Genomic DNA, 57,671 nt, shown 5'->3' with positions numbered 1-57,671 from the left:
TTATGAAAGAAAAACAAAAAGCACTTGACTTTTAGAATGATTCTAATATAATAGTGAGTGTAACGAGCAACAACATAGCTCACCATTTAATCAATGTAATATAAAAGGAGAGAATTGAAAGATGAAAAAGTTCGTATGTGCAGTTTGTGGTTATATTTATGAGGGTTCAGAGGCTCCGGAGCAATGTCCTCAGTGTAAAGTAGGTAAGGAGAAGTTCATTGAAAAAACCGAAGGAAATCTTCAATGGGCTGATGAGCATAGAATCGGAGTCGCAGAAGGTGTGGATCCGGAAGTTATCGAAGGTCTAAGAGCAAACTTCATGGGTGAATGCACTGAAGTGGGAATGTACCTGGCTATGAGCCGCCAAGCTGATCGTGAAGGGTATCCGGAAGTAGCGGAAGCTTACAAACGAATTGCCTTCGAAGAAGCTGAGCATGCTGCTAAATTTGCTGAACTCTTAGGCGAAGTGGTAGTAGCCGATACGAAGAAAAACCTCGAAATGAGAGTGGAAGCAGAATACGGTGCCACTCAAGGCAAAAAAGACCTGGCAACCTTGGCCAAGAAACTCAATCTGGATGCTATTCACGATACAGTTCATGAAATGTGTAAAGATGAAGCCCGTCATGGCAAAGCATTCTTGGGACTGCTCAACCGTTATTTCAAATAAGATTAGACAAGCGGACATAGGGAACATCCTTTTGGGGATAGTTCCCTATTTTTTATGTATATTAAACATGGGTGTTTTTTCTAAATGGATAGAATTACCTGGAGTTTTAGCCTGCTCGTTAAAATCTGTACACCCTTCACCAAAAAAATCTATGGTATAATCAACTATATTTTTTGGTTTCAATCTGTAAAACTTAACAGGGAGAAAACGTAAAACCTTAAGTGTGAGGGGAGATAAAAGTGAGTAAGATGATGAAATTTGAATCCGGGTTCAGTCAGGAAGAAGCTTTTGCCGAAGCCTCACGTTGTCTGCAATGCAAAAAACCCTTATGCCGTCAAGGTTGCCCGGTGAATAATGCCATACCGCAGTTTATCCGAGCCTTAAAAGAGGGAGAGTACGCTCAAGGTTTAGAAGCTATTTATCGTCACAGCTATTTACCGGCTGTTTGCGGTCGGGTTTGCCCGCAGGAAAAGCAGTGTGAGGCGAGCTGCATTTTGGCTCGAAAAGGCCAAGCGATTCGCATTGGTAAACTTGAGCAGTTTATTGCTGACAACGCTACCGATGTAGAGTTTCCTAAGGTAACCGCTACCATGGGAGCCATTGCGGTTATCGGCTCTGGACCGGCAGGATTAGCAGCAGCTGTCCAACTGGCTCAACTTGGGTATTCCGTCACTATCTTCGAAGGGGAAGCGGAACCTGGGGGGGTACTCGTTCACGGCATTCCAGAGTATCGCTTACCTAAGAATGTTGTACGTCGTGATATAGAGAAGATTAAAAATTTAGGTGTAGAATTTAAGCTCAATTCTTTAGTGGGTGTGGATCTCTTCCTGGACGACCTCTTGGCACAGGGGTATCAGGCGGTCTTTATCGGTACAGGGGCAGGGTTGCCCAAAACTCTGGAAATACCCGGAGAGCACTTGGAAGGAGTCATATCGGCACTGTATGTCCTGCAAACCACCAATCTCTATAAGTTAGGCCAGTTACCGGAGAATGAACTTCCTGTGGATAAAGGGGAAAAGGTGGTGGTGATTGGTGCCGGCAATGTTGCTATGGATGCTGCTCGCACTTCCAGTCGTCTGGGAGCGGAGGTAACCGTTCTTGCACGCAGAGGCTTAAATGATATGGCGGCCCGTGATATTGAGCGGGACGAGGCTATAGCTGATGGAGTCAAGATTCGCACTTATGCGGCTCCCTTGGAAATACTGGGAGATGAAAATGTAACAGGGATAAAATACGCCAACACCATAGTGTCTGAGGATGGCAAGGTCGTCATCAAAGAAGAAGAAAGTTTTATTCTACCGGCGGATAAAATTATTTTTGCCATTGGACAAAGGCCCTATGCTCGTATCGTGACCACCTCCCAGGGCTTTGAGATTAATAAGCAAGGGTTACTGATCTGCGATGAGCACGGCATGACCACCAGGGACGGAGTTTTTGCGGCAGGGGATGTGGTTCATGGCCCGGCTACTGTAGTCAAGGCTATGGGTGAGGGGAGACGTATTGCCATTGAGATGCATGCGTACCTTTTAAGGAAGAAATTACAAAGCGCCAAATGAATTTGTGGGATTTTGCTTGAGATTAGTTTTGTCTCAAGCTTTTTTGTAGGCAGCCAACGATCTTCTCTCTAAAATAGGTTTTAAAATAAAAGGAAATTCATATTGTTTCTTAGGAGTAAAATTTTGTGAATTTTTAAACCAGGAGTGATAATTAAGAAGGAATATGATTTTGATTGAAGAACTTTTTAGCTTTAAGAGCTTATAAAATTGGTAACGAGAAGACCATTACCATGATGGAGGAATGGGAATGCGACAAGATATTCAGGATGTCAAACTCATGGCTATACTTAACCTACTTAATCAACTTAGCAACAAAAACTCTCTCGAAGAGTACCTCAATGGAATTATCGATTTTCTCTCGGGATGGACCGGATGTGAGAATATTGGTATTCGGGTGCTTAGAGAGGCCGGCCTTGCCCCTTATGTAGTTTATCGGGGGTTCGATGAGGATTTTATTGCTTCTGAAAGTTGCATTTCTGTTCATGAGGATGAATGCGTCTGCTTGAGAGTTTTAAGGCAGCAGTTTAAAAATGAGGATCAGGATCATATTTCGGAATCAGGGACCTATTACGCTCAAAACTTCTTTCAATATGTAGAAGAGTTGAAGGAGGACCAACTTTTAAGTTTCCGCGGCATATGTGCCAATAAGAAATTCAAAAGCCTGGCCGTGATCCCCTTGCACCATCAAGGTAAGGTAGTAGGAGTTATACACATCGCCGATGTCAAGAGTGGAGTGTTTTCCCAGGAAGACATCCAATTCATTGAGACCATAAGACCCCTTGTTGCGGAAGCTATCTATCGGCACAATCTGGAGAAGGCCTTGGAAAGTACTGTCCGTCGATATGAGGCTGAAGAGATGGTGATACGCAAGCTGAAATTTGAAGAGAGATTAGCGAGTATTTCGGCCCGCTTTAACCAGCAAGAGGATTTTAAAGTAGCTGCAGAAGAGTCTCTAAAGGATATTTTAAAGCTATTTAAGGCGGAACAAGTCTGTCTGCATCTTGGTAGCAACTTAAAGGAATATGTCAGCGTCCATGAACATGGAAAATCGACTCATGGATGTTCAATCTCTCCAAAAACCTTTAAAGAGTTGAAAATCCACTGGGAAAAAGGCAATATCTTATGTCAGAAGCCTGCTCACCAGGCTGAGTTCAAAGAGATCGGATCTTTGGCCCATGAAGTGTTTAAGAAAGATTCCGTTTTAACCATTCCCCTTAATTTTAAAGGATCTTTGCTTGGAGTGCTTATCTTCGTCAACATATCCTCAGGTGGGCTGCCCTTTAAGGAGATTCTCAATCCTTTAAAACTTGTTACAGAAACCTTTGCCAATGCTGTAGAGCAGGGCAGGATTCAATACCAGTTAATGTGGTCGGAAAATCGTTACCGTACCATATTTAATCATTCCGGGAGTGCCTTCTTAATCGTTGATGAGAATTTAAAAATACTCCTCTCGAATCCCCAAGCGGAGAGACTTTTAGGTTTGCCCAGTGAAAAAATGGATAATATAGCCTATCTTACAGATTTTCTGCCCGATAACGAAGTGAGGCGTCTGAAAGAGTATAATCGAAAAAGACTCCAACAGGACTCCCATGTACCCCGTCAGTATGAAGTGAAATACAAAGACAATCAGGGTAACTTAAAAGATGTCATCGTTTCTGCAGAAGTCATCCCACAGACGATTCAGACCGTTCTCTCCATTATTGATATTACCGAATGGAAGAAAGCTGAAGCTGAGCTTCAATTCTTGAATTTGCATGATCGGTTGACAGGTCTCTATAACCGTGTCTACTTTGAACAGGAATTGCGCAAGTATGAAGCGGACCCCAGCAAAGAAGTCGGCTTAATCATGTGCGATGTAAACGGTCTGAAGCTAATCAACACCACCTTCGGAAGTGAAGCGGGAGATCAAGTCTTAGTGACGACGGCAAGGCTGCTGGACGAGTGCTTTAAGGACTATCTTGTAGCTCGCATCGGGGGAGATGAATTCGCCGTACTCATCGAAAAAAATGAGGATGTGGATCTCGAACAGGCCTGCCAGCTTTTTCGCAGGAATGTGGAAAAATATAATAAGGATCATGACGGTTACCCCTTGGACATCTCCCTGGGATACGCTTGCTCCGGATCCTGTGGGTTGAAGATGAGTGAGCTGTTAAGAAATGCCGATGACGCCATGGGTAGAGAGAAACTCCATAGCAACAATAGTACGCGGAATTCTCAAGTTCAAATACTCACAAAAGCTTTGGAGTTCCGGGATTTCATCACAGAAGGCCATGCTGAACGAGTACAAAATTTGATTATCAGCACGGGGCAGTTAGCAGGTTTATCCGAGCAGAGACTATCTGATTTGAAGCTCTTTGCTCAGTTCCATGATATCGGAAAAGTAGGGATTCCTGATCAGATACTGTTTAAGAAGGGACGTCTAACCGCGGACGAGTGGAAGATCATGAAAGAGCATTGTGAAATGGGTCATCGAATCGCTCAATCCACTCCGGATATTTATCCCATCGCCGATTGGATTCTCAAGCATCATGAGAATTGGGATGGTTCAGGGTATCCTTTAGGCTTAAAAGGAGAGGAGATTCCTATTGAATGCCGGATTCTTGCCGTTGCCGACACATTTGATGCCATGACCAATGATCGACCCTATCGAAAAGCCCAATCAACTCAAGCTGCCATTGAAGAAATTATGCGCTGTGCCGGGGCCCAATTTGACCCTCATATCGTTGAACTTTTTGTGAAAACAGTCTAGGGCCGGATTACTTACAGGTGAAAAGGCCTTGAAAACAAAATCCAATTCAGAAAATGATAAGAGCTCTGGGGGACTTCCTCAGGGAAAAGTTGCAATAAGAAAGGGAACAGTAATATAATTTATAACGATAGATGATAATAAAACGGTGTAGGCATCTTCGCGGTGGATAAGGTCGGCGGTGCCTTCAGGGTTTAGTATGAGAAGGGAGACTGGCACCATGGCGCGGATCAATGAGAATTACTTAAAACTAGCGGGGAGTTATTTGTTTTCTGAAATAGCGCGGAGAGTCAATGAATTTAAGGCTCAGAATCCTGAGGCTGATATTATCCGCTTGGGAATTGGTGATGTGACAAGACCCCTCGCCCCAGTCGTCGTTGAAGCCATGAAGAAGGCTGTGGATGAGATGGGTAACGTAGGAACCTTCCGGGGATACGGACCAGAACAAGGGTATGATTCCCTAATTGAGAGAATCATCGCCCATGAGTATGCCCCCCGGGGAGTTCAGCTGGGAATGGATGAAGTCTTTATCAGCGATGGAGCTAAAAGTGATACAGCCAATTTTCAAGAGCTCTTTGGAGTAGATAACATTATGGCCGTGACTGACCCGGTCTATCCCGTCTATGTGGACAGCAATGTTATGGCTGGACGGACCGGGATGTATGATAAGGAGAAAGGGATGTATGGTAAAATTGTCTATCTTCCTTGTACTGAGGAAGGGGGCATGAAGCCTAAATTGCCTGCCACACCTGTGGATATGATTTATCTTTGCTTCCCCAACAATCCCACGGGAGTGACCTTGACTAAGGAAGAGCTGAAGGAATGGGTTGATTACGCACAGAAAAACAAGGCCGTTATTCTTTTTGATGCAGCCTATGAAGCCTTTATTCGGGAAGAGGAAGTACCGCACAGTATTTATGAAGTAGAAGGAGCCCGGGAAGTGGCTGTAGAATTCCGCAGCTTTTCCAAAACCGCAGGCTTTACCGGAACACGTTGTGCCTATACCATCGTGCCCAAGGATATAATGATCTATGACTCCAAAGGTGAAGGACATTGCTTGAATAAGCTTTGGCTGAGAAGACAGACCACCAAGTTTAATGGAGTGTCCTATCCTGTACAAGCAGGAGCCGCTGCCATCTATACTGAAGAAGGAAAAAAGCAGATCCAAGCAACCATTGATTATTATATGGAAAATGCCCGTATTATCAGGGAAGGTCTGAAGGAAGCCGGTTTCAAAGTCTTTGGCGGTGTGAATGCCCCTTATATCTGGATGAAAACCCCTGGTAATTTAGGATCCTGGGAATTTTTCGATAAACTGATGAAGGAAGCTTATGTGGTAGGTACTCCCGGAGCGGGCTTCGGAGCTAACGGCGAAGGGTTCTTCCGCCTCACGGCCTTTGGGACGCGTGAGAATACCGAAAAAGCTATCGAGCGAATTAAGGCTCGGATGAAGTGAATTTGCTCGGGTCGCGTAGCTTTACGCACAACGAACCTTCGGGCGTGAGCTCCTGAAACCCACCTGCGCCGCTTAGTTCATCTTTGTGGCTAGGGCGGCTTGGGCGAAACCATTCACTGGATGGTTTCGTCACCGGAGGCTTTCTTCATCGGAGCTCACGTACTCTATAGCTCCAGGGCTGGTTCACTCGCTTTCTTAACAGCATCTGCAGCGGATAAGTACTCTCTGGGGTGTGCCGCTTTGAGCGAAACTGTCCACCGGACACTTTCGGAGCCAAACCTCCGGGTAATACCTGAGGTGAACCGGTGGCTCGTCTAAGTTAAGAAAGCCCCGTTGACCTGGCCGCCCTTCCGCTTAAAGAAAGCTTGGCTTATGGTGAGTGAAGCGAAGCAGAAGCCTTAGCTGCCTTATACACAGTGAAAGCCGTTCGCTCCTGTGCGTAAAGCTACGCTTGCGCGTCTTTGTTGGCCCTTCTTTTGGGTCTTTTCGAAAGAGTTGCACTGCTCAGACCCGAAAGACAGCCCAAGGATTTTGCTTTAAGGCAGAGAACGGATTCTAAGTGAGCAGGTAAGCAATCTTCGCGAAAGATTGCAGCGGAGTCGGGTTGGAAACAGGACGTTTCCAACCGGCTATGAGGCAGGAGCCGATTTAGCCACGAAACCCGGGCGAGGGTTTCGCCCAAGCCGCCACCCCACAGAGACTACTTAGCGGCGCAGGTGCACCCGACGCAGCGGAGGTCTTTCGCGATTAGATTGCTCCGCGCAGCTTATAGAGTGAACGCCGAAAGCAAAATCCTGGAGATTCAGCTTTCGGGCCTTTTTCAGCATAGCAAAAAGCCAGCCCTCTTAAATTAAGAGGGCTGGCTTGATTATTAGCGCAGAAAGTAGTTAAACTTCTCCCATAATTTTCCCCATATCAGTGATATCATACCCACCAATTCCCGCTACCTCATTGTGGAAAACCTCGGAATTCAAAATGCTCAATAAAGCCTGAAAATGGGGTTTTACCAAATCCTCCTTGCGAATAACGAGATCATAGCGTTCCTTGTGCAGAGGCACAAAATCTAAAGAGCTTACTTGCATAGCAGCCTTTTCAATCCCCAGCCCTACATCGGCTTCACCACGGGCTACTCGACTGGCAACAGCCATATGAGACATCTCCTCATCCTCATATCCTCGCACACTGTGATGAGGAATATGGGCAAGACGAAGCTGTTCGTCCAGAAGTACCCGTGCCCCGGATCCACGTTCGCGGTTAACAAAGCGAATATCGGATCGACCTAAGTCGCTCCAAGTAAAGATTTTTCTTGGATTTCCTTTGGCTACATAGAAGCCTTCCATGCGATAAACCAGATTGATGATGCAGGCCGGATGCCCGGGTAACAATCTCCTGACATAGGGAATGTTATATTCATTGGTATCGCTATCCCATAAATGAGTGGTAACCACGTTAGCTTGACCGCGGTAAAGAGCAATCAGGCCATCCAGGCTGCCGCTGTATTGGCGAAGAAAAAGGACTTGAGGAAATTGCTTATGCAAATGACGGGTTAAAATATCCAAGATGATATCTTGACCGCAGATTACCAAACTTTGATCCGGAAGCGTAGAACCTGGAAAGGCAGGATGCGTGTCAGTAGTTTTCTCCCGGCCGTCCGGACCGCTCGGTGGAGCATCACCTGACAGCGGAAGATTGATTGTATTTCCAGAGGACGAAGTCGAACAGTCACCCTTGGATCTGCGGATGTAATTTTCCAGATCCGCACTTTCGATGCGAAATTTACGGCCGATGCGGTAAGCGCTGAGGTCGCCGTGTTTAATCATTTCGTATACCGTAAATTTAGAGATTTTCAGAATGCTTGCGACTTCCTCAGGAGTATAAGTCACATTGGACAAGGAAATCTCTCCCCCCATAATTAACCTATTGAACAATAAGTAAAAGGCTAGCGAGTGTCTATTTACATCTTGATAACGATTATATCATAATATATAATAGACCTAAAGTTCGGTTATGTTTGTTTATGTTGATTGGTAAATGGTGTTTGTTGGCGTTGATCTAAACTTAAGTTCTAGTAAGAGTGCAATTACGTTTGGTTTATTCCCCTTTTCTTTGGTTCTATTCTTTTTGTTTGCGTTCTCTCAAGGTGTTTTAATACTAGAACGAATAGCTAAAACCAAAAAATATTGGGAACTTTGACGTTTTGACGCCAAAAGTCTATCAATTTACATAAATAATTGAATCGAAGAAAATAAAAGATAACTTTCAGGAGGTTTAAGGATGAAAAAGTGGATTAAGGCCCTATTGATTTCCGGTATGGTACTTTCTTTAGGTTTAACCGGGTGTGCCAGCAACACCGGTAACGCTAACAGCGGCAATAATGGGGGAGCACCCCAAGAGCCTGCCAAACAAACGGAGCTGATTGTTTCCGCAGCGGCCAGTTTGAAAAATGCCTTGGATGAGATTCAAAAGGATTATGCCGCGAAAGAGCCTAATGTTAAACTGACCTTTAACATGGGTGCTTCAGGAACCCTGCAGCAGCAAATTGAACAGGGAGCTCCGGCTGATCTGTTTATTTCAGCAGGAAAATCCCAGGTGGATGCTCTCTTGGAAAAGAACTTAATGGATAAAGACAGCGTTGTCAATCTGGTGGGAAATGATTTGGTTCTTGTTGTCGGTGCCAACGATACCAGTGTTAACTCCATACAGGATCTGTCCAAGGAAAGTGTGAAGCAGATCGGTATCGGCACTCCGGAATCCGTCCCCGCTGGCAAATATGCCAAAGAAGCCTTTACCTCCCTTAAGCTTTGGGATACCCTGGTGCCCAAATTTGTTCAGGCCAAAGATGTAACTCAGGTGTTGAATTATGTGGAGACCGGCAACGCCGAAGCGGGAGTTGTCTATAAATCCGACGCTCAAGGCTCAACAAAAGTCAAAGTTGTAGAAGCTTTCCCAGCTGACAGCCATAAAGCCATAACCTATCCGGCTGGAATTGTTTCGGCAACCAAGGAAAAGGAAGCAGCTAATGCCTTCTTAACCTATTTGAAAGGTTCAGAGGCTCAGGATATCTTCGCGAAATACGGTTTTAAAACCAACTTAAGCAAATAAAAAGCTGGAAATTATTTTAGATAAAGGACAAAATAAAGTACAAACACAGTGCATTTAAAGGTATAATCGGTCTTGGCTTTGTTTTTCTTGCTGAGGCTGATTATACCTATGGTTTTTACTGACTTCTGATAAATTTGAGGGAAAATTTGAGGGAATAGAGATGGACTTTAATTTTTCACCCATTATCTTATCTATAAAAGTTGCCGTGGCCGCAGTGGTAATTGTGGTTTGCTTTGCTATTCCCATTGCTACGTTGATGGCTAAGCGCCAGTTCACGGGAAAGGCCGTTGTGGAATCCCTTCTGACCTTACCACTCGTTCTGCCGCCTTCTGTGGTCGGATTTGTCTTGCTCTACACTTTTGGCAAGAACGGACCTGTCGGCAAGCTCCTGGGAGAGCTGTTTGGTGTGACGGTGGTCTTCACCATTTGGGGGGCGATTATCGCCGCAGCGGTGGTATCCTTCCCTATGATGTACCAGTCTGTAAAAGCAGCCATCGAGAGTGTGGACCCCCAATTGGAAAAAGCGGCGCGTACCCTTGGGGCCGGAGAGTTAAGGATCTTCTTCACCGTCACCATTCCTTTAGCATGGAATGGCTGTGTTGCGGGTTTTGTACTGGCTTTCGCCCGTTCCCTCGGCGAATTTGGAGCAACACTCATGCTGGCCGGCAATATTCCTGGTAAGACGTCCACGATGCCTTTGGCTATTTATTTTGCCAGTGAAGCCGGAGACGCCCGTCAGGCCTGGATTCTCGTATCGATCATGGTGTTGTTCAGCTTTCTGGTCATTTTCGGGCTTAATCATTGGGGAAAAGGTAAGGGAAACTCAACCAAGCCTGATGGGAGGATAGCTTAATGGTCAAGGTGCATTTCCAGAAAAAACTGCCCTCATTTACCTTGGCAGTGGATTTTGAGGTGGATAACCATATCCTGGCCATTGTCGGTCCGTCGGGAGCGGGGAAGACCACAGTCCTCCAGTGTTTGGCGGGGTTGCAAAACCCTACTCAGGGAGACATTTGGATTAATGGTAAAACCATCTTTTCTTCTGAGCAAAAAATCAATATCCCGGTTCGAAAACGCCGGATTGGTTATGTCTTTCAGGATTACGCACTGTTTCCTCATATGACCATCGAAAAGAACGTCCTCTATGGAAAGCCTAAGCCGGCGGAATCGACAGAAGCCTCTCATAAAGCGATAGGTGTGACGGGGCTTCTGGACATTCTTAAAATCGGTCACTTACGGAAGCGTTATCCTTCTCAAATATCAGGAGGAGAAAAACAGCGCGTGGCTTTGGCACGAGCTTTAATGACGGAACCGGAGCTCCTGCTCTTGGATGAATCCCTCTCGGCTCTGGACCCTGACACCCGGGCGCTTCTCCAACAAGAACTTTTAAAGGTTCAGAAGCAATGGCAGATTCCTTTTATTCTGGTCACCCATGATCCCCGTGAAGCCGAGATACTAGGCAGTCAAATCTTAAGGATTGATAAAGGTATGCAAGAAATTCTGAAACCCATAGAAGCTTAACCAGCTTTTACATTCCCTTTCTCTACCCAGAGGAGGGGATTTTTTCATATCTTAAACACTCACCCATCTCCCCGGGATTCAATACACTATTAGAGATAATGAAAATGCCGAGAGTAAAAAGAAGGGGGGAGGGGCATTGAGAAAGGTTGTGGAGCTGCATAACCTTGGCATGAAATATCAATCCCTCAATGGAGAAATCACAGCACTTGATGAGATAGAGTTTGATGTTTACGAAGGTGAGTTTGTCAGTATTGTTGGTCCCAGCGGCTGTGGTAAATCGACCCTTTTATCCATTATATGCGGACTGATTTCCCCCACAGCAGGTAGGGTTCTCGTGGATGGCGAGGTCGTCACAGGAACATCCCAAAAGATTGGTTACATGCTGCAGAAGGATCATCTTTTTGAGTGGCGGACAATTTTACAGAATGTCAAACTGGGGCTGGAGATTCAAAAAGCCATGACACCGGAAGCTAAGGCCTATACGGAGCACCTCCTGCAGACTTACGGACTTTACGAATTTCGTAATAAATACCCCAACCAGCTCTCCGGAGGAATGAGGCAAAGAGCAGCACTCATTCGGACCTTAGTAACCAATCCTCAAATCCTGCTCCTGGATGAAGCGTTCTCCGCTTTGGATTATCAAACCCGCCTGGCTGTTAATGAGGATATTCATACCATTATTAAAAAAGAGAATAAAACTGCCATTATGGTCACCCATGATATCGCTGAGAGCATCAGTATGGCGGATCGGGTGGTCGTGCTTAGTAAACGACCGGGGACAATTAAGAAGGTTTATGAGATTAGCATGAATTGTGAAAAGAGAACTCCTTTAAAGTCTCGGGATATGCCTGAATTCCAGATCTATTTTCAAGAGGTATGGAAGGAGTTGGATGTCCATGTCTAATAGCTCCCCGGAACATAGAGCCTACTTAAAGAAAGTCCGACAGGAAAAGATCAAGGTCAGAGTGACCCAGATTTTAATTCTCATCGTTGCCCTGGGCTTATGGGAGATCTGTGCCCGAGCCAAAATCGTGGACCCTTTCATTACCAGTCAACCCAGTCGGGTGCTCCAAACTATGATAACTCTCCATCAAGAGGGGGTATTACTTCATCATATTGCCATTACCTGTATAGAAACTGTGGTGGGCTTTATCTTAGGAACTGTCCTGGGAACCATGATAGCCATCATCCTTTGGTGGTCTGAATTTATTTCCAAAGTCTCAGAGCCGTATCTCGTTATTCTCAACAGTCTGCCTAAAATTGCCTTAGGACCTATATTCATCGTCTGGATCGGCGCAGGGCCGGCGGCCATCATCGTCATGACTCTGGCAATCTCCCTCATTGTTACTATTTTAGAAGTGCTCAATGGCTTTTTATCCATAGACCAAGAGAAAATTAAGCTGGTTCATACCTTTGGCGGAACAAAGATTCAGGTTCTCACCAAGGTTCTCCTACCGGCCTCTTTCCCCACCATCGTCAATGCTTTGAAAATAAATGTTGGGCTCTCCTGGGTTGGGGTCATTGTCGGTGAATTCCTCGTCTCCAAGGCAGGCCTGGGCTATCTTATCGTTTATGGAGGACAGGTGTTTAAGCTGGATTTGGTGATGACCAGTGTCTTCATCTTAGGCATAGCCGCAGCATTAATGTATCAGGGGGTGGTTCTGTTCGAAAAGCTCATTGTCAAGAATTCAGATTAGCTCATAGTTCTTCATATCCTTATATACCTAACCAGTGTCAAAAATAAAAGGGAGGGTTACTATGAAACGCCGATTAGGCTTACTTATGGTAGCAGTTTTTTTAGTGGTATCCTTGGTATTAACAGGATGTGGCAATACAGGTGGAAAACAAGAACGATTAACCAAAATCCGAGTATCGGAAGTCACCCATTCCATCTTCTATGCACCTCAATATGTGGCTTTATCTCAAGGGTTTTTTGAAGAGGAGGGTCTGGAGATCGAACTGACCAACGGTGGTGGAGCAGATAAAGTCATGACCGCCGTCTTGACGGGTCAAGTAGAGATTGGCTTTGCCGGTCCGGAAGCCACCATTTACGTATACAATGAAGGAAAAGAAGATAATGCCATTGTCTTTGCTCAACTGACCAATGGGGATGGCACCTTCCTTATTGGCAGAGAGCCGGAACCTGACTTTAAATGGAGCAACCTTAAAGGCAAAACGATTATCGGAGGGAGAAAAGGCGGTATGCCTGAAATCATCCTCCAATACGTTCTCCGCAATAACGGCTTGAACCCGGGAAAAGATGTTTTCATCGATACCACCATGCAATTTAACGCCATGCCAGGAGCTTTCTTAGGTGGTCAAGGGGACTATGTCATTCTTTTTGAACCTACAGGCTCGATGATGGAGAAGGAGGGAAAAGCTTATATTGTGGCTTCCCTGGGTAAGGAAAGCGGTGAAGTGCCCTACACTGCCTATTTCGCTAAGAAGAGCTATATTGAGGAAAATGCCGGTATCGTCCAGAAGTTCACCAACGCTGTCTATAAAGGCCAACGTTGGGTAGAATCCCACTCTCCGGAGGAAATTGCTCAAGCGATTAAGCCCCATTTCCCAGATACAGATCAGGAGATTTTAACCACGGTCGTAAAACGCTATAAAGATCAAGACAGTTGGAAAAAGGATCCCGTATTGAAAGAAAGGGATCTCGATATTCTGCAAAAGGCACTACAGGATGCCGGCGAATTAAGCAAAACTGCTCCCTATGAAAAAATCATCACGCCAGCCTTTGGAGAGACAGCAGTTAAAAATATCAAATAAAAGTTAAGAATTCTCGAGATGAGAGAACTATCTGAGTGAGTTCAAATAGTTCTCTTATCCGTGTCCTTTTCGGAGAAAATTAAGGTACAATCGAATGAAATATAGTATAATAACTATGTATACACAATAACCTCAACATCGTGTTTAGAGGGTGTTCTTATGTCTTTTGAGCTTATGATTCTTCTGATTTTCATACTAGGGTTGGGTATCTTATACAGTCAAAAATATCAACGGATCCTGGCTGATCGCGTGGAGCAAGTGCGGATTATGGAAAGTGCCTTTGAGCATACAGCTTTAGGGATGGCTATAATCAGCCCTGATTTTCGTTTTATAAAAGTCAACCAGGCCTATGCGGATATCGTAGGCTACACCCGAACAGAGTTACTTAGGATGGTTCCTAAGGATTTTATTTATCCGGAAGATCATGAGAAGGATACTCCCTATACTCAAGAAGTTTTTGCAGGTAATATTCACTCTTTTACTTCCTTAAAGCGCTATATTCATAAGAATGGCAATATCCTTTGGATAAGAGCAACGTTTTCCGCTGTGCGCAATAAAAGTGGCAATATAAAGTATTTTATTGCCCAAATACAGGATATGACGATTGCCAAAAAGGCTGAGGACGAGCTGCGCAAGTCACGGGATGATGCTGAAGTTCTGGCGCGTACCGACTATTTAACCAACACTCTGAACCGCAGAGCCTTTATCGAACGGCTCAAGGAAGAATTAGAACGAACCAGGCGGACCCAAAAAGGTTTTGCCATGATACTCGTAGATGTTGACTACTTTAAGAAAGTCAACGACCAATATGGACATTTGGCAGGAGATTATGTTCTTCAACAATTTGCGGAATGCTTGGGAAATATCGTAAGGGCTTATGATTTCATTGGACGCTACGGCGGAGAAGAATTTATTATTTGCTTACCGGATACGGGTATTGAGCAGGCTACCATGGTAGCGGAACGCATGAGGGAAAGTGTGGAAGCGCTTGAGGTAGACTATTTAGATTCCCTGATTAAAGTCACAGGCAGCTTTGGGGTAGCAGCTTATGACAGCCATTCATCCGATACCCTCGATGAGCTTATAGAAAGAGCCGATTCGGCTATGTATATGGCCAAGCATCATAAAAATACTGTTTACCAGTGGGTATCTTAGATAAATCTCTATTGATTCCTGGAAAATAATATGCTAAACTGTTCTAAACTGTTGATGGGGAAGTAAAACCGCAAGACCAGCCTTAAAGAGAGCCGGGGAAGGTGGAAGCCTGGCAGGTAACGGAGCGAGTAAATGGGCCCCTGAGGGCGGAGCGAAAAGCAATGAGTAGCTTACGACGCATAGCCAGCGTTACTGGGCTAAGGGTGTGATGGCACCCTGCAAGAGAGGATGTATGGTTTATTTCATGCATCAATTAAGGTGGTACCGCAGGTTTATACGCCTGTCCTTAAGTTAGAAACTTAAGGACAGGCGTTTTTGATTGGGTACGAGCCTAATCCCGGCCATTTCCGCGGATGGAGGGGATATTGCAGGGAAGAACCCTCAATCTTAATCAAAAAGAAAAAGAGTGGAGGAATCTTCAATGAAAAAGAAATTTGCGGGGATTTTAAGTGGAGTATTAGCACTATCTTTACTGCTCACAGGTTGCGGTTCCAAGGCTGCAGGACAAGGGAACACAGATGGCGGCAAGACAAGGGTGGGGATTGTTCAAATCGTCGAACACCCTTCCCTGAATACCATTCGCGAATCCACTATTGCCGAGCTTGCGGCCCAAGGATTTAAACATGACGAAAATATTATAATCGACTATAAAAATGCTCAGGGAGACCAAACCAATCTTAAAACCATTGCCCAAAAATTTGTTGAGAATAATTATGATTTAATTATTGCCATCGCCACTCCGTCGGCTCAGGCGGTGGTCAGTGAATCTAAAGAAATTCCTATCGTCTTCTCAGCGGCTACGGATCCCTTAGGCTCAGGGCTTGTCACCAACATGGAAAGACCCGGCGGTAATGTGACCGGGACCTCAGACCGGGTTTCTCCGGAGAAAATTATGGGCTTAGCCGAGCAGATCACTCCCGGAATCAAAACCGTTGGAGCACTTTACAGCACCAGTGAGACCAACTCTGTCTCCGTGATCAAGGATCTGAAAGACTATGCTGTCGTGAAGAACATCCAGGTAATCGAAGCTACCGTAACCAACAGCTCTGAAGTTCTGCAAGCAGTCAACTCCTTAACCGGCAAAGTGGACGCTATCTTTATTCCTATCGATAATACCGTAGCCAGTGCCATGCCCGCCGTGGCACAAGCCGCCAATAAAGCACAAGTTCCGGTTTATGTAGGAGCAGATTCTTTGGTAAAAGACGGAGGCCTTGCGACTTATGGTATTAACTACACCGTTCTTGGTCAAGAGACCGGGAAAATGGCCGCTGAAATCCTTAACGGGAAAAATCCTGGTGACATCCCTGTTAAATCCATGACCGATATGGACATCTACCTCAATCAAAAAACAGCTGATGCTATCGGCATAACCATCCCAGCCGACATCCTCAAGAAAGCTGCCCAAGTCTTCACTGAATAGCATCTACCCCTCCCCACCTTAACTTCCAGGAAGAGATCCGTTTGACGATAGTATATCCCTCATTTAACCTCAATGGTGCACAGGCGAGACAAGGGTCAATCGATTGCCTCAAGTCTCGCCAATTATTTATTAAAGGAGAGACCATCACCTATGAGTAACCTCGCCTTTCAAGGTTCCATCGAACTAGGAATCATCTATGCCATCATGGCCCTGGGGGTATTCTTATCTTTCCGTACCTTGAACATGCCGGATTTGACGGTGGACGGAAGCTTTGTCACAGGTGCGAGCATCTCCGTTGTTTTATGTATGAGCGGTCATCCTTTTCTCGGACTGATACTGGCATTTATTTTGGGTTGTGGTGCCGGATGCATTGCGGCCTTTCTCCACACCAAACTGAAGATCCAAGCTCTGCTGGCCGGGATTCTGGCCATGCTTGCCTTATACTCGATTAATTTAAAGATTATGAGCGGTCGCTCCAATATCGCTCTTTTAAATAAGGCCACCGTATTCAGCGAATTTGAGAAGGTCATGAGCGGAAAATACAGTCAACTGACCTTTGCCTTTATCGTGGTCATCCTTTGCCTTATCCTCCTCTTTCTCTTCTTAAATACTCGTTTGGGATTCCTGGTAAGAGCAACAGGAGATAATGACCAAATGGTAAGAGCCTTAGGTGTGAACACCGATCTGACGGTTTTTGTCGGCCTTGCCGCAGCCAATGGTTTCGTAGCCCTTTCAGGAGCCATGATAGCCCAGTACCAATCTTTCGTGGATGTGGGCATGGGTGTGGGGATGGTGGTCATCGGCTTAGCCTCCGTCATTATCGGTGAAGTGGTTTTTGGGATACGAACCCTTCCGCGCCGGTTAATCGCCGTAGTTTTAGGTTCCGTTCTCTATCGCCTTATTATTGCCGTTGCCCTGGAGTTGGGAATGCCGGCTACCGATCTTAAGCTTGTATCGGCAACCATCGTGGCTTTAGCCATGTCCACTCCTGTTTTGAAAAAACAATTTGCACTTATGAAACGCCGGCATTTTTCCCACAATAAAAGTGCCAAAAGGAATTTGCAGTGAAAGAGGGAACGATTGGAATGCTTAAGCTTATAGGAGTCAGCAAAACTTTTGGCATCGGAAGCAACAATGAAAAGCGGGCCCTGGATCAGGTAGACCTTTCCTTGCAGTCCGGTGAGTTTGTGACGGTCATTGGTGGGAATGGAGCAGGAAAATCCACACTCTTTAACTGTATTTCGGGAATGTATGAAATAGAGGAAGGTCAGATTCTTCTTGATGACCTGGATGTCACCTATCATCCCGAATATAAACGCTCCAAGCTGATTGGAAGAGTTTTTCAGGATCCCCTTAAGGGAACTGCTTTTGATATGACGATTGAGCAGAACTTAGCCATTGCACTGGCCAAAGGACAGCCCATCAGCTTACGTCCCGGGGCGACCAAAAAGGAATTGGCTTTTCTTAGGGAACGTCTGGCTATGCTGGATCTGGGCTTGGAGGACCGAATGAAGCACAAGGTGGGGCTTTTATCCGGAGGGCAAAGGCAGGCCTTAACCCTTCTCATGGCAACCTTGGTTAAACCTAAACTTTTGCTGCTGGATGAACATACGGCAGCCCTTGACCCCGCTATTGCGAAAAAGGTAATGGTCCTGACTCGTCAGATAGTAGCGGAGGATAAACTGTGCACTCTGATGATCACCCATAATATGAAAGCCTCTCTGGAATTTGGAACACGGACTATTATGATGCATGAAGGAAGAATCATCATGGACCTCCAAGGCGAGGAAAGAAGGCAAATGACGGTGGATCGCCTGATTGAGCAGTTCGAGAAGCGCAGTGGGACAGAATTGGATAACGACCGCATGCTCCTTGGCTAAAAATAAATAGAATCCTATAAAAAAAGACGAAATAATAAGCATGGCTCAGCTAAACAAGTCTATCCTGCGATAATGTGCCGGTTTATCCTTTTACCTCTTTAGCGTATTAAAGTAAAATAGCATCAAGATTATTGCGAGAGAGAAGGGGTTGTTCCTAATGAAGAAGTTGATAGCCGTTGCGATGACTGTCCTTATGTCAGGATTATTGTTAGCAGGTTGTGGAAGTTCCAGCAGTGCGGGAGGCGCCAATGAGCCGGGCAAGGCGAATAAAGAGCCGGAAAAAGGCGCCGTACAGCAAAAGATCGTCATCGGGTTGGATGATACCTTTGCTCCTATGGGCTTTAGAGATGACGGCGGCAATCTGGTGGGCTTCGATTTGGATATGGCCAAAGAAGTGGCTTCACGCCTGGACATGGACGTTGAGTTCAAACCCATTGATTGGAACAGCAAAGAAGTAGAACTCAACAGCAAAAAGATCGATATGATTTGGAATGGACTAACTATCACCGCCGAAAGATTGGAGAAAATAGCTTTTTCCAAACCCTATATGGCCAATCGCCAAATTATTGTTGTTCTATCCGGTTCAGATATTAAGACCAAAGCGGATTTAGCCGGTAAAGTTGTCGCTACTCAGGAGGGAAGTTCCAGTGTGGATGCCCTCAATGCCGAACCCGAAGTGACAGGAACCTTTAAGGAGTTAAGAACCTATGCGGATTTTGTGGCGGTTTTAAATGAGTTGGCCATCGGCCGGGCTGACGCCGTGGTTGGCGATGAACCCGTTTTAAAGTATTACATGAACAAAAAGCCGGGCACCTTTGTAGCTATCGAGGATGATTTTGGCGAAGAAGAATTCGGCGTTGGTTTACGCAAGGATGACACCGAGCTTCTCAGCAAGCTTCAAGGGGCCTTGGATGCGATGAAGGCAGACGGTAAGTCCGCTGAAATCTCCAAGAAGTGGTTCGGAGAAGATATCGTCAAGTAACAGGAACCGAGCGAAGGGTAGGGAACGCCTCTTATGTCTTTCCGAAGGGAGAGTCTTCCTTTTTCGAAATGGCATAGGAACAATTCCCTACACCTTTTTTCGTTAGCCAATGAAAATATCCTTTCATCTAAAGGTTAATTGTTGATTCCCTTTGAAAACTCATGAGGAGAGAAATCATGGACTATATTTTGCAAATACTGGGCCCCATGTTAAACGGCACAGTGGTCACTTTAAAAATATTCCTCGTCACCATAGTCATGTCCTTACCCTTGGGATTGATGCTCAGCCTGGGCCGCATATCCCGGTTTGGGGTGCTTCGCTCGGCGATAGGGGTCTATATTTGGGTCTTCAGGGGCACTCCCCTCATGCTTCAGCTCTTATTTGTCTATTTTGGCCTGCCTTTTATTCCGGTTATCGGCGAGATGCTTATTCTTACGGATTTTCAGGCCGCTATCCTGGCTTTCGTCCTGAATTATGCGGCTTATTTTGCGGAAATTTTCCGGGCGGGAATTCAGTCCATTGAACGTGGGCAATATGAGGGAGCCAGGGCTCTGGGCATGACCTATGGTCAGCTCATGCGCCGCATTATCCTCCCTCAAGTTATTAAACGGGTGCTGCCGCCGGTAAGCAATGAGACCATTACCCTGGTCAAAGACACCTCCCTCATCTATGTACTAGCCATGAATGATTTGCTGCGTACTACGAGAGCCTTGGTTCAGAGGGACTTTACCATGACCCCCTTTATCGTCGCCGGGGTGTTCTACTTGCTGATGACCCTGGTCTTGACCTGGGGCTTCCAAAAGCTTGAGAAACGCTATGCGGCCTATGACGAATAGGGAAAGAAGGTGAGTATAATGAAGATGATCAGTGCCCTGAATATTGAAAAGAACTTCGATAAGCTGGAAGTCCTCAAAGGAGTCTCTCTGGAAGTGTTCAAGGGAGAAGTGGTAGCCATCATTGGCCCTTCCGGCTCTGGAAAGAGCACTTTTTTGCGTTGTCTGAACCGACTGGAAATGATTGATGGAGGAAGCATCACCATTGAAGAGGATGAATTGGTTTCCACCACTGAGGAAGGAAAAGTAGTCTATGCTGAAGAAACCCAGGCACGCATGATCTGTCGCAAAATGGGCATGGTCTTTCAGCAGTTTAACCTGTTTCCCCATCTCACCGTTTTGGAAAATGTCATTGAAGCACCCATAACAGTTAAAAGAGTCAAAAAGGATGAGATCATCCCCGAAGCCAAGGAGCTGCTTCGAAAGGTGGGGCTCCTGGATAAGCTGGATTGCTATCCTTCGAGGCTGTCCGGCGGTCAGAAGCAGCGGGTGGCCATCGCTCGTGCTTTGGCTATGAATCCCGACATTATGCTTTTCGACGAGCCTACGTCGGCACTTGATCCTGAATTAACCGGTGAAGTGTTAAAGGCGATGAGGCAGTTGGCGGAAGAGCATATGACCATGATTGTGGTGACCCATGAAATGAGCTTTGCCCGTGAAGTAGCCAATCGTGTTATTTTCATGGACAAAGGAGAGATTGTCGAACAAGGGGAACCGGAAGCTGTGTTTGGAGCTCCCAAGCAACAAAGGACCCAGGCCTTTCTCAATCACATGAGCGCAAAATAGGGAGCATTAACTTAGAAAACTTAACTTAGAAAAGTGTGTTCAAGCCAGCAAAGAATCATTGCTGGCTTGCTTTTTATGTTATCCAGTACACTAGGGAAAATGCGGTCGCTGAATACATAATAATCCGTAGCGAAAAAAGGATTATTTAACTACATGGCGAATAATCAGATAAGCTAGTAATTACTTACTTATTATTAGAATAATTTATAAGTATAGGAAAAAATTCTCTTATTTTTTATATTGATAAGTGACGTTTAGAACAAGCGTAAGGACTAATGTGTATGTTGGAGAATATACTATCTATTAATATAATATCTTATGCCTAACACCAAATTTCTAAGTATCCAGAATTCTATACTACGTTTAAAGCCGAAAGGGAGTGAGTAGCTTGAAAAAAATTGTTCAGATCTTTACCAAGCTGTTCATGAGTCATGCTCCTTTGATTCTCTCCCTATTAGGTGTCTTGTTATGGCTTTTAGTCTATTTTATTTACTGGTTTTTCCCTATGAATCAAGCACGCTGGGTTTGGCTGTCCGTCGTAGTCATCTTAATTTTTAACGGAGTCAGCTTGGGTGAATTTGTTAAAACCTTAGCGGTTAAGGGCTATACAGACTCCCTAACAGGATTGCCCAATAAGGGCTTTATGTACCTTCGTCTTAACATTGATATGGAAAAATACGCAAAGCAACAAAAAGAATACTCTCTAGCCATGATTGATATCGATCGCTTTAAGAACATCAACGATACGTATGGTCATCTTGCAGGGGATAAAGTGATTAAGGAAATTGCCGATATTTTACGTAAAAATGTTAGGGCCAGCGATGAAGTCATACGCTGGGGCGGAGAGGAATATGCGATCTTATTACCTGAAACCAGTGAAGAGGGGGCGGCTAATCTTATTGAGAGAATCCGCAATCTTGTAGAGAATCATGATTTTGGCCCGGAGATAGCTTCCCAAAAAGTAACTATTAGTGCGGGAGTGGTTTCTTACAAGAAACTTGAAGAAGTAAAAGTGAAAGAGAATAGACTCACCAACAACACTGATCTTATTGTGAATTTCTCCGACCAAGCTTTGTACCAAGCAAAGAAGACTCGCAATACAGTCTGTCGCTTTAGTCAAGGAGTTACCGCCTAAGTTCCTTCACCACTGATGAGGACCTTCGAGGGACTAAATCCTGAATGAAACAGGATTTGGTCCTTTTATTATGCTCTTAATTAAAAAATGTGGCGAGTATCAATGTCGTAATTTGTCGCAAAAAGAATTATCTGGAAATTAAAGATAGTATTGACATATTTATTGGAGTATTAAATAATAAACCAGGATGGAAGAGAGTGAGTACTTACTTACCCAACTGGAAGGTCTGGCTTAAAAATCAATGTGGTAAGGGGTTTCCCAATGAAAGGATCAAGTGATGAGGAAGAGTAATTTATCAGTCCGTAATAAAACAATTGTTAAAAATGAAAAGAAACTCAACCTCTACGAAAGTCAAGCATTAAAGACCCTGCAAAGACGCTTTCAAGTTTTAGTGCAAGATTCTCATGAGGTGTTTGAGATTATCAACTCCGATGGAACCATTCAATACATTAGCCCTGCTGTTCAAAAAATTCTAGGTTATCAACCTGAAGAACGGATAGGTAAGCTGGCTTATGGGCTTCTTGAGCCAACAGAAAAATATAAATTTATTCAGATGATGGACGTAGTTTTTAACCACCCTAATCAAGTGGTACAAGAAGAAATAAAGATTAAGACCAAAACAGGACAGGAGATTACCTTGGCATGCGATATGCGTAATGAGCTGTCAGAACCCTCCGTTCAAGGAATTATTCTTAACTGGAGGGTGTCTTCCTCACATTGTAGCAGAGAGGATAGTTCAAATGCTTCGGAAACCATAGATGAACTAACCAGGCTTCCTAATCGGGCTGCTTTCGAATCTCTTTTAGATCAGCAAATGGCAGAGGCCAAGAAAGGCCAAATCCTGGCTTTGATGATTGTGGATATTGATCGATTCAAGTATATCAATAGCTATTTGGGATACGAGCATGGGGACCAATTGCTTGCACAAATCAGCCAGCGCCTGAGATTGGTACTGACGGATAAGGTATTCCTTTGCAGATTTTCAGGGGACCAGTATGCTTTAATGGTTACCCAAGGAAATAAACGGGATGACTATACTTATTTGGCTGAGGAGATTCTGCGTCTATTTGACTCTCCATTTATAGTAAATGATCATAAATTGGATGTCAGTGTGAGCTTGGGTATTAGTATATATCCTCATGATGCACAAGATAGTGAGACCCTGATTAAGTTCGCTTATACTGCTTTATTAAGGGGCAAAACCGCCGGTAAAAAACGATGCCAATGTTATTCTGCAGATGTGGATCATAAGAATTGTAGAGAATTTCTATTGCGCAGTGACATGCAGAAAGCTCTCGCTGAAGGTCAGTTTGTGGTGCATTACCAACCCATGGTCAACCTGCATACTAATGAAGTGCTTGCAGTCGAGGCATTACTGCGTTGGGAGCACCCCATATGCGGAATGGTTTCTCCTGCCGAATTTATCCCTATAATGGAAGAGACGGGTTTTATTGTGGATGTGGGAAAATGGCTGGTAGAAGAAGTATGCCGCTGTCATAGACAATGGAAAAAAGAAGGACTGCCTCCCCTTAAAGTATCCATCAACTGTTCCTCTGTTCAGTTTGCAGAAGAGAGCTTTGTGGAGAGCATCCAAGCCATCCTTCATAAGATGGGATTTGACCCCCGTCACCTCATTATAGAAATCACTGAAAGTGTACTCATTGAGAATGCCAAGAAAGTTATTTCCGATCTACAAAAACTTCAGGAAATAGGGATTATGGTTGCGGTGGATGATTTTGGGACAGGCTTTTCCTCCTTATCCTATTTACTTACTTTTAATATTGATATTATAAAAATCGATGGCTCCTTTATACAGAACATCCCCACGAACAAAACCAGCACCATTATTACCCATTCTGTGGTGAACTTAGCCCGTGAACTCAATATTAAATTGGTGGCCGAGGGAATTGAAAGCCTGGAGCAGCTTTCCTATTTGAAGCGGTTTAAATGTCACACGGGTCAAGGGTATCTCTATAGTAAACCCATTCCACAGCATAAGCTTATTGAAGTTATAGCCAATAAGAAGTGCGAGCCGAAAAAAACTCAAAGGTTCTAGGGCTTTAAATTAAAAGGAAACTGGAGGAACTGCGTGTTGAAAAGTATCAGAACGAAACTCGTCATTTATTTTTCCATTCTTGTACTGCTGTCATCCTTAGCCCTAGGTTATCTGTCTTTGTCAAGGGCCAGCGATGCTCTTACAGCTGAAGCAGAAAAAGCCTTGACTTCACTTGCCGACGATGCAGCCAGACTTACAGAAAGCCGTCTGGAGATCCAGAAGAAAACCTTAGAGATGATCGCCTTAAGAGAAGATATTCAAACCATGGATTGGCAGGTACAACAACCAATATTGCAGAGACAAGTCCCCAATACAAATTTTCTTGATATTGGGGTAGTTCAGTTGGATGGGACAGTCAACTATTCCGATGGGTCAACCAGTCAACTTGGGGACCGGGACTATGTGAAAAAGGCCTTAAAAAGAGAAACCAATGTATCCGACTTAATTATCAGCAGAGTAACCAATGATCGAGTTATAATGTATGCCACACCTATTATACATGATGGACAAGTGGTGGGAGCACTAATCGGGCGCCGTGACGGCAATGCCCTTAGCCTTATTGCTGAGGATACGGGATATGGCCAAAAGGGTTATGGATATATGATCAATAGTCAAGGAACAGTCGTTGCCCACCCGGACAGTGAAAAAGTACGGAATCAATTTAATCCCATCGAAGAAGTCAAAGGGGATCAAAGCTTAACATCCATAGCAGTTTTGTTTGAAAATGTGCTGAAAGAGGGTCGAGGAGTTGGTTCCTATACTTTTAATGGCCAAGATTTATACGCAGGATATGCCCCTATCCAGGGGAGTAACTGGATCTTCATTATTACAGCGGGTCAGGAAGAAGTTCTGTCAGCCATTCCTGCTCTCCAGAGAAATATTATCATCGCCGGAGTGGTCATTTTACTCGTAAGCATTGGCCTTGTCATCTTAATCGGGAATTCCATGGCTAAACCCATTATGAAAGTAGCAGAGTGCGCAGAGAGAATTGCCCAATTGGATGTGACTCATGATGTACCCGAAGCATTTCTTAAAAAGGAGGATGAGATTGGAACTTTAGCCAAAGGAATTCAGGTTATTACCTCCAGTCTCAGAGAATTTATCAGGGATGTCAGAGAGTCCTCTGAGCAAGTCGCTGCAGTGTCTGTGCAACTAACAGGGTCAACCCAGCAAAGTGCTGCCGTCGCGGAAGAAGTATCGAAAGCAATTAGTGAAATTGCCAAGGGAGCATCAGAGCAAGCCGGCAACACAGAAGAAGGAGCGGTGAAAGCAGTCCGCCTTGGCCAAGTCATAGAAAAGGACCTTGAGTTAGCTAAAGCTTTAAATACCGCATCCTATAAGGTTTCAACCGTTGTGGATGAAGGGTTGAAAGAGATTGATAACCTGACTCACATCTCCGAAGAAAACAACGAAGCTACTCTTGAAATCCGCCAAGTGATTTATAAAACCAATGAAAGCTCTCAAAAGATCGGGCAAGCCAGCAGTGTGATTGCTTCCATAGCGGAGCAAACCAATCTTTTGGCCTTGAATGCAGCCATCGAGGCAGCTCGGGCGGGAGATGCCGGACGAGGCTTTTCCGTGGTAGCCGAAGAGATTCGCAAGCTGGCTGAGCAGTCCTCAGCTTCCACCAAGTCTATCGATCTTATGGTAAAGGAATTGCAAGATAACTCTCAAGATGCAGTCAAAAACATGGAGAAAGTATCCATGATATCTAAGCAACAAACTGAAAGCGTCATGACCTGCCAGGATAAGTATCGGGTGATTGCCCAATCCATGGCAGAAGCCATTCAAGCTGTGAATGAGTTAAATGCATCCGAAGCAGAGATGGACAAAATTAAGGATGAAATCCTGTTGACTTTACAAACTCTCTCCGCAATCGCTGAAGAAAACTCTGCCGCTACGGAGGAAGTTACCGCCTCCATGGAAGAACAAACCGCATCTATCCAGGAAATCGCTGCTTCCAGCGAAGGACTTTCGGATTTAGCTCAAAGTCTTAAAACGGTCATCATGAAATTTAGGCTATAAATACATTAAAGAAGGGTTATGTGTGCTGACAAGATAAGGAGAATTAATATGGATATTAATCTTATACATAGAAAAGAGAGCTTAGTCATTATGGCCATCTCCCTTATCAATGAAAAGGGCTTCCAAGGCTTATCCACAAGAGAAGTGGCCAAAAGGGAAGGAGTCTCTGAAGCTACCATCTTTAAGCATTTTAAGTCAAAACATGAACTCGTGTTAGCCGTTCTCGAGCACTCTTCCCAATATGATAATGCTTTGTCTGAGTCAGCCTTAAAAAAAGACTTAACTCCCAAAGAGAAGATTCTTCATTTAATTGACAGTCATATGACCTACTGTGAGAACTATCCGGAAATCACAGCGATTTTTCTAGCCTACAGTGGATTGTTGTATGAAAAAGAGCTCAGGGATAAGGTTATGGACATCATATCCCGACGGCTAAAAACCATCCAATCTTTAATCAAGAGTTCCATTGAAATCGGTGAACTTAACCCATCCGTTTATAGTGAAAGCTTAGCCAATATTATTCTGGGGATGATTCAACAGATTATCCTTGAGTGGCGAATGGCAGGGTTTAGCTTCTCATTAAGGGAGTACACCATTACTTCAGCGACCATGCTTTTGGATGCCTTCACCGCGACACACGAATCCAAATCATAGAGAGGAGATAGAGAAGGGTGGATCCCAGCCTGCATTTAGTGGATAATATCCCTGCCCTTATATGGAGTAACGATCGGGAAGGAAAGCATGACTATGTGAATCAAGCTTGGTTGGAATTTACGGGGCTTACTTTTGAGGAAATCCGTGATGATGGTTGGGTGAGCAGCATTCATCCTGAGGATTACTCGAAGACCATGGATGTGATGGAGCATAGTTGCAGACATAATGCACCCTTTGAAGTAGAGTACCGGTTACGTCGCTATGATGGAGAATATCGTCATTGTCTGAATCGTGGTCAACCCTATTATGATTCCCAAGGAGAACTTGCAGGGTATACCGGTGTGGTCATAGATATTACGGATCGGAAATTGGTACAGGAGGCCGAAAGAGTATATCAGATTGTTTTCAGCCATGCTCGGGATATTGTTCTGATGATTGATGAGGAGGGACAAATACTTGATGCTAATGCAGCGGCGATTAATACCTATGGGTATAGCCGTGAGGAGTTAATATCCTTAAAAATATTTGACCTCCGTACAGAGCCCAATTTTGCTTGGCAGCAAATATTTACTGCCCTGGAAAAGGGATGCTTTTTCGAGACGGTACACTTGCGTAAGGACGGAAGCAAAATTCCTGTAGAGGTGAGTTCTCAAGGCATTCTTTGGAGGGATAAACGAATTCTAATAAGCATCATCCGTGACATTACAGAGCGCAAAGAAGCAGAAGTTATTATCCGTGAAAACGAAGAGAAATTCAGAGAGATTTTTAATCGTATCACAGACTGTGTGTTTATCCATGAAGTTAAGGACGATGGACAAATTGGACGAATTCGAGAAGTCAATGATATGGCTTGTGAGCTTATCGGGCTGACCAGGGCTGAGATTATGGACTTAAGTAATGAAGTCATCCAAGCCAAGAGCCCTATGACCTTGGCTAATGAGTTCACTCAGAAATTGTTAAGTAAAAGTCACCTGGTTTTCGAGGGAATGCTTTTGACCCAAAAAGGGAGGGAAATCCCTGTGGAAGTCAAAGCTCATTATACTGTTTTAAACGGCCAAAGGGTGTTGCTTTCCATTGCCAGAGATATTACCAATCAAAAGCGGATCCAACAGATATTATTAGAAAGTCATAATAAATATCGCCAGCTTTTCGATAATATTACCGATGCGGTTTTTGTCCATGAACTAGAAGAAAATGGACATCCCGGGCCATTGATCGAAATTAATGAAAAAGCCAGCAGGCTTATGGGATATAATGAAGAAACCTTCAAACTTTTTATAGGAGCTTGTATCCGACCAGCCTCACCCCAATTGACCTTGGATGAAATGTGGGAAGGCCTTAAGAAAACCAATTCAGTAAGTTTCGAAGGGGTATGTACCAACCTGAAGGGTGAGGATATTCCAGTCGAAGTCAATTGCCATACCTTTAGATTGAACGGCAGAAATGTCATGTTGACTCTTCTTCGTGATATTACCGAGAGAAAGCAAATCGAACAGGAACGCAAACAGGCTGAAGTGGAACTTCAGCAGGCCAAAGAGAAGGCTGAAGCCGCCAATCGGGCCAAAAGCGAATTTTTGGCCAATATGAGTCATGAAATTCGTACACCTATCAATGGGATCATTGGTATGATTGATCTGACTCTCTTAGCCTCCTTAGAGGATATCCAAAAGGAGAATCTAAAGATTGCCAAGAACTGCGCCTATTCTTTGTTCAAAATTATCAATGATATTTTGGATTTTTCTAAGATCGAAGCCGGAAAATTAACCGTTGAAGAGATTGAATTTAACCTTAAGGAAATCATCGAGCAGATTATAAAAACTCATAGCCCTGAAGCTGAGCGTAAAGACTTAGACTTAGTCTATACCTTTTCAGCGAACCTTCCCGATTACTATAACGGGGATCCGGAACGCATTAAGCAGGTGCTTAATAACCTGCTGAGTAACGCCCTCAAATTTACTGAACGGGGGGAGGTCTCCCTTACGATCAAACGCTTACAATGGGACAAGGACTTTTCGGAGTTTAAATTCACTGTTAAGGACACCGGGATTGGCATAGCCAAAGAGGAACAAATAAATCTTTTTGAAGAGTTTAACCAAGTGGACGGTTCTATTACCCGCAAATATGGGGGAACCGGCTTAGGGTTAGCTATATCAAGAAAACTGGTCGACATGATGGGCGGGAAAATCTGGGTTGAAAGTGAAAAAGGGAAAGGGAGTTCTTTTTGCGTTGTATTGAAGTTAAAGCACTGTGACAAGGACGCTATAGGCTTCAAACCAGCCCGGAATATAGATGAGCCAAAGGTGACATCAACGGCAGGATCTTACCGAATCCTTTTAGCTGAAGATCATGCTGTAAACTCCGTCGTGATTACGGAAATGCTCAAAACCCAAGGGCATGCTGTGGATGTCGCCATGGATGGAGAGGAAGCATTAGCTCTTTATCATAAGAATTCCTATGATGTTATTCTTATGGATATCCAGTTGCCTCGCTTGGACGGGATCGAAGTAACGAAAAGAATCAGGGAAAGTGAAGGGGTCCAAAGCCATACCCCCATCATTGCCATAACCGCATATGCCTTGAAAGGGGATCGGGAAGGATTTCTGAATGCCGGAATGGATGAATATATTCCCAAGCCCGTGATGATGGAGGAACTGATCATGGTCTTGGATAGAGTGGTCACCAAGTTCGTTTCCGGAGATGGACAGGTCCAGCAGGAAGAGGTTGTCATTACAGATGAAGGAGTCTATTTGGCAGGCATGCCCTCTTCCTTAGAGAGAGTCAACGGGGAACTTGAGCTCTTCGAAATGGCCTATGATCTTAAAAAATTGCGAATCGCCTTAAACAATGGAGACAGCGTGGCCCTAGAACATATAGCTCATCGCATAAAAGAACGGTGCTCCGTAATCGGAGCCCATAGATTAAAGGCTCTTGCCTTTAAGATCGAGCTGGCTGCCCGACGCGGAAATCCTGAGGAGGCAAAGGAATATATGTATTATTTGGATAGTGAGTATAAACAATTAAGTGGAGGAAAAGTTGAATGAAAATACTCGTAGCTGAGGATGACTTAGCCAGCAGTGCCTTCCTGGCCCAATTCCTCGCCCAATACGGAGAGGTCGATCGGGTGGTGGATGGTTTAGAAACACTGGAGGCATATTCCTTATGTCGGCAAGAACTTAGGCCTTATGACATCATCTTTTTGGATATTATGATGCCTAAAGTCGATGGAGTCACGGTCTTAAAGGCCATAAGAAATTATGAAACCAAAAAAAAGATTAAACCTGAAAATAAAACAAAAGTTATTTTGACCAGTGCCTTATCTGAAACGGATTATGTCAAAAAGGCTAAAGAAGTCGGTTGTGAGGGTTGTTTATCCAAGCCTATCAATACACAAGAAGTACATAATCTATTGGTGCAATTAGGAATTGTAGATTAGAACCATTTTATCAAGCTTATTTGACCTCCTATTGAGACTCTGTTCAAAGATGATTGTCGTTAGGAACTTCATTGATAAGAGGTAAAAAACAACTAGTGTGAGTTTTATCACACTCGCCAAAAACTGAGGTCACAGAATTGTTTTTTACCTTAGGATAAGATAATTCCAGACGGTTGGAACTGTACTAACTGTCAAATGACAAAATTGATGAACACAAAATCATATTAATTATGTATAGGAGGATACGAAAAGATGAGTATGTTTTGTTTTCAATGTCAAGAAACGGCTAAAGGAACTGGCTGCACCATCAAAGGAGTATGTGGAAAGACTGCAGATGTCTCCAACTTACAGGATCTTCTGATCTATGTCATGAAAGGAATCGCAATCAACAGCCTTCAAGCTCGTGAATTAGGAATTGTTCGTCAAGATATAGACAAATTCGTTATGGAAGGCTTATTTGCCACCATTACCAACGCTAACTTTGATAACGCTCGTTTCGTAGCTCTGGTTCGTGAAGGTCTTGCTTTACGTGATAGCTTAAAAGCTGACATCGTCAAAGCTGGAGGAGTTCTTCCTGCTAACCTTCATGACTCAGCAACTTGGACTGCTGATTCCGCAGAAGAATTTGACCAAAAAGCAGCACAAGTGGGTATTTTAGCCACTGAAAACGAAGATGTACGCTCCCTCCGTGAACTTTTAATCTATGGACTCAAAGGAATGGCTGCTTACGCCGAGCATGCCTTCGCTCTTGGCTATGAAGACAACAGCATTTTTGCCTTCATGATGAAAGGCTTAGCGGCTACTACTGATGACAGCCTCTCTGCGGACCAATTGGTCGCTCTGGTTCTTGAAGCCGGAAAATACGGTGTAGATGTTATGGCTCTTCTGGATAAAGCCAACACCACGACCTACGGCAACCCGGAGATCACCAAAGTCAATATCGGCGTGCGCAATAACCCCGCTATCCTCATCAGTGGTCACGATTTAAGAGATTTAGAAGACCTCCTGAAGCAAACAGAAGGAACCGGCGTGGATGTTTATACACATGGTGAAATGCTTCCCGCTCATTACTACCCATCGTTTAAGAAGTATGATCACTTTGTCGGTAACTATGGAAATGCCTGGTGGAAACAAGATAAAGAATTTGAATCCTTCAATGGAGCCATTCTTCTCACCACCAACTGCTTAGTGCCCCCTAAGGATTCCTATAAAGACCGTCTCTTCACTACCAGTGTCGTGGGCTATGAAGGTGTAAAACACATCCCTGCCCGTGAAGAAGGAAAAGTCAAAGATTTCTCTGCAGTTATCGAGTTAGCCAAGACCTTACCGGCACCTACAGAGATCGAAACCGGAGAAATCGTCGGCGGATTTGCACATAATCAAGTCTTTGCCGTAGCAGACAAAGTCGTCGATGCTGTAAAATCCGGTGCCATCAAACGCTTTTTCGTCATGGCAGGCTGTGACGGACGGATGAAGAGCCGGGATTACTATGCAGAATTCGCTAAAGCCCTTCCCAAAGACACCATCATCCTCACTGCAGGCTGTGCAAAATATAAATACAACAAACTGGAACTGGGGGATATTGGCGGTATTCCAAGAGTCTTAGATGCCGGACAATGTAACGACTCCTACTCCTTGGCCGTCATTGCTCTTAAGCTTAAAGAAGTCTTCGGTCTTGACGATGTCAACCAGCTCCCCATCTCCTACAACATTGCTTGGTATGAGCAAAAGGCTGTCATCGTACTCCTGGCACTCCTCTACCTGGGCGTAAAGAACATTCACTTAGGACCCACCCTGCCTGGATTCCTCTCTCCCAATGTAGCCAAAGTTCTTGTAGAGAACTTCGGAATTGCCGGTATCACCACTGTCGAAGACGACATGAAAATCTTCATGGGTGAATAATCATCCTACTCAATACCTTCCCTCACCTAAAGCAGGAGGCCTAAGCCTCCTGCTTTTTTTTCTTCCGGAGAATCACTTGACCAATCTGCGATTCCGGTTAGCGGCCATGGAATTTTGGTTCGCGTTTTTCCAGGATAGAGGTGATGGCCTCTTTTTTGTCTTCTGTACCCATGCAGAAAGTGGAGCCGGCTTCTTCATACATCAGCCCTACTTCTAAAGGAGCATCCACAGCCAGGTTAATGGCTTTTTTAGCAAAGCGAATGGCATAAGGAGGCATATTGGCAATCTGTTCAGCCATATTAAAGGCCTCATCCAATAAATTTTCCGACTCTACCACAATATCCACAAGTCCGATGCGAGCTGCTTCTTGAGCATCGATCCGCTCGGAAGTGAAGATAAGGCGTTTGGCTTGGCTGGGGCCGACAGTTCGTGTCAGACGTTGCGTTCCTCCCATATCCGGGTTAAGACCAATACGCACTTCGTTAATGGAAAAGACAGAGGAACTTGAGGCAATGCGGATATCTCCACATAGGGCCAGCTCCAAACCACTTCCCACGGTGATGCCATTGATTGCCATAATGACGGGTTTAATAAAACGATCCCAACGGGTGTTAATGCCTTGATAGCGATACAGATCACGTGAGATAAAATGAGAGTTAAGCTTGGCTAAAAGAGAGAGATCGGCACCTGCACAAAAGAATTTATCCCCTGCTCCGGTGAAGATAACCACCCGGATCTCATCATCATAATGAAGGTCCTCCTGAATTTTCTCCATCTCCTGGTAAGTATCTAAGGTCCAGGAATTTCCCTTATTGGGACGGTTTAAGGTAACAAGGGCTATAGCCCCTTTTTTCTCCACTGTAAAATCATTGTATGAACTCATCGATGCTACCCCTCTCATGGGTTGGTGAACCCATTTATTTAGTATCTCAATTTTCCCTATCGCTGATGGTATCCGGCTATGCAGCAAAAGCCTGAAGGCTGAATCTCCAGGATTTTGCTTTCGGCGTTCACTCTATAAGCTGTGCGGAGCAATCTAATCGCTCAAGACCTCCGCTGCGCCGGGTGCACCTGCGCCGCTAAGTAGTCTCTGTGGGGTGGCGGCTTGGGCGAAACCCTCGCCCGGGTTTCGTGGCTAAATCGGCTCCTCGAAAGCACTGCTTTCGCACTTGTTCTCATAGCCGGTTGGAAACGTCCTGTTTCCAACCCGACTCCGCTGCAGTCTTTTCGCGAAGATTGCTTACCTGCTCGCTTAGAATCCGTTCTCTGCCTTAAAGCAAAATCCTTGGCCTGTCTTTCGGGCTTGGGGGTTGCAGATGAAAAGAATGACCCCAGAAAGGACACGAAAAGACTCGCAAGCGTAGCTTTACGCACAAGAGGGAACGGCTTTCACTGTGTATAAGGCAGCTAAGGCTTTCTGCTCAAAGGTTTGGCGACGAAAGTGTCCGGTGGACAGTTTCGCTCAAAGCGGCACACCCCAAAGGGTTCTTATCCGCTGCAGATGCTGTTAAGAAAGCGAGTTAACCAGCTCTGGAGCTATGGAGTACGTGTGCTCCGATGAAGAAAGCCTCCGGTGGAGGGTTTCAGGAGCTCACGCCCGAAGGTTCGTTGTGCGTAAAGCTACATGACCCAGACAACACTTTTCGTCCTCTACCGGTGCCGCCCAAGCTGCATCCGGCTTAACCCAAACTAAGGGCGGCCTTATACCCGGTATGAACCGCATCCAACACTTTGGCGGGTTTAATGGCATCTCCGATCTGATGTAAGGTTACATGGGTGGGTAACCTATCCTGGAGAGCCTTCAGTAACTCCTGGTTAGCCACAGAGCCAACGGCTGACACCACAGTATCTCCGGGAATCAAGCTTTCGCCTTCCGGACCCTCCACCCAGACTCCGTCGGCACGAACTGCTTTTACTGCAGTATGAGTCAAAACTTTTACTCTATGACGTTGAAGATCAGCCAGCATTGCCCATCGGGTGCTTGAGCCCAGGTCGCGGCCCACGCCTTTGGTCATTTCCACCAAAGTAACTCGTTTTTTTCCTTGGAAAAGCAATTTAGCTAAGGCTTCTGTATTTTCCGCTTGATTGACGATCAAGAAACGGAGAGTTTCAGCATCCAGGGTTCCTTGACCGGCTAGGTAGAGGGCTGTTTCCACTCCCACCGAGCCGCCGCCGACAATCACTACATTTTCACCCGTCTCTTTTCCGGTAAGGACATCCCAGGCCTGGATAACCTCTGCCCCTTCATCTACCGGGAAGGGAGGATTCATAGGCAGAGCACCGGTAGCGAGAACGATATCCGTAAAGCCTTCCTCCTCAATACTTGCGGAGAGATTCTCCAGATTGGCCTCTTGATTAGTAAAGAGCCTGACTCCCTGGACCTTGCAGGCCTGAACCAGATATTCCGTAAACCGATTGAAATCCTGGCGATCCGGCGGTGCCGCAGCTAAATTGAGCTGTCCGCCCGGTTGGTCTGATTTTTCCCAGACCGTTATATCATGTCCCTGTGAGCTGGCTACCCGTGCAAACTCCAGCCCGGCAGGACCGGCCCCTATCACGAGAACTTTTCTAGGGGGTGAGGAAGTCCCTCCATTGATGGTATTACCGGTGTTCTTCGCGCCCTTACCCTGAGCCTTTAGCTCAGCTTCCCGTCCGGCTTCCGCATTGACCAGGCAAGCCACGGGCTTCCCGCGGAACACATGATCCAGACACCCTTGGTTGCAGGCCACACAGGGGCGAATGGGGGAGGGATCCAATCCCTGGGCTTTTAAGGGTAAATGGGGATCCGCCAGAATTGGCCGGGCAAACCCCACCAGGTCTGCATCCCCTGAAGTAAGGATATCCCGGGCCAACTCAGGGGTAGTAATGCGATTAGAAGCAAAAACCGGTACTGAAACCACTTTTTTAATTCCCCTCGCTAAATATCGGAATGCAGCCGGGGGAACGTTCATAGTAATCTGAGGGACGACTGTCTCATGCCAGCCCCCTGTTACATTAATAGCATTAATCCCAGCTTCCTCCAAAGCTTTAGCAAAAGTCTGCGCCTCCACGTTGGTATGCCCGCCCGGAATAAAATCATGACCCGCGATTCGGGCAATGACAGGAAAGTCAGGCCCTACCCCTTGGCGAATGGCTTCCACAATTTCCAGCGCAAAACGCATCCGATTGGAAAGATCCCCACCATACTCATCCGTTCTCTTATTGGTCACCGGGGAGAGAAATTCGGAGATGAGATATCCTGTCCCTGCCAGAATTTCCACGCCGTCGAAGCCCGCCTGTTGAGTACGGACAGCAGCCTGGGAGAATTTCTGGACCAGTTCCTTAATTTCTTCCACAGTCAATTCATGGGGGATTTCTTTCGTTAGTTTAGAAGGGAGGGGAGATGGGGCAACGGGTTGATTTCCAGTTAATAGAGAAGATGCATAATTTCCCGCCTGATAGAGTTGGGTTACGACCTTAGCGCCTTCTTGGTGGACGGCCTCCACGAGCCTTTGCAATCCGGGAATGAAGCGATCCTCATCCAATTGAACCATTCCTAAGGTATTGCCGACCCGATCGATGCCGCACCCGCCGATGATGACCAAACCTACACCACCCCGCGCGCGAGCTCGATAGAATTCAATGAGCTGATCCGTGACCTCCCCGTCAGGGCAATAGTTAAGATGCATGGCGGGCAGCACCATACGGTTTTTCAGCTCCATTTTTCCGATGTGAATCGGTGAAAAAAGAGGATCTTGATTGGACATAGCTTGCACCTCCAAAAATGAATGACCATTCATTATCGAACAGCATATCACGAAAAGGCTTTGAAGGAAACATTTTTTTATGAATAATCAGATAATTAAGGAAATATAAAATATTTTAAAAAATAGTATTCCGTTTTGTCCGGGGATTTGATATTATATATTATAAAAATGAATGAGTATTCATTCAGGAACCAGGAGAAAGGGGAAACGAGATGAACATATTGGTTTGTCTAAAACAAACATTTGACACCGAAGCGAAGATTGTGATCAATCCACAGGGTCAAATTGATTCTACCGGAGTGAATCTCATCATGAATCCCTATGATGAGTTTGCTGTGGAAGAGGGAATCCGTCTCAAAGAAAAATTCGGTGGAGAAGTAACGGTACTGAGTATGGGTGGTCCCAAAGTCAGTGAAGTGCTGCGGACAGCCCTGGCCATGGGAGCGGACAAAGCGGTTGCCATTCAGGATCCTGCTTTAGAAGGCAGCGATGAATTTGTTACTGCGGTCGTTCTCGCTAAAGCTGTTCAAAACATCCCCTACGACATCATTCTTTCCGGACGGATTGCCATTGATGACGGTTCGAGCCAAGTGACCACCCGTCTGGCAGAGCTGTTGGGAGTGCCGTCGGTTTCAACAGTTACAGAGTTGAAGGTAGAAGGCATGACAGCTACAGTGTCCCGTGACATCGATGGGGGGAGCGAAGTCCTCGAAGTGCCCCTGCCGGCCGTAATTACCGCCCAAAAAGGCTTGAACGAACCCCGCTATCCATCCGTGGCAGGAATTATGAAAGCTAAGAAAAAGGAATTGAAGACGTTGACCCTGGCTGATCTCGGATTATCAGCAGCTGAAGCCGGTACACAAGGGGCTAAGATGAAGGTGGTCAATATAAGCTTACCTCCCGCTCGCCAAGCGGGCCGCCTAATCCAAGGAGAGCCTCCGCAAGCTGTTGCCGAATTAGTCAATGCCCTGATGAATGAAGCAAAAGTAATTTAATTGAAGGAAAATAAGGAAAGAGAGGATTGAGAAGGATGCCTAAGGGAATTTTAGTTGTACTTGAGCAGTATAACGGGGAGCTTCGCAAGGTCTCCTTGGAGCTCCTGAGTGAAGGACGACGTCTGGCGGACATGGCCGGATTGGACCTCACAGGAGTACTATTGGGCCAGGGAGTTAAGGATTTGGCTCCTGTGGCAGCTTCCTACGGTGCAGATAAAGTGGTGGTTGTAGATGACGCAGCTTTAAAGGATTATACCACCGGTGCTTACACCTCTGTACTTAACCGTGTGATCCGGGATGAGGATCCCGAAGTGGTGGTTATGGGGAATACCGGAATTGGCAGGGATCTGGCTCCACGCCTGGCCCAGCGCTTGGGAGTGGGCTGTGCATCGGATTGTGTGGCCGTTGCAGTGGATTCTAATTACAAATTACGTTTTAAGCGTCCCATCTACGCCGGTAAGGCCTATGCAGAAATGGCTACCGAGGCGCGCCCCATTCTGGCCACCATCCGTCCCAACAGCTTCAGCGTTGCTGCACCGAACTCAGACCGTCAGGCAGAAGTGGTGGAAGTTGCAGCAAGTATTGATGCCGCTGATCTCAAGGCCATAGTCAAAGAAGTCATTCGTCAGGCCTCCAGTCGTCCTGAACTTACCGATGCCAATGTTATCGTTTCCGGCGGACGTGCTATGAAGAATTCGGAAAACTTTAAAATTCTTGAAGATCTCGCGGATGCCATTGGAGCCGCTGTAGGGGCCTCCCGGGCAGCTGTTGATTCAGGTTATCGCGAATATAAATTCCAGGTGGGTCAAACTGGAAAGACAGTTTCCCCAACACTGTATATCGCTTGTGGAATTTCAGGAGCCATTCAACACTTGGCAGGAATGGGTTCCTCCAAAGTCATTGTAGCTATTAACAAGGATCCGGAAGCAAATATCTTTACTGTGGCAGATTATGGTATTGTCGGAGATCTCTTTGAAATCGTTCCTTTGCTTACAGAAGAGTTTAAGAAGCAGCTGGCCTAAGCCATTGTAAACACTTAGTCTGCAAAGAATGAGAGAACAAATGGATCTGCGACTCCGGATAGCCATACTGAGTAGAAGATAGCTTGACAAGCTTGATAAAAAGGATGTCTAATTAAGTCAAAAAGCTAGAAAAGGAGACGAATTATGGCTGTTTCCCGAGAAGACAAATATGAAAGAATTTTAGATGCAGCAATAGAAGCATTTGCAGAGGTTGGCTATCATTCGTGTCAAGTGTCGAAGATTGCTCGAATTGCAGGAGTAGCTGACGGGACAATTTATCTCTACTTTAAGAATAAAGAAGACATCCTCATACGTCTCTTTACCGAAAGAATGGGAGATTTTATCCAACTCATTCGCAGTAAGATGGAATCTTGTCAGGATACACGAAGTCGTCTCAGGGCAATTGTTCACACCCACTTAACCCATATGGAGAATAATCGTGCTCTGGCAACTGTCACCCAGGTGGAATTAAGACAACCCAATTCAAGCTTGTATAGTGCTATTGCAGTTCCGCTTAGAGAGTACTTTCGATTAGTCGAGGAGGTGATTGAAGAAGGAATAAAGCAAAACGAAATTATTCCTTCACTCAATGTACGTGTTGCACGCCAAATGGTTTTCGGCACCATCGATCGAGCGACTACAGATTGGATTTTCGCACGGTCTGAGCGGTCCTTGAGCAAGGAAACAGACTGTATGTTGAAGTTGTTCTCGGGGGCTCTTGGATTGCCAAAGGAATAGGGGAAGAGGGAGATAAGGTGGAAAGGTAGAGGCAGAGAGATTAGAGGAAGAGATGTAATTTGGGCTTAGAGAATAAAGGGGTAAAATAAGGATTTTAAAAATTTGGATTAAAAAATGTAAATTTTCTCAGAGAAAGCCATTAATTTAGAGGATCTGAGGGCTTTCTCTAGAAGTAAAAGACTGAATATTCATAAATTTAAAAATCAAAGAACAAAGGCTATTCAAAGAAGGAGGATGACTATGCCTATATACAAGGTAGCGGTTTTAGGCTCAGGGGTTATGGGAAGCACCATCGCAGCCCATCTCGCCAATGCCGGGATTCCCAGTTTACTGCTGGATATAGTACCCCCTAGTTTGTTGCCGGAGGAAGAGGCAGCCGGACTGACCTTAGAATCCCCCAAGGTTAGAAATCGTTTTGCCGCGTCCAACAAAGCCAAACTTATCAAGATGAACCCAGCTCCTTTATTTGTTCCGGAATTTGCGGATCGTATCGAAGTCGGTAACTTTGAGGACGATCTGGTTCGTTTGAAAGAAGTGGATTGGGTCATTGAAGTGGTTGTAGAGCGCTTAGACATAAAAATTGACCTTTTTAAGAAGGTTGCCCAGAATGTCCGCCCAGGAACCATAGTAACCTCCAACACCTCCGGTATTTCCCTAAAATCCATGACGGAGGGACTTCCTGAAGAATTTACTAAGACCTTCTTTGGTACCCACTTCTTTAATCCCCCCCGTTATATGAAGCTTTTTGAATTGATTCCCGGACCCAACACGGATCCTGCGGTCATTCAAGAGATGGAAGAGTTTGCAGAGCGGGTGCTGGGCAAAGGGGTCGTCTATGCTAAGGATACCCCCAACTTCATTGCCAACCGCATCGGAGTCTTCGGATTAGCTGCAACCATTAGGGAGATGCAGCGTTCCGGCTTAACCATCGATGAAGTGGATGCCTTAACCGGACCGGTGATGGGACGTCCTAAGTCCGCCTCCTTCCGGACCGTGGATATGGTGGGCTTAGACACCTTTGTTCATGTAGCCAATAACGTAGGGGATAATGTACCTGAAGAAAAAGAATTCTTCGTCATGCCGGATTTCATTCACACCATGATCAAAAACGGCTGGTTGGGAGATAAAAGCAAGCAAGGCTTCTATAAAAAAGTAAAGACAGCAGAAGGCAAAGAGATTCAGGTTCTTGATCCCAATACCATGGAGTATGTTCCCAAGAAGAAGGTCAAATTTGCCTGCCTGGATAAAGCCAAGAATGCGGGCGGTCTTAAAGATAAGATGAAAACCTTAGTCAACGGCAAAGATCCTGGGGCAGAATTCGCTTGGAATGTCTTAAAGGAAGTTCTCCTTTATGCAGCCCGTCTGGCTCCCCAAATCGCCGACGATATTACAGCTCTTGATGCCGGCATGAAGCTGGGCTTCAACTGGGAAATGGGTCCCTTTGAAACTTGGGATGCCTTAGGCGTTAAAGCTACCGCGGATCGTATCGTAGCTGAAGGCGGTACTTTACCCGAGATCGTGGAAAAACTGCTGGCTGAAGGTAAAGAGTGCTTCTATCAAAAGACTGAAAGCGGGGACACTCTATACTATGCTGATGGGGAGTATAAGGAAAAGGTCGTCAGCCCCTATTCATTCTCCCTTAAAAAAGCTCATAAACAAGGCAAAAAGATCTTCGGCAATTCCGGTGCCAGCTTAGTTGATATGGGTGACGGAGTAGCCTGTCTGGAATTCCATTCACCGAACAACTCCATCGGTGGAGATATCATGAATATGATCCACAAGTCTCTGGAGGAAGTGGAAAAGAACTACTTAGGTATGGTGATTGGCAGCCAGGGTAAGAATTTCGCCGTCGGTGCCAACTTGATGCTGATTATGATGGAAGCAGAAGAAGGCAATTGGGATGACTTGGATCTTATGGTTCGCGAATTCCAAAGAGGAACCATGGCCCTTAAATACGCCAAGAAACCTGTCGTAGCCGCTCCTTTTGGCATGACTTTAGGCGGTGGAACTGAGATTTGTCTCCATTCCCATGCTATCCAGCCTGCGGCGGAGACCTATATGGGTCTGGTCGAGTTGGGTGTTGGCCTTATTCCCGGCGGCGGCGGAACCAAAGAAATGGCCCTGCGCGCCATGGAAGGAATTCTTCCCGGTGTGGTCGTCGCTCCGGACTATTTCTTCGCCAAACGCTTTGAAGTGGTAGCCATGGCCCAGGTTTCTACCAGTGCGGAAATGGCTAGAAAGCTCGGCTTCTTACGGGCAAGCGATCGCTACAGCATGAATGCCGACCATATTCTTCTCGATGCCAAAGCCCGTGTCATTGATTTAGCAAGAGATTTCCGTCCCATCATTCCCCAGAAGGTCAAAGCCGCAGGACCAGGAGTCCGCGCTTTCCTGGAAATGGCTCTGTACGGCATGAAAGAAGGGCGCTATATCTCCGAGTACGATGCTCACTTAGGGAAAAAACTCGCTTACGCCATGACCGGCGGCGATATTCCAGCAGGAACCTTAGTGGATGAGCAATATCTTTTGGATGTGGAAAGGGAAGCGTTCTTAAGCCTCGCTGGGGAGCCCAAGACTCTGGATCGCATCCGACATATGCTCACCAAGAATAAGCCATTAAGGAATTAGGAGGTGAAGGATAATGAAAGAAGCATTTATTATTGAAGCGAAACGTACTGCCATCGGAAAGGCCGGCCGGGGATCTTTAGCGCACATGCGTCCGGATGATCTGGCAGCTTTTGTTATTCAAGATGTTTTAAAAAGTGCTCCCAATCTAAATCCCGCAGATATTGATGATTGTGTCATCGGTTGTTCCTTTCCTGAAGGAGAACAAGGGATGAACATGGCTCGGGTGATTGCCCTGCGGGCAGGTCTCCCTATCGATGTCTCCGGACTCACCATCAATCGCTTTTGTTCCTCAGGACTGCAAGCCATCTCCTTAGCAGCGGACAGAATCCGTCTGGGAGAAGCCGATGCTATGTTAGCCGGTGGAGCAGAAAGCATGTCTGCAGTCCCCATGGGCGGCGGCAAACCGGCCCCCAACCCTTACATGATGGAGCATTGTCCGGAAGTCTACCTCTCTATGGGACTTACTGCCGAGAATGTAGCCAAAAAATATGAAATTACTCGGGAACAACAAGATGAGTTTGCAGCATCCAGTCATCATAAGGCTCACGCAGCTCAAGTCAGCGGCCGTTTTGATGAAGAGATCGTTCCTGTTCTTATCTCCAGTGGTAAAAAGGGAGAAGTATGGTTTAGTAAAGACGAAGGAATTCGTGCCGATAGTACCGTGGAATCCCTCGGCAAACTAAAACCCGCCTTCAAAAACGGTGGATGCGTTACGGCAGGGAACTCCTCTCAGACCAGTGACGGTGCCGCAGCAACGCTCCTTATGTCCGAGGAAAAGGTCAAAGAACTGGACCTGAAACCCCTTGCCGTATGGCGCGGTTTCGCAGTCGCAGGGGTTGAGGCGGAACTCATGGGAATCGGCCCCATCAAAGCCATCCCCAAAGTTCTTAAGCAGGTGGGCTTAACCCTTGATCAAATCGATCTGTTTGAGCTCAACGAGGCTTTTGCCTCCCAGTCCCTCGCCATCATCAAGACCCTGGGTATCGACCCGGCTAAGGTCAATCCCAACGGCGGCGCCATCGCCTTCGGACACCCCCTCGGATGCACCGGAGCCAAACTTACTGCTACCCTGCTCCATGAAATGAAACGCCGCGGCCTTAAATACGGCATGGTCACCATGTGCATCGGCGGTGGTATGGGAGCCGCAGGAGTCTACGAGCTTCTATAAGGCCACTGTTCACGAGCGTTCTCCAGGATTTTGCTTGCCCCGTTCACTCTATAAGCTGCGCGTACCCGTTCTAATCGCTCAAGCTTTCAGCTCCGTCGGGTTCCCCGCTAAATCGCCATCCTTGGCTCTCTAGCGGGTTGGAAACGTCCTGTTTCCAACCCGACTCCGCTGTAAGCTCTTCGCGAAGAACGGTTAACTGCTCGCTTAGAAGCCGTTCTCTACTGTCAAGCAAAATCCTTGGGTCTTCTTTTGCGATACGGTGGGATAGGAAGATAGGAAGACGGGAAGACAGGTTTCCCGCCTCAGCTTAGACTTCAAAGAATTACCTGATCTTACATGCAGAATAAGCGTAGCTTTTCGCACAAGAATGAACGATTTTAGCGGAAGGGCGTTCAGGCGAACAAAGCTTTCGTAGCGGTAGCGGAGCCATGGTTCACTTCAGGTATTACCCTGAGGTTTGGCGGAGTTGCTGCGAAAGCGGGAGCGCCAGCCCTGGAGCTAATGAGTGAATGATGTGCGAAAAGCTACCTGACCCAAATAAAGAGCAGTGACCCCAATAAAGAGATAGAACGACCCCAGCAAAGATCCCAAATGAAGCCCCCAAAAGATCCAAAAACCAACCAAGATTGAGAGAGGAGAAAATACTATGGAATTGGAATTAGGCCTTAAAGGCGGCGGCTTCCTGCTTGCCGATGTAACTCCTGAGCAAGTATATATCCCAGAGGAATTAAACGAGGATCATTTACAGCTTAAGAAAATGACCCGTAACTTCGTAGAAAAAGAAATAGGGCCCAAGATCGAAGCTCTCGAAGAACAGGAAGATGGCCTCATCCGCGGTTTTATGGCTCAAGCCGGTGAGTTGGGACTTCTCGGCTTAGAGATCCCCGAAGATTTAGGCGGCATGAGCATGGATAAGTTCTCAACAGTTGTCGTCGGTGAAGAGGTTCCTCGTGGCTCTTCCTTTGCCGTAGCCTTCGCCGCTCATACCGGAATCGGAACCCTTCCCATCGTCTACTTCGGTACTCCGGAGCAAAAGGCAAAGTACCTCCCCGGCCTTGCCTCAGGGGAAAAAATTGCCGCTTACTGCCTTACCGAGCCCGGATCCGGTTCGGATGCCCTAGGGGCCAAGAGCACAGCAGTTCTTAATGCTGAAGGAACCCACTACATTCTCAACGGAACCAAGCAATTTATCACCAATGCTGGTTTTGCTGATATCTTCCTGGTTTACGCTAAAGTGGATGGTAAGCTCACCAACTTTATCGTTGAGCGGACTATGCCGGGTGTATCCTTCGGACCGGAAGAGAAGAAGATGGGAATCAAAGGATCCTCCACCCGTCAAGTTATCCTGGAAGATGTTGCCGTTCCTGTAGAGAATGTCGTCGGCGAATTGGGCCGCGGCCACGTAGTTGCCTTTAATATTCTGAACGTTGGACGCTTCAAACTGGCTGCTGCGGCTATCGGAAGTGCTCAGCTTGCTTTAGAAGTCACTCTGAAATATGCCGGCGAGCGCAAGCAGTTTGGTGTTCCCTTAAGCTCCTTCGGTGCTATTCAAACTAAGTTTGCCGAGATTGCTACCCAGACTTATCTGGCAGAAAGTGTGGTCTATCGTACTGCCGGTCTGATGGAAGAAGCCTGCAAAGATCTGGATGTCACAGGCGATTGCCGTAAAGAAGCCGGCAAAGCCATCGAAGAGTATGCTATCGAGTGCTCGTTAAACAAGGTTCTGGCCTCTGAGGTTCTGGATCTGGCAGTAGATGAAGGGGTACAGATTCATGGTGGATATGGCTTTATCGCAGAATATCCCATTGAGCGTATGTATCGGGATTCCCGCATTAACCGTCTCTTCGAAGGAACCAATGAAATCAACCGCTTACTCGTCCCCGGCACCTTGCTCAAACGGGCTATGAGCGGTGAACTGCCACTTCTGGCAGCTGCAAAGAACGTCAGCAAAGACCTCATGTCTGCCGGCTTAGGTTCAGAGGAAGAAGGGCTGGCGGCTCTTCTGGATATGACCCAAAAGGCTAAGAAGCTCTGCTTAATGGCTGCTGGAATTGCAGCTCAGAACTTAGGAATGGAGCTAAAAGATAATCAATATGTTCTCCTTGGTATGGCCGAAATGATTCTCCAGGTCTACGCTATGGAAAGCGGCGTTCTCCGCGCCTTGAAAGTTCAGGATATGGATGTCACCGATGACCACAAGCTCTTTGTGGAAAAGGCTGCCACCTTGGGAGCTTACAGTGCTATGAATATCATCGAGCAACACGCTAAAGAAGTCATTTGTGCTGCTGAGCAAGGTGATTCCCTGAGCACTGTTCTGGCAGGAATGCGTAAGCTCTTACGCCGCCCCAATGTTGATATGATCGGACTTCGCCAAGAGATTGCTAAGCTAGTGGTGGAAAAGGGCAAATACCCAATCCGCTAAAATTCTTTAATAATGAAAGCGAGCTTAGGAACTCAAAAGAGCCTAGGCTCGCTGTCCACTTAAGCCGGAGAAAAAGAGAAGACAGTCGGCTAAATATTATAAAGAAAGAAATAGATGGGGAGGATTCAATATGTCAACATGGGTAGAAGAGTACCGCAGGAAGCTGACCACTCCGGATAAAGCGGTAGGGGTAGTGAAGAGTGGAGATTGGATTATCTATTCCTATGCAGCCAATACCTTGCCTGTTCTCGATTTGGCCCTTGCCAAGCGGACTCCTGAACTTCGGGACATTCAGCTCTTAGCTGGAGTAAGTATGCGCCCTCATGCCGTCGTTAAAGCAGATCCCAGAGGTGAACACTTTACTTGGGATTGTGTGCATTTCAGTGTTATTGACCGGAAGTATTATGAGATGGGCCGGGCTTTCTATGTACCTTTAAGATACTCCGAAGTTCCACGCTACATCCTGGAAAACATCAGCCATATTGATGTGTTCATGGTTCAGGTAAGTCCTATGGATCAACACGGTAATTTTAACTTTGGCCCCACGATTTCTCACTATCCGGCAGCTGCCGAAAAAGCAAAAATTGTCATTGTCGAAGTCAATGAAGATATGCCTATTGCCCATGGAGGCTATGGTAATTATATTCATGTCTCAGAAGTGGATTATATTGTCGAGGGCGGTCATACCGGCATGCCTCAGATTCCGACCACGCCCATAACGGATGTAGACCGGAAAATTGCCCAGTATGTTCTCGACGACCTTCGGGATGGGGACTGCATCCAATTAGGAATCGGTGCTATGCCCAATGCCCTGGGTCAGATGATAGCGGCCTCCGATCTCAAGGACCTGGGTGTCCATACGGAAATGCTGGTGGATAGCTATGTGGATATGTGGGAGGCTGGTCGGATATCCGGACGCAAGAAACAAATCGACAAAGGACGGATGGTATATACCTTTGCCGGAGGCACCCAAAAACTCTATGATTTCATCCATAACAATCCTCAAGTGGCAGGCTATCCTGTGGATTACACCAACGACCGCTTTATAGCCAGCCGCAACGATAATTTAGTTTCGATTAATAATGCTTTAGAAATCGACCTCTCAGGACAAGTATGCTCAGAAACCATTGGACCCCGTATGATTAGCGGTGCGGGGGGACAATTGGATTTCGTGGATGCAGCCTATAACTCCAAAGGCGGCCGCAGTTTCATTTGTATGGAATCCACCTTTACCGATGCAGAGGGGAAGAGGCATTCCCGCATTCGTCCGCTGCTGACCGAAGGCGCCGTAGTCACGGATACCCGTCCTATGGTGCAATATGTGGCCACTGAATACGGTATGGCGAATTTGAAAGGCGGCACGACCTGGCAGCGTGCAGAGCGGCTCATCGGCCTGGCTCATCCAGATTTCCGTGAAGATCTGATCAAAGAAGCTGAGAAGTTAAAAATCTGGAGAAGATCTAATAAATAAATCCCTGAATATTTAATGGATAGGGCCAACGAATAGTGTAGTTAAGTCGCCAAAAGGAGGTCGGAATGTATGACTCCTACGCGGGAGATCTATTGGAATATTGACTATCACCTCATGATATACTTCTTTGCAATCATCATGCTGGGGTTCTTTGTTTATGGCATTGTCCGACGTTACCGCCTTTGGAAAATTGGGCAACCGGAAGCTCGATGGAAAGACAGCTGGCAAGGGATAAAGGACATCCTTATCTACGGCTTTGGACATAAGAGAATTCTTAAGGACTTTACCCCAGGGGTCATGCATCTGGCTATTCTGGTAGGGTTTATTTTTCTCTTTTTTGCTACAGCTATCATTACGTTGCAAGCAGATTTTGGGATTAATATTTTCAAAGGTGCATTATATGTCTTTATTAAGATAACAACCAATCTCTTTGGACTGTTGGCGACGATTGGGGTGTTGTATCTTTATTACCGCCGCTATATCAAACGTCCGGATAAATTGGACAACAAAAAGGATGACCTCATTGCCTTAACCCTTGTCTTCTTAATTTTAGTCAGTGGTTTCTTCGTTCAAGGTTTCCGGATGGCTGGAGAGCATGATCCCTGGGCCGTTTACGGATTTGCAGGCTATTGGATGATTGAACCACTTCAGGCTATGTTTAGTCAGGCACAACTTTTGACTATGCATAAATTCACCTGGTGGTTCCATATGTTTGTTGCCTTTACATTCATAGCTTATTTACCTTACTCTAAGCTCTTCCATATTTTCTTGGGGCCGATCAACCAATTTCTCCGTAAGCGGGAACCCATGGGTGTCCCCGCTCTGATCGACTTTGAAGACGAATCCCAGGAAACTTTTGGCCTAAGTGAGTTCAAGCAGCTCTCCTGGAAAGCCATTTTCAACTCGGATGCCTGCATCCGCTGCGGACGTTGTCAGGATAATTGTCCTGCCACCGTCAGTGGAAAACATCTTAATCCTAAGCAAATCATCCAAGATATTAAAGTTCGAGCCGAAGAAGAATATAAGGCGGTTGGCCAAGCTAAAAAAGAGGCAAAATCTGCAAGCAAACAGGCAGGTGTGATGGCTTCCGGCGAGGCAGCCACTGCGGTGGACGGAACGGCTGCCTTGGAGATACCCCCGGGTCGTTCTCTAATCGGTGAAGTGATCCAGGAACAAGATATTTGGGATTGCACCACATGCCGTTCCTGCGAACAGCAATGTCCTGTCTTCGTAGAGCATGTGGATAAAACAGTGGAAATGAGAAGAAATCTTGTGCTTATGGAGTCCCGTTTCCCCAGTGAGGCCCAGCTTGCTTTCCGCAATATGGAGAACAACGGTAACCCTTGGGGCATTGGTTGGAACAAGCGGGAAGAGTTCCTGAAAGGGTTGGATGTTCCCACCCTGGAAGAGAACCCCGAGGCTGAGATACTCTATTGGCCCGGTTGCTCCGGGGCTTTTGATGCCCGTAATCAAAAGGTATCTGCTGCCCTTGTCAAGCTCCTCAGAGCGGCTCATGTGAATTTCGCCATTCTCGGCAATGAGGAAAAATGTTGCGGGGATTCAGCCCGCAAGCTCGGCAATGAATTCCTCTACCAAACCTTAGCCGCTGAGAATATTGAAGTGATGAACGGATACGGCGTCAAAAAGATTATTACCCAATGCCCACATTGCTTCCAAACTCTTTGCCATGATTACCCTCAATTGGGCGGTAAGTATGAAGTTGTTCATCATACCACCTATCTTAAAGAGCTTTTAAACAGCGGAAGGCTCAAGCTTAAGGATCTGGAAAGCCTGGGTAAGGATCTTAAAGTGACTTACCATGACTCTTGTTATTTAGGACGGTACAATGAGATCTACAGCGAGCCACGGGAGATACTTAAAGCGGCCGGACTAAACGTTATTGAGATGAAACGGACGAAGGACAAGAGCTTCTGTTGTGGTGCCGGCGGCGGACGGATGTGGCTGGAAGAGCATGGGGGAGAGCGGATCAATGAGCTGCGTACGAATGAAGCAATGGCTACCGGGGCTGACATAATAGGTACAGCCTGCCCCTTCTGCCTAACCATGATCAACGACGGCATCAGCGCCAAAGAAGAGGCCGGGGAAAAGACCAAGGCTCTGGATATTGCCGAAGTTCTCGCCCAAAGGGTTTAAGTTACAAATAAGAATAGATCCTGAATCAAAGTAGCGGTAAAATAATAGGTATCAAAGCGTTCAAGGCTAAATACAAAAGAGACGGTCATGGATCCATGACCGTCTCGGCTTAAATTCAGTTAAATACACTCAGCATACTTAAATTCCTTCGCACTGATCACATTTGACTAAGAAAACTTCACCATCCTTGCCGGAATAGCTGATGGTCTTTTTGCATACTGAGCAGACCACTTGAAATGGATGTTTCACCTCTTGCTCATCTTTGGGCTGAGCTGTTTGATGTAAGGTTTGCGAGTTCATCGAGAAGAAGGCCTCCTTAGAAGTAAAAATGGATAAACTTATTGTACTACATGTTGCAAACATATACAAATCGACGCTGAATGAACGAAGAGGGATTTGAGGGGAGATATGAGATGAAGCTAAAAGAAATTGCTCCTGAAATCTTTTGCCTAAAGGTTTCAATTGATCTAAGTGAAGAAGATGTTAACCTGTACATTTTCCGAGGTGAAGTGCCCACTATAATCGATTCCGGTACGAATACCCCTGAGGTTTATCAAGCCATTCAAGAAGCTCTGCAGGAATTAGGTATCCAGCGCTTAGAACAAGTCCTGCTCACCCATTGGCATGTGGATCATGCAGGGGGAGCCGAAAACTTAAGAAAAGACGGTGCTCGAATCCTGATCGGGAAGCGGGATTATGAAGAATGGGCTGATTTTTGCAGTGGCGAAAGTCTTAAGGTCTTTGAGAAATATGCCGGGCATGTTTGGGGAGTACCCCAGGAGCAACTAGCGATAATTTCAAAATACAATAAAAAATTAACCTATCTCACTACACTGCCTGAGGAAGTTGAAAAAATAGAGATCGGAGCAGTGCTCAAAGCCGGTAACAGTACCCTCAAAGCCATCCTTACGCCCGGACATACTGCAGGTCATCTTTCTTATTATGAAGAAGACTTAGGGCTACTCTTCTCCGGCGATTTTATCCTGCCCGATGTGGTCCCCTATCCGGGAGCATGGCTGGAAAATGGAGAGGTAGTCAGTGGATTACCCAGCTATATGCGTGCCTTGGATCGGGTAGAATTCCTAGGAGCAAGAGCTTATTTCCCTGCCCATGGAGATTCTCGGAGAGCCCCAGCATCTCGCTGTATAGAGATCCGCAATCAAATACTCAGACAGGTCGAACGTTACACACCCACCGGCTCAGTCTATGAAGGAGGCCTGGAATTAAGCAAAGGTAAATTTAACCCTATTTCAGCTTTTGCCTACATGCATTATGTTTTCGGCTGGAGCTCCTTAAAGTCCACCACAATCACCCAAAGAACATCTTCAATGAGCCGGTAATACGCTAAGGCCTCTCCACTGGGGAGGTCCTTTTTCATACTTATAAAAAACATGGTATACTAAAAAAGATTAATTACTGGCTCGTCTGTTATCTTGAGACCATGGGACAGGTCAGTTGATCCCATCGGCTCCTTGAGCCGGAAAAAGTCAATAGCTGCTAGCAAGGTGAAAAAAGATGATAAATAAAGATCAATCCCCCATTCTGAAAGAAAAAAGAGCCCGTGGCGGGACCTACCGCAAAGCCAATATTGCCCTTGGCCTTTCTGCTCTCGGCTTATTTGCAGCCTATCCATTTCAAGGCACCACCTGGGGAGGATTATTGACAAGCGGTTGTTCAGCAGCCTTAGTAGGGGGACTGGCAGACTGGTTTGCAGTCAATGCCTTATTTCGGCGTCCCTTGGGAGTGCCGGCGGGAAAGGTATTCCGCACAGAGATTATTCCCCGCAACCGGGAACGGATATTTCAAGCATTGAGATCTATGGTAGAAAATGAACTGCTTTCCCATGAAGTTTTAAAGACCAAAGTGGAAACTTATGATTTTTCCGCCCCTGCTACGGCCATCTGGAATACCTTGGATAGAGATTCCTTTCAAAGCATTCTCACCCAGTGTCTGCAGCAGATCCAGGAGAATCTAGACGACAGCATCAAGGAATTGCATAAAGAGAGCTTAGCTCTTTTAAAACAGAAAAGCATACGTGAAGAGCATTTTATTCCCTTGGCAGAAAAAGCCTTCCGCAATATATTAGAAAGCCAAGAAGGGAAAAGGGCTGTAACGATCCTTCTCGATAATCTCAGTTACTGGGTTCAGGAGACCGAGATCCATCTCTGGTTGACCCATTGGCTGGAAAAGTCCATTGATCGCTATATAAGCAAAAATCCCTCCCGGAAGATTTTTGGGCTGTTTTTGCCTGACCCTTCTAAGCTGGCCCACAGTCTTCAAAAGCAGGTCGCCGACTATCTGTTGGAGGACCAAACCCATGCTGAGGTTTTAGAGTGGCTGAAGCTTCAGGTTAAGGAAGATACATGGGTCATATCAGGTGTTTATCCCAAGCTAATAGAGAGCCTCACCACAGGCCTGATGCAAAAGCTTCATACTCCAGAAAGTGCCCTTTCTTTAAGCGAGCAGCTTCTGCAAAGCTTAGACGAAGGTGTTCTTTCTCTGAATGAAAACCCAGAAAAACGCCATCGTTTTAACAGATATGTCCAAGGTCTAGTGGTTCCTTTCCTTGATAATAAACATGAGAAAATCGGAGAGATCGTCTATGAAGGACTCGAAAACTATTCAAATGAGATGCTCGTGGAATTGATTGAATCCAAAGCCGGAGATGATCTGCAGATGATTCGGATTAATGGTTCTGTGGTCGGAGGCCTGGCGGGTATGGTGATCTATCTGGTAAGTCAATTCTTAGTCTGAGTTTGAGATAAGTAAGTTATGAGTTTTAGCTCTGGAGGATAAGTATGAATTATCGTCGTAAAGCCAATAGTGTTCTGGGAAGTGTTTTTATACTATTTCTCATTACTGCAGGATTAAAGCACGCCTATCCCACAGTTCCAGGGATTCATTTTTTCTTCTTTGTTACGGAAGCAGCTCTTGTTGGCGGGCTGGCGGACTGGTTTGCAGTGACCGCCTTGTTCCGTAAACCTCTGGGCTGGCCCTATCATACTGCCCTGATTCCCCGCAATCGGGAGAAGATGGTAGAAGCCATAGTGGCCATGGTTCAAAATGAGCTGCTGAGTGAGAATCTCCTACGCCAAAGAATACAAGGATTCCGCCTCAGTTCCTGGTTGATAAATACAGCAGAAAAATCCGGTGGAGCATCATTTCTTGCCGAAAAGTTGAGCTCGGTTTTAATAGAAGGATGCAAAAATCTCAAGATACCTGAGTCAGCTGCAGCCTTGGAATCTGTCATCAGGAACAAGCTCATGGAGTCAGGCTTAGCTAAAGACCTTCTTGCTCAACTTTGTATACTAATTGAAAAAGATGAGCTTGACCCCTTGCTCAATGAGGGAATCGAGAAAGGTATAGACTTTGCCACAACACCCCAAGCCAAAGAGCTTCTGATCCAAGTTCTCGGGCAAATTCAAGAAAAAAAAATAGGCAATGGGGGCAAACTACAGAGAACGATTCTGGGGCTATTTCAAGTTACCGATGGAATCAACCTGGATGAGGCTGCCGAGGACTTGCAGATTGAGCTCATCCTCCATCTAAGAGAGCTCCAGGCACCGTATCATCCCGCAAGAGGTCAGTTGAAGGAACTTATCCTTGAGAAACTTCAAGCCTGGGAGAGGGATCCTGGTGCACTCAATACTTTGGAAAGCTGGAAGAACACCCTGTTTACAGAAGCTAATTTACAGCCTTTTCTGGGAAGCATCCTGTTGCAGGCTCAAGAAAGTCTAAAAGAGGGGAAACTTCCTTCTGGTCAAGGGCTTTTGAATGTTCTTGAACCGATGCTGGAAGCTTGGTGGTCCGAGATAAAGAAAGACACCCACTTCCATGCCATCATCGATCAGTTCGTTCAAGAACTTTTGGCTCAAGCATTGCAAAGGGAGCATGCGGTGATCGGTCAAACCGTCCGTGAAACCCTGCAGAGCTTAAGCAATGAGGAGCTCAGCTATTTCGTCGAAGACAAAGCAGGCAACGATCTCCAGTGGATCCGTATTAACGGATCCCTCGTGGGAGGAATTGTCGGGGGGATTCTTTTTTTGATACTGAATTATGGATATAGTCCTCTGCTGAAATTAATACAGTTATATTAAATATAAATTTTATTTGACTCCACAAAGCTTGTAGCATTACAATTATATAGACCGACCGAACAGTCGGTTCTGAACTGAAGTTGAATTTAATAAGCTATACTATTTGGGACCGAAAAGGATAGGCCGCTCTAAGCGCTTACCGGGAAATGTCCGTTCAGAGGGGAGGGATATGGGAATTAAATCAAGAACGTCCTTGTAACAAAAAAATATTTACTCGACAAGTAAAATTGCGGTTGGATTCGCTTTAAAAGAGAATCAAAACGGAGGATCCTTAAAGTGAGAAAAGAAGAAAAGCGTATAGAAATCCTCAAAGCGGCTCTCAAAGTTATTTCCGGGATGGGATTTGAGGGAGCCAAGATGGAGGATATCGCCAGAGAGGCGGGGGTAGGGAAAGGTACTATTTACGAGTACTTTGAGAGTAAGAATGCCTTATTGCTGGAAATGATTCAATATTGCACTAAGTGCTTTCAAGAAGGATTGGAGAAGACCCTGGCAGAAGAGGAAGACATGCTGGGAAAGATCCGGAATCTATCTATGTATGGTGCAGAGTTTCTGAACGCTCATGCTGTGCTTATGAACTCTCAAATCGTCCATCAGGCCCTACCCAAAGACATGGAGACACAGATGAAGAGAGATTGGAACCTGATCTATCAAACTATCGAAGATGAGGTTAGAAAAGGGATACATATCCAGGAGATTCGTTCTGATATCGATCCGGAGATGGCCGTTGCAATCATCGTCGGAGGAGTGAATCAATACACATTCAAGAAGCTTATGGAAGATAACTTCACTCCTCGGGAGATCGATCATACAGGGATCGCTAAGACCATTCTTGCAGGTCTCATTCCCTAAGACCCGCCATCCCTTAGTATTTATCAATATACATCAATTAGTTTAATTTTATTAAAAAAAGAACATTAGCCTTGCACATCAAAAAACATAGGGCTTAGACCCAAATGGAGGATTATAACTATATGAAGTTAAGGTTTCGTTTATTATCGACTGCCCTAATCATCGGTTTAACCCTAACAGTTACAGGGTGCGGTTCCCAAGCAGCACAGACAGTAGTTGAAGAAGAATCTTATATCCCTGTTGAGGTTCAGTCGGCTACAGCCAGGACCTTAGTAGAAACGGCAATTTTCAGTGGGAAAGCAATCTCAGATCAAGAGGTTTCCATCGTTCCCAAAATGCCGGGAAAAGTGACGGGCATTAATGTGAAGGTAGGAGATAAAGTCCAGGCAGGACAGGTTCTCTTCACTATGGACACCGTCGATCTGCAGAAATCAGTCGATACAGCAATGATTGCCATAAAGAGTGCGGAGCTTTCTTATCAGATGACCAAGGACTCCCTGGATTCTGCCAAGGAGAATCTTGAACGGCAAAGAGCCCTTTATGAAGCCGGAGCTATTTCAAAAGTCCAGTTTGAAGGCATGGAAGATCAAGTCACCTCATTGGAGAATAATCTTAAAGCAGTTCAGCTTCAGATGGAGCAGGCTCAACTGGGCTATAACCAAGCTTATGACGCTATGTCCGATATGACCGTAACGGCACCTGTCAGCGGAACCATTGCCGCTCTTAATGTCGTGGTGGGACAAATGGCCTCTCAAGCCATGGCCGCCGTGACGATTACTCAATTGGATGCCCTTTATGTTTCCTTAAGTGTTCCTGAGAATATTGTGAATACCCTTAAAGTGGGACAGGAAGCGACCGTTATCATTAATTCCGCCGGGGAAAAGGAGATAAAAGGTGTTTTAACCAGCCTTGCTCCGGCAGCTAACGCACAGACCGGTCTCTATCCTGTTAAAGTGACCATTGAGAACACAGAAAACCTGGTTAAGCCGGGTATGTTTGCTAAAGTAGAGATTCCCACCAAAACCAAAGAGAATGTCCTGGCCGTCAACAGTGAAGCCGTTGTCTTGAAAAACGGAGAATATATTGTCTTTGTGGTTGAAGAGGAGCGCGCTGTTGCCAAGAAAGTACGTTCCGGACTCGATACCGGAGCTGAGGTGGAGATCCTCGAGGGCCTGCAGACAGGAGAACAAGTGGTTGTCAAAGGACAAACCTTAGTTGAGCAAGGAAGCAAAGTTAAGGTGGTAGGGGGGAGCGAATCTTGAAACTAGCGGAAGTCTCCGTCAAGCGCCCTGTTACCATTATCATGACGGTTTTGATCGTCATTCTATTAGGAACCGTCTCTTTAACCCGTCTTCCTATTGACCTCTTTCCGGAGTTTGAACTTCCCATGGCCATCGTCATGACGGAATACTCGGGAGTTGGCCCTCAGGAAATTGAAAAGCTGATTACAAACCCTATTGAAGGAGCAGTATCTTCTGCCGAAAATATTGATATAGTAACCTCCACCACCACAGAAGGGTCGTCCATCGTCATGGCCTCCTTTAAAACGGGAACCGACATGAACTTTGCCACTTTGCAAATGCGCGAAAAGGTCGACATGATCAAATTTGCTTTGCCCGAAGGGGCCGGTTCGCCTATGGTTCTCAAAATTGACATCTCTATGATGCCCATTATGCAACTGACCATGACCTCAGAACATGCGGATTTAGCTCAATTGCAGGCCTTGGCTGAGGATGAAATCAAACCGCGGATTGAACGGGTCAAGGGGGTTGCCTCAGTCTCCGTCAGCGGTGGTTATGATAATGAAGTGAAAATTAAAACCCATCAGGAAAAAATGCAAGGCTATGGTTTAAGCATCAACACCCTGGCCGGTATCCTTGCCGCTGAAAACCTTAATTCCCCTGCCGGAGAAGTTAAGAAAGGGAACCAGGACTTAACCATCCGTACGACGGGAGAGTTTCAATCCCTGGAGGAGATAAAAAATCTCCTGATTCCTCTCAACACAGGAGGGCAGGTCAGGTTAAAGGATATCGCCGATGTTGAAATTGGACACACCGATGTAACCACCATTTCCCGCACGAATGGTTTACAAAGTGTCAGCATTGCGATTCAAAAGCAATCCGGAGTCAACACCGTGGCTGTGGCAGAGGATATCACCAAGGCTATCGGGGGGTTAAAGGCAGAATTCCCGGAACTGACCTTGGACACAGTCTATGATGAATCGGTGTACATCAAAGAAACCATTAATACGGTGTTCAAAGAAGCGCTTCTTGCCGGTATTCTGGCCATCGGCATACTCTTTATCTTTTTCCATAACCTGCGTACCACCTTTATTACAGCAACCGCCATCCCCATTGCCGTTATGGCGACTTTTGCCTGTCTGTATTTTATGGACGTCAGCATCAATATGATGACCTTAGGCGGCTTGAGTCTGGCTATGGGCCGTCTGGTTGACGATAATATCGTAGCCCTGGAAAACATCTACCGGTTCCGCGAGGCCGGACATTCCAAATTTGATGCCGCAGTTAAAGGGGTTTCAGAAGTAGGGATGGCTATTACGGCATCGACTCTGACCACCGTAGCCGTATTTTTACCCATCGTTTTTGTTGAAGGCTTAACAGCGACTCTCTTCCGGGATCTCGCTCTGACCGTAGGAATATCCTTAGGTGCCTCCCTTCTCGTATCCCTGACACTGGTCCCCGCTTTATCCGCTAAAATTATGAAGGTTGGGGAGATCCCTGTGGGCCGAAAAGGACTTAGAGGCCTTTTTGACGGCTTTGGCCGGGGCTTTGATAACGGATTCACCCGGCTTGAAAAAACCTATCGGCGCTTCCTTCACTACGCTCTTGGTCACCGCAAAACCATCGTTGTGGGATCCATCCTGATCTTTGTTCTCTCCGGGGCTTCCACATTCTTTCTGGGAGCGGAGTTCATGCCTTCTTCCGATACGGGGCAAATTACCGTTAGTGTGAAACTGCCTGATGGAGCTCAATTGGAAGATACGGATGCCGCCATTGCCGAAGTGGAAAAAGACCTGGAAGGAATTGCGGAAGTCCAAACAGCATTCGCTCAGGTTGGAGGGGGAGGACTCATGTCCTTCGGTGGTGCATCAGGGAATTCAGGTTCAATTTCGATCCAGCTGGTTCCGCTCATGGAGCGGGATCGCAGTGTTGATGAAGTGGCCGAGGAACTTCGTGCTTTGACTAAGGATATTCCTGGAGCAAAAATCGAAGTAACGGTGACCGATATGATGTCTATGGGAACAACAACACCTATCGATATTGCGATTAAGGGAGATGAACTCGACCAGCTGCAACAGATTGCCACAGATATTCAGACTATGGTGGTCTCAGTAGAAGGAACCCGGGAAGTAAAAACCAGCATGGGGGAAGGAATTCCTGAAGTCCAGGTGGCAATTGACCGGGAGAAGGCCTCCAAATACGGGCTTACTGCCTACCAGATTGCCAATGGTTTGAAAGGTACTCTTTCCGGGACCACCGCCACAAGATATCGCTATGAAGGAAAAGAGATCAACGTGGTCATCACAGGAGATGATACCTTCAAGCAATCCTTATCCAATTTAGAGCAAACCCCGATTACAACACCCCTTGGTACGGATGTACCTTTAAGCCAGATCGCCGAGGTGACCATTGAACGTGGCCCAACAGCCATTGAACGTTCAGGCCAAGCTCGTGTCGTTCATGTGAGCAGTGATATTGTGGGCAGAGATCTGGTCAGCGTTACCAATGATATTCAGGCAAAACTTAAAGACTATCCTCTTCCCAATGGCTACACCTATGAAATGGGAGGGGAAAATGAAGAGATGGTTAAGTCCTTCCAAGACTTAGGTATGGCTTTAATCCTGGCTATTGTCCTTGTCTACATGATCCTGGCGGCTCAGTTTGAATCACTGATCCATCCGTTCACCATCATTTTTTCACTGCCCATGGGCTTTTCAGGAGGAATGCTCGGCCTCTTTATTACGAGGAGTACGATCAGCGTCCCCGCCTTTATCGGGCTCATTCTTCTTACGGGTATCGTAGTAAGTAATGCCATTGTGTTGGTCGACTATATTAACAAGCGGCGTGAGATGGGAGATGGCCGTGAAGAAGCTATTGAGAATGCCGGTCCCATCCGTTTGCGCCCCATTCTCATGACCTCACTGGCTACCGCGCTGGGCCTTCTTCCCATGGCTTTTGGTATAGGAGAGGGTTCAGAGACTATGGCTCCCATGGCTATCGTGGTCATCTTTGGCTTAACCCTTTCCACCCTTTCCACTCTCATTCTGGTTCCG

Annotated in this window: 43 protein-coding genes and 1 other annotated feature (1 of these 44 running past the window's edge); of the genes, 38 read left to right on the top strand and 5 right to left on the bottom strand. The window is 45.9% G+C overall.

Going from position 1 to position 57,671, the window contains the following annotated elements; all coding sequences use genetic code 11:
- Positions 1 to 121: 121 nt before the first annotated feature.
- From DESDE_RS19060 to DESDE_RS19045, 4 genes are all read left to right on the top strand, one after another.
- The gene (locus DESDE_RS19060; protein WP_014795660.1) at positions 122 to 667 is read left to right on the top strand and encodes a ferritin family protein; all 546 of its coding nucleotides are present in this window, start codon (positions 122 to 124) and stop codon (positions 665 to 667) included.
- 239 nt (positions 668 to 906) lie between these two features.
- On the top strand, positions 907 to 2,223 hold the full coding sequence (locus DESDE_RS19055) for an NAD(P)-dependent oxidoreductase (RefSeq protein ID WP_014795659.1): 1,317 nt from the start codon (positions 907 to 909) through the stop codon (positions 2,221 to 2,223).
- A gap of 247 nt (positions 2,224 to 2,470) precedes the next feature.
- Positions 2,471 to 4,972 carry an HD domain-containing phosphohydrolase gene (locus DESDE_RS19050; protein ID WP_014795658.1) on the top strand — a complete coding sequence of 834 codons (2,502 nt, stop codon included), beginning with the start codon at positions 2,471 to 2,473 and terminating at the stop codon, positions 4,970 to 4,972.
- A 217-nt stretch (positions 4,973 to 5,189) separates the two neighbouring features.
- Positions 5,190 to 6,425 carry an LL-diaminopimelate aminotransferase gene (locus tag DESDE_RS19045; protein ID WP_014795657.1) on the top strand — a complete coding sequence of 412 codons (1,236 nt, stop codon included), beginning with the start codon at positions 5,190 to 5,192 and terminating at the stop codon, positions 6,423 to 6,425.
- 887 nt (positions 6,426 to 7,312) lie between these two features.
- On the opposite strand, the gene DESDE_RS19040 is transcribed toward DESDE_RS19045, so the two are convergent.
- Positions 7,313 to 8,317, bottom strand: coding sequence for a substrate-binding domain-containing protein (locus DESDE_RS19040; RefSeq protein ID WP_041917301.1), 1,005 nt, complete (start codon positions 8,315 to 8,317; stop codon positions 7,313 to 7,315).
- A gap of 382 nt (positions 8,318 to 8,699) precedes the next feature.
- Here DESDE_RS19040 and modA point away from each other — a divergent pair, with 382 nt between their 5' ends.
- From modA to hcp, 20 genes are all read left to right on the top strand, one after another.
- Entirely contained in the window at positions 8,700 to 9,527 is an 828-nt protein-coding gene (gene modA, locus DESDE_RS19035) for a molybdate ABC transporter substrate-binding protein (protein ID WP_014795655.1), read from the top strand.
- Between the two features lie 160 nt (positions 9,528 to 9,687).
- The gene (modB, locus tag DESDE_RS19030) at positions 9,688 to 10,380 is read left to right on the top strand and encodes a molybdate ABC transporter permease subunit (RefSeq protein WP_014795654.1); all 693 of its coding nucleotides are present in this window, start codon (positions 9,688 to 9,690) and stop codon (positions 10,378 to 10,380) included.
- Positions 10,380 to 11,048, top strand: a complete 669-nt coding sequence (locus DESDE_RS19025; protein ID WP_014795653.1) for an ATP-binding cassette domain-containing protein — start codon at positions 10,380 to 10,382, stop codon at positions 11,046 to 11,048. The genes modB and DESDE_RS19025 overlap by 1 nt, the downstream gene beginning before the upstream one ends.
- A gap of 136 nt (positions 11,049 to 11,184) precedes the next feature.
- Positions 11,185 to 11,952, top strand: coding sequence for an ABC transporter ATP-binding protein (locus DESDE_RS19020; protein WP_014795652.1), 768 nt, complete (start codon positions 11,185 to 11,187; stop codon positions 11,950 to 11,952).
- The gene (locus DESDE_RS19015; RefSeq protein ID WP_014795651.1) at positions 11,945 to 12,745 is read left to right on the top strand and encodes an ABC transporter permease; all 801 of its coding nucleotides are present in this window, start codon (positions 11,945 to 11,947) and stop codon (positions 12,743 to 12,745) included. The genes DESDE_RS19020 and DESDE_RS19015 overlap by 8 nt, the downstream gene beginning before the upstream one ends.
- Before the next feature lie 61 nt (positions 12,746 to 12,806).
- On the top strand, positions 12,807 to 13,823 hold the full coding sequence (locus DESDE_RS19010; RefSeq protein ID WP_014795650.1) for an ABC transporter substrate-binding protein: 1,017 nt from the start codon (positions 12,807 to 12,809) through the stop codon (positions 13,821 to 13,823).
- A gap of 159 nt (positions 13,824 to 13,982) precedes the next feature.
- Positions 13,983 to 14,978, top strand: coding sequence for a GGDEF domain-containing protein (locus DESDE_RS19005; RefSeq protein ID WP_014795649.1), 996 nt, complete (start codon positions 13,983 to 13,985; stop codon positions 14,976 to 14,978).
- 42 nt (positions 14,979 to 15,020) lie between these two features.
- Positions 15,021 to 15,269 (top strand) — a binding site (T-box leader).
- 130 nt (positions 15,270 to 15,399) lie between these two features.
- On the top strand, positions 15,400 to 16,398 hold the full coding sequence (locus tag DESDE_RS19000) for an ABC transporter substrate-binding protein (RefSeq protein ID WP_014795648.1): 999 nt from the start codon (positions 15,400 to 15,402) through the stop codon (positions 16,396 to 16,398).
- A gap of 150 nt (positions 16,399 to 16,548) precedes the next feature.
- Positions 16,549 to 17,466: an ABC transporter permease gene (locus DESDE_RS18995; protein WP_014795647.1), complete on the top strand. Its 918-nt coding sequence runs from the start codon at positions 16,549 to 16,551 to the stop codon at positions 17,464 to 17,466.
- Positions 17,467 to 17,483: 17 nt separating this feature from the next.
- Positions 17,484 to 18,278, top strand: a complete 795-nt coding sequence (locus tag DESDE_RS18990; RefSeq protein ID WP_041917437.1) for an ABC transporter ATP-binding protein — start codon at positions 17,484 to 17,486, stop codon at positions 18,276 to 18,278.
- 157 nt (positions 18,279 to 18,435) lie between these two features.
- The gene (locus DESDE_RS18985) at positions 18,436 to 19,260 is read left to right on the top strand and encodes an amino acid ABC transporter substrate-binding protein (protein WP_014795645.1); all 825 of its coding nucleotides are present in this window, start codon (positions 18,436 to 18,438) and stop codon (positions 19,258 to 19,260) included.
- A 176-nt stretch (positions 19,261 to 19,436) separates the two neighbouring features.
- Positions 19,437 to 20,096 carry an amino acid ABC transporter permease gene (locus DESDE_RS18980; protein ID WP_014795644.1) on the top strand — a complete coding sequence of 220 codons (660 nt, stop codon included), beginning with the start codon at positions 19,437 to 19,439 and terminating at the stop codon, positions 20,094 to 20,096.
- An 18-nt stretch (positions 20,097 to 20,114) separates the two neighbouring features.
- On the top strand, positions 20,115 to 20,879 hold the full coding sequence (locus tag DESDE_RS18975) for an amino acid ABC transporter ATP-binding protein (RefSeq protein ID WP_014795643.1): 765 nt from the start codon (positions 20,115 to 20,117) through the stop codon (positions 20,877 to 20,879).
- Between the two features lie 388 nt (positions 20,880 to 21,267).
- On the top strand, positions 21,268 to 22,014 hold the full coding sequence (locus tag DESDE_RS18970) for a GGDEF domain-containing protein (RefSeq protein ID WP_014795642.1): 747 nt from the start codon (positions 21,268 to 21,270) through the stop codon (positions 22,012 to 22,014).
- Positions 22,015 to 22,291: 277 nt separating this feature from the next.
- Positions 22,292 to 24,070: a sensor domain-containing protein gene (locus tag DESDE_RS18965; RefSeq protein WP_014795641.1), complete on the top strand. Its 1,779-nt coding sequence runs from the start codon at positions 22,292 to 22,294 to the stop codon at positions 24,068 to 24,070.
- 36 nt (positions 24,071 to 24,106) lie between these two features.
- The gene (locus DESDE_RS18960) at positions 24,107 to 26,095 is read left to right on the top strand and encodes a methyl-accepting chemotaxis protein (RefSeq protein ID WP_174270154.1); all 1,989 of its coding nucleotides are present in this window, start codon (positions 24,107 to 24,109) and stop codon (positions 26,093 to 26,095) included.
- A 48-nt stretch (positions 26,096 to 26,143) separates the two neighbouring features.
- Positions 26,144 to 26,749, top strand: a complete 606-nt coding sequence (locus tag DESDE_RS18955; RefSeq protein ID WP_014795639.1) for a TetR/AcrR family transcriptional regulator — start codon at positions 26,144 to 26,146, stop codon at positions 26,747 to 26,749.
- Positions 26,750 to 26,766: 17 nt separating this feature from the next.
- Positions 26,767 to 29,790, top strand: coding sequence for a PAS domain-containing hybrid sensor histidine kinase/response regulator (locus DESDE_RS18950; RefSeq protein ID WP_014795638.1), 3,024 nt, complete (start codon positions 26,767 to 26,769; stop codon positions 29,788 to 29,790).
- Entirely contained in the window at positions 29,787 to 30,182 is a 396-nt protein-coding gene (locus DESDE_RS18945; protein WP_014795637.1) for a response regulator, read from the top strand. Before DESDE_RS18950 ends, DESDE_RS18945 begins: the two co-directional genes overlap by 4 nt.
- Before the next feature lie 252 nt (positions 30,183 to 30,434).
- Positions 30,435 to 32,084, top strand: a complete 1,650-nt coding sequence (gene hcp / locus DESDE_RS18940) for a hydroxylamine reductase (protein WP_014795636.1) — start codon at positions 30,435 to 30,437, stop codon at positions 32,082 to 32,084.
- A gap of 97 nt (positions 32,085 to 32,181) precedes the next feature.
- On the opposite strand, the gene DESDE_RS18935 is transcribed toward hcp, so the two are convergent.
- Positions 32,182 to 32,967: an enoyl-CoA hydratase/isomerase family protein gene (locus DESDE_RS18935; protein ID WP_014795635.1), complete on the bottom strand. Its 786-nt coding sequence runs from the start codon at positions 32,965 to 32,967 to the stop codon at positions 32,182 to 32,184.
- A 796-nt stretch (positions 32,968 to 33,763) separates the two neighbouring features.
- Positions 33,764 to 35,830, bottom strand: coding sequence for an oxidoreductase (locus DESDE_RS18930; protein WP_014795634.1), 2,067 nt, complete (start codon positions 35,828 to 35,830; stop codon positions 33,764 to 33,766).
- Positions 35,831 to 36,042: 212 nt separating this feature from the next.
- Here DESDE_RS18930 and DESDE_RS18925 point away from each other — a divergent pair, with 212 nt between their 5' ends.
- The 5 genes from DESDE_RS18925 (at position 36,043) to DESDE_RS18905 (ending at position 42,381) form a co-directional block, all read left to right on the top strand.
- Positions 36,043 to 36,825, top strand: coding sequence for an electron transfer flavoprotein subunit beta/FixA family protein (locus DESDE_RS18925; RefSeq protein ID WP_014795633.1), 783 nt, complete (start codon positions 36,043 to 36,045; stop codon positions 36,823 to 36,825).
- 35 nt (positions 36,826 to 36,860) lie between these two features.
- Positions 36,861 to 37,847 carry an electron transfer flavoprotein subunit alpha/FixB family protein gene (locus tag DESDE_RS18920; protein ID WP_014795632.1) on the top strand — a complete coding sequence of 329 codons (987 nt, stop codon included), beginning with the start codon at positions 36,861 to 36,863 and terminating at the stop codon, positions 37,845 to 37,847.
- 144 nt (positions 37,848 to 37,991) lie between these two features.
- Complete coding sequence (gene fadR, locus DESDE_RS18915; protein WP_014795631.1) at positions 37,992 to 38,585, top strand: fatty acid metabolism transcriptional regulator FadR; 594 nt, start codon at positions 37,992 to 37,994, stop codon at positions 38,583 to 38,585.
- 240 nt (positions 38,586 to 38,825) lie between these two features.
- A complete protein-coding gene (locus DESDE_RS18910) occupies positions 38,826 to 41,213 on the top strand; it encodes a 3-hydroxyacyl-CoA dehydrogenase/enoyl-CoA hydratase family protein (RefSeq protein ID WP_014795630.1) in 2,388 nt (795 codons plus the stop codon).
- Positions 41,214 to 41,226: 13 nt separating this feature from the next.
- The gene (locus DESDE_RS18905; RefSeq protein WP_014795629.1) at positions 41,227 to 42,381 is read left to right on the top strand and encodes a thiolase family protein; all 1,155 of its coding nucleotides are present in this window, start codon (positions 41,227 to 41,229) and stop codon (positions 42,379 to 42,381) included.
- 70 nt (positions 42,382 to 42,451) lie between these two features.
- Here the strand turns inward: DESDE_RS18905 and DESDE_RS21735 are convergent, their stop codons facing one another.
- Positions 42,452 to 42,613, bottom strand: coding sequence for a hypothetical protein (locus tag DESDE_RS21735; RefSeq protein WP_242831283.1), 162 nt, complete (start codon positions 42,611 to 42,613; stop codon positions 42,452 to 42,454).
- Positions 42,614 to 43,027: 414 nt separating this feature from the next.
- Here DESDE_RS21735 and DESDE_RS18900 point away from each other — a divergent pair, with 414 nt between their 5' ends.
- The 3 genes from DESDE_RS18900 (at position 43,028) to DESDE_RS18890 (ending at position 48,428) form a co-directional block, all read left to right on the top strand.
- Entirely contained in the window at positions 43,028 to 44,803 is a 1,776-nt protein-coding gene (locus DESDE_RS18900; RefSeq protein ID WP_014795628.1) for an acyl-CoA dehydrogenase family protein, read from the top strand.
- A gap of 130 nt (positions 44,804 to 44,933) precedes the next feature.
- Positions 44,934 to 46,274: an acetyl-CoA hydrolase/transferase family protein gene (locus DESDE_RS18895; protein WP_014795627.1), complete on the top strand. Its 1,341-nt coding sequence runs from the start codon at positions 44,934 to 44,936 to the stop codon at positions 46,272 to 46,274.
- Positions 46,275 to 46,343: 69 nt separating this feature from the next.
- Entirely contained in the window at positions 46,344 to 48,428 is a 2,085-nt protein-coding gene (locus tag DESDE_RS18890; RefSeq protein ID WP_014795626.1) for a heterodisulfide reductase-related iron-sulfur binding cluster, read from the top strand.
- Positions 48,429 to 48,566: 138 nt separating this feature from the next.
- On the opposite strand, the gene DESDE_RS22155 is transcribed toward DESDE_RS18890, so the two are convergent.
- On the bottom strand, positions 48,567 to 48,728 hold the full coding sequence (locus DESDE_RS22155; RefSeq protein ID WP_014795625.1) for a hypothetical protein: 162 nt from the start codon (positions 48,726 to 48,728) through the stop codon (positions 48,567 to 48,569).
- Between the two features lie 113 nt (positions 48,729 to 48,841).
- Here DESDE_RS22155 and DESDE_RS18885 point away from each other — a divergent pair, with 113 nt between their 5' ends.
- The 6 genes from DESDE_RS18885 to DESDE_RS18860 all read left to right on the top strand — a co-directional run.
- Entirely contained in the window at positions 48,842 to 49,768 is a 927-nt protein-coding gene (locus DESDE_RS18885; RefSeq protein WP_014795624.1) for an MBL fold metallo-hydrolase, read from the top strand.
- Positions 49,769 to 49,943: 175 nt separating this feature from the next.
- Positions 49,944 to 51,182, top strand: a complete 1,239-nt coding sequence (locus DESDE_RS18880; protein ID WP_014795623.1) for a DUF445 domain-containing protein — start codon at positions 49,944 to 49,946, stop codon at positions 51,180 to 51,182.
- Positions 51,183 to 51,226: 44 nt separating this feature from the next.
- Positions 51,227 to 52,525, top strand: coding sequence for a DUF445 domain-containing protein (locus DESDE_RS18875; RefSeq protein WP_014795622.1), 1,299 nt, complete (start codon positions 51,227 to 51,229; stop codon positions 52,523 to 52,525).
- A 276-nt stretch (positions 52,526 to 52,801) separates the two neighbouring features.
- Positions 52,802 to 53,377, top strand: coding sequence for a TetR/AcrR family transcriptional regulator (locus DESDE_RS18870; protein ID WP_014795621.1), 576 nt, complete (start codon positions 52,802 to 52,804; stop codon positions 53,375 to 53,377).
- 122 nt (positions 53,378 to 53,499) lie between these two features.
- On the top strand, positions 53,500 to 54,639 hold the full coding sequence (locus DESDE_RS18865) for an efflux RND transporter periplasmic adaptor subunit (protein WP_014795620.1): 1,140 nt from the start codon (positions 53,500 to 53,502) through the stop codon (positions 54,637 to 54,639).
- Positions 54,636 to 57,671, top strand: the 5' portion of a protein-coding gene (locus DESDE_RS18860) for an efflux RND transporter permease subunit (protein ID WP_014795619.1). Its footprint extends 96 nt past the window's final position; 3,036 of the gene's 3,132 nt are visible here — the first part of the coding sequence; the start codon lies at positions 54,636 to 54,638; its stop codon lies off the right edge, out of view. Before DESDE_RS18865 ends, DESDE_RS18860 begins: the two co-directional genes overlap by 4 nt.

The organism is Desulfitobacterium dehalogenans ATCC 51507 (genome assembly GCF_000243155.2).
GTDB classification, from domain to species: domain Bacteria; phylum Bacillota; class Desulfitobacteriia; order Desulfitobacteriales; family Desulfitobacteriaceae; genus Desulfitobacterium; species Desulfitobacterium dehalogenans.
Note: the sequence above shows the minus strand (reverse complement) of the source record. Positions and strands in the feature narration are given on the sequence as shown.

Coding starts and splice junctions, on each gene's coding strand:
- DESDE_RS18910 (WP_014795630.1), top strand. CDS start 38,826: ATGCCTATATACAAGGTAGCGGTTTTAGGCTCAGGGGTTATGGGAAGC.
- DESDE_RS18880 (WP_014795623.1), top strand. CDS start 49,944: ATGATAAATAAAGATCAATCCCCCATTCTGAAAGAAAAAAGAGCCCGT.
- DESDE_RS18890 (WP_014795626.1), top strand. CDS start 46,344: ATGACTCCTACGCGGGAGATCTATTGGAATATTGACTATCACCTCATG.
- DESDE_RS18985 (WP_014795645.1), top strand. CDS start 18,436: ATGAAGAAGTTGATAGCCGTTGCGATGACTGTCCTTATGTCAGGATTA.
- hcp (WP_014795636.1), top strand. CDS start 30,435: ATGAGTATGTTTTGTTTTCAATGTCAAGAAACGGCTAAAGGAACTGGC.
- DESDE_RS19060 (WP_014795660.1), top strand. CDS start 122: ATGAAAAAGTTCGTATGTGCAGTTTGTGGTTATATTTATGAGGGTTCA.
- modA (WP_014795655.1), top strand. CDS start 8,700: ATGAAAAAGTGGATTAAGGCCCTATTGATTTCCGGTATGGTACTTTCT.
- fadR (WP_014795631.1), top strand. CDS start 37,992: ATGGCTGTTTCCCGAGAAGACAAATATGAAAGAATTTTAGATGCAGCA.
- DESDE_RS18875 (WP_014795622.1), top strand. CDS start 51,227: ATGAATTATCGTCGTAAAGCCAATAGTGTTCTGGGAAGTGTTTTTATA.
- DESDE_RS18955 (WP_014795639.1), top strand. CDS start 26,144: ATGGATATTAATCTTATACATAGAAAAGAGAGCTTAGTCATTATGGCC.
- DESDE_RS19025 (WP_014795653.1), top strand. CDS start 10,380: ATGGTCAAGGTGCATTTCCAGAAAAAACTGCCCTCATTTACCTTGGCA.
- DESDE_RS18980 (WP_014795644.1), top strand. CDS start 19,437: ATGGACTATATTTTGCAAATACTGGGCCCCATGTTAAACGGCACAGTG.
- DESDE_RS18965 (WP_014795641.1), top strand. CDS start 22,292: ATGAGGAAGAGTAATTTATCAGTCCGTAATAAAACAATTGTTAAAAAT.
- DESDE_RS18995 (WP_014795647.1), top strand. CDS start 16,549: ATGAGTAACCTCGCCTTTCAAGGTTCCATCGAACTAGGAATCATCTAT.
- DESDE_RS19005 (WP_014795649.1), top strand. CDS start 13,983: ATGTCTTTTGAGCTTATGATTCTTCTGATTTTCATACTAGGGTTGGGT.
- DESDE_RS19000 (WP_014795648.1), top strand. CDS start 15,400: ATGAAAAAGAAATTTGCGGGGATTTTAAGTGGAGTATTAGCACTATCT.
- DESDE_RS18885 (WP_014795624.1), top strand. CDS start 48,842: ATGAAGCTAAAAGAAATTGCTCCTGAAATCTTTTGCCTAAAGGTTTCA.
- DESDE_RS18905 (WP_014795629.1), top strand. CDS start 41,227: ATGAAAGAAGCATTTATTATTGAAGCGAAACGTACTGCCATCGGAAAG.
- DESDE_RS18935 (WP_014795635.1), bottom strand. CDS start 32,967: ATGAGTTCATACAATGATTTTACAGTGGAGAAAAAAGGGGCTATAGCC.
- DESDE_RS18990 (WP_041917437.1), top strand. CDS start 17,484: ATGCTTAAGCTTATAGGAGTCAGCAAAACTTTTGGCATCGGAAGCAAC.
- DESDE_RS18925 (WP_014795633.1), top strand. CDS start 36,043: ATGAACATATTGGTTTGTCTAAAACAAACATTTGACACCGAAGCGAAG.
- DESDE_RS19015 (WP_014795651.1), top strand. CDS start 11,945: ATGTCTAATAGCTCCCCGGAACATAGAGCCTACTTAAAGAAAGTCCGA.
- DESDE_RS19045 (WP_014795657.1), top strand. CDS start 5,190: ATGGCGCGGATCAATGAGAATTACTTAAAACTAGCGGGGAGTTATTTG.
- DESDE_RS22155 (WP_014795625.1), bottom strand. CDS start 48,728: ATGAACTCGCAAACCTTACATCAAACAGCTCAGCCCAAAGATGAGCAA.
- DESDE_RS18865 (WP_014795620.1), top strand. CDS start 53,500: ATGAAGTTAAGGTTTCGTTTATTATCGACTGCCCTAATCATCGGTTTA.
- DESDE_RS18900 (WP_014795628.1), top strand. CDS start 43,028: ATGGAATTGGAATTAGGCCTTAAAGGCGGCGGCTTCCTGCTTGCCGAT.
- DESDE_RS18945 (WP_014795637.1), top strand. CDS start 29,787: ATGAAAATACTCGTAGCTGAGGATGACTTAGCCAGCAGTGCCTTCCTG.
- DESDE_RS19010 (WP_014795650.1), top strand. CDS start 12,807: ATGAAACGCCGATTAGGCTTACTTATGGTAGCAGTTTTTTTAGTGGTA.
- DESDE_RS18975 (WP_014795643.1), top strand. CDS start 20,115: ATGAAGATGATCAGTGCCCTGAATATTGAAAAGAACTTCGATAAGCTG.
- DESDE_RS18930 (WP_014795634.1), bottom strand. CDS start 35,830: ATGTCCAATCAAGATCCTCTTTTTTCACCGATTCACATCGGAAAAATG.
- DESDE_RS18920 (WP_014795632.1), top strand. CDS start 36,861: ATGCCTAAGGGAATTTTAGTTGTACTTGAGCAGTATAACGGGGAGCTT.
- modB (WP_014795654.1), top strand. CDS start 9,688: ATGGACTTTAATTTTTCACCCATTATCTTATCTATAAAAGTTGCCGTG.
- DESDE_RS18895 (WP_014795627.1), top strand. CDS start 44,934: ATGTCAACATGGGTAGAAGAGTACCGCAGGAAGCTGACCACTCCGGAT.
- DESDE_RS19050 (WP_014795658.1), top strand. CDS start 2,471: ATGCGACAAGATATTCAGGATGTCAAACTCATGGCTATACTTAACCTA.